At 65.0% G+C, this 56,579-nt stretch carries 56 protein-coding genes (2 of these 56 only partly in view); 19 read left to right on the top strand and 37 right to left on the bottom strand.

Annotation, left to right across the window (positions count from 1 at the left end):
- The 4 genes from WN73_RS43705 to ltnD form a co-directional block, all read right to left on the bottom strand.
- Positions 1 to 1,010, bottom strand: partial view of a methyl-accepting chemotaxis protein gene (locus tag WN73_RS43705; protein WP_028172386.1) — the 5' portion only. 682 nt of this gene lie to the left of the window's left edge; only the first 1,010 of its 1,692 coding nucleotides appear in the window; it begins with the start codon at positions 1,008 to 1,010; its stop codon lies off the left edge, out of view.
- Positions 1,011 to 1,180: 170 nt separating this feature from the next.
- Positions 1,181 to 2,455 carry a 3-oxo-tetronate kinase gene (gene otnK, locus WN73_RS43700; protein ID WP_028172387.1) on the bottom strand — a complete coding sequence of 425 codons (1,275 nt, stop codon included), beginning with the start codon at positions 2,453 to 2,455 and terminating at the stop codon, positions 1,181 to 1,183.
- A complete protein-coding gene (gene otnI / locus WN73_RS43695) occupies positions 2,452 to 3,234 on the bottom strand; it encodes a 2-oxo-tetronate isomerase (protein ID WP_028172388.1) in 783 nt (260 codons plus the stop codon). The genes otnK and otnI overlap by 4 nt, the downstream gene beginning before the upstream one ends.
- A 16-nt stretch (positions 3,235 to 3,250) precedes the next feature.
- Positions 3,251 to 4,237, bottom strand: coding sequence for an L-threonate dehydrogenase (gene ltnD / locus WN73_RS43690; RefSeq protein WP_370139847.1), 987 nt, complete (start codon positions 4,235 to 4,237; stop codon positions 3,251 to 3,253).
- Positions 4,238 to 4,274: 37 nt separating this feature from the next.
- Between ltnD and otnC the strand changes: the two genes are divergently transcribed.
- A complete protein-coding gene (otnC, locus tag WN73_RS43685; RefSeq protein ID WP_039184069.1) occupies positions 4,275 to 4,955 on the top strand; it encodes a 3-oxo-tetronate 4-phosphate decarboxylase in 681 nt (226 codons plus the stop codon).
- 161 nt (positions 4,956 to 5,116) lie between these two features.
- On the opposite strand, the gene WN73_RS43680 is transcribed toward otnC, so the two are convergent.
- The 6 genes from WN73_RS43680 to WN73_RS43655 form a co-directional block, all read right to left on the bottom strand.
- Positions 5,117 to 5,821 (bottom strand): ABC transporter ATP-binding protein, encoded by a 705-nt coding sequence (locus WN73_RS43680; protein ID WP_028172391.1) that lies wholly within the window; start codon positions 5,819 to 5,821, stop codon positions 5,117 to 5,119.
- Positions 5,805 to 6,536, bottom strand: a complete 732-nt coding sequence (locus WN73_RS43675; protein ID WP_011085709.1) for an ABC transporter ATP-binding protein — start codon at positions 6,534 to 6,536, stop codon at positions 5,805 to 5,807. Before WN73_RS43675 ends, WN73_RS43680 begins: the two co-directional genes overlap by 17 nt.
- The gene (locus tag WN73_RS43670) at positions 6,533 to 7,516 is read right to left on the bottom strand and encodes a branched-chain amino acid ABC transporter permease (RefSeq protein ID WP_028172392.1); all 984 of its coding nucleotides are present in this window, start codon (positions 7,514 to 7,516) and stop codon (positions 6,533 to 6,535) included. The genes WN73_RS43675 and WN73_RS43670 overlap by 4 nt, the downstream gene beginning before the upstream one ends.
- Positions 7,516 to 8,394 (bottom strand): branched-chain amino acid ABC transporter permease, encoded by an 879-nt coding sequence (locus WN73_RS43665; protein WP_028172393.1) that lies wholly within the window; start codon positions 8,392 to 8,394, stop codon positions 7,516 to 7,518. Before WN73_RS43665 ends, WN73_RS43670 begins: the two co-directional genes overlap by 1 nt.
- Positions 8,395 to 8,547: 153 nt before the next feature.
- Positions 8,548 to 9,792 (bottom strand): ABC transporter substrate-binding protein, encoded by a 1,245-nt coding sequence (locus tag WN73_RS43660; protein ID WP_028172394.1) that lies wholly within the window; start codon positions 9,790 to 9,792, stop codon positions 8,548 to 8,550.
- An 89-nt stretch (positions 9,793 to 9,881) separates the two neighbouring features.
- A complete protein-coding gene (locus WN73_RS43655) occupies positions 9,882 to 10,697 on the bottom strand; it encodes a putative hydro-lyase (protein WP_271558408.1) in 816 nt (271 codons plus the stop codon).
- A gap of 119 nt (positions 10,698 to 10,816) precedes the next feature.
- On the opposite strand from WN73_RS43655, the gene WN73_RS43650 reads away from it, so the two are divergent.
- From WN73_RS43650 to WN73_RS43635, 4 genes are all read left to right on the top strand, one after another.
- On the top strand, positions 10,817 to 11,734 hold the full coding sequence (locus WN73_RS43650; protein WP_011085704.1) for a LysR family transcriptional regulator: 918 nt from the start codon (positions 10,817 to 10,819) through the stop codon (positions 11,732 to 11,734).
- A 119-nt stretch (positions 11,735 to 11,853) separates the two neighbouring features.
- Positions 11,854 to 13,104 carry a Zn-dependent hydrolase gene (locus tag WN73_RS43645; RefSeq protein ID WP_271558407.1) on the top strand — a complete coding sequence of 417 codons (1,251 nt, stop codon included), beginning with the start codon at positions 11,854 to 11,856 and terminating at the stop codon, positions 13,102 to 13,104.
- Positions 13,105 to 13,116: 12 nt separating this feature from the next.
- Positions 13,117 to 14,028, top strand: a complete 912-nt coding sequence (locus WN73_RS43640; protein WP_011085702.1) for a glycerate dehydrogenase — start codon at positions 13,117 to 13,119, stop codon at positions 14,026 to 14,028.
- A gap of 12 nt (positions 14,029 to 14,040) precedes the next feature.
- Positions 14,041 to 15,114, top strand: a complete 1,074-nt coding sequence (locus WN73_RS43635; protein WP_271558405.1) for a malate/lactate/ureidoglycolate dehydrogenase — start codon at positions 14,041 to 14,043, stop codon at positions 15,112 to 15,114.
- Positions 15,115 to 15,176: 62 nt separating this feature from the next.
- Here the strand turns inward: WN73_RS43635 and WN73_RS43630 are convergent, their stop codons facing one another.
- On the bottom strand, positions 15,177 to 16,250 hold the full coding sequence (locus WN73_RS43630) for a tartrate dehydrogenase (protein ID WP_011085700.1): 1,074 nt from the start codon (positions 16,248 to 16,250) through the stop codon (positions 15,177 to 15,179).
- Between the two features lie 155 nt (positions 16,251 to 16,405).
- Between WN73_RS43630 and WN73_RS43625 the strand changes: the two genes are divergently transcribed.
- On the top strand, positions 16,406 to 17,182 hold the full coding sequence (locus WN73_RS43625; RefSeq protein WP_028172400.1) for an SDR family oxidoreductase: 777 nt from the start codon (positions 16,406 to 16,408) through the stop codon (positions 17,180 to 17,182).
- A gap of 126 nt (positions 17,183 to 17,308) precedes the next feature.
- A complete protein-coding gene (locus WN73_RS43620; RefSeq protein ID WP_028172401.1) occupies positions 17,309 to 18,727 on the top strand; it encodes an amidase in 1,419 nt (472 codons plus the stop codon).
- A gap of 186 nt (positions 18,728 to 18,913) precedes the next feature.
- Here the strand turns inward: WN73_RS43620 and WN73_RS43615 are convergent, their stop codons facing one another.
- Together WN73_RS43615 and WN73_RS43610 are read right to left on the bottom strand one after the other, a co-directional pair.
- Positions 18,914 to 20,020, bottom strand: a complete 1,107-nt coding sequence (locus tag WN73_RS43615; RefSeq protein WP_011085697.1) for an amino acid ABC transporter permease — start codon at positions 20,018 to 20,020, stop codon at positions 18,914 to 18,916.
- Between the two features lie 2 nt (positions 20,021 to 20,022).
- Positions 20,023 to 21,210 (bottom strand): amino acid ABC transporter permease, encoded by a 1,188-nt coding sequence (locus WN73_RS43610; RefSeq protein ID WP_271558401.1) that lies wholly within the window; start codon positions 21,208 to 21,210, stop codon positions 20,023 to 20,025.
- 87 nt (positions 21,211 to 21,297) lie between these two features.
- Between WN73_RS43610 and WN73_RS43605 the strand changes: the two genes are divergently transcribed.
- The 4 genes from WN73_RS43605 to WN73_RS43590 are packed head-to-tail and all read left to right on the top strand — an operon-like array spanning position 21,298 to position 25,237.
- A complete protein-coding gene (locus WN73_RS43605) occupies positions 21,298 to 22,170 on the top strand; it encodes a MurR/RpiR family transcriptional regulator (RefSeq protein WP_271558399.1) in 873 nt (290 codons plus the stop codon).
- A gap of 3 nt (positions 22,171 to 22,173) precedes the next feature.
- Entirely contained in the window at positions 22,174 to 23,523 is a 1,350-nt protein-coding gene (locus tag WN73_RS43600; protein ID WP_028172404.1) for an aspartate aminotransferase family protein, read from the top strand.
- A gap of 12 nt (positions 23,524 to 23,535) precedes the next feature.
- The gene (locus tag WN73_RS43595) at positions 23,536 to 24,549 is read left to right on the top strand and encodes an amino acid ABC transporter substrate-binding protein (RefSeq protein WP_011085693.1); all 1,014 of its coding nucleotides are present in this window, start codon (positions 23,536 to 23,538) and stop codon (positions 24,547 to 24,549) included.
- A gap of 49 nt (positions 24,550 to 24,598) precedes the next feature.
- The gene (locus tag WN73_RS43590; RefSeq protein WP_028172405.1) at positions 24,599 to 25,237 is read left to right on the top strand and encodes an aspartate/glutamate racemase family protein; all 639 of its coding nucleotides are present in this window, start codon (positions 24,599 to 24,601) and stop codon (positions 25,235 to 25,237) included.
- Here the strand turns inward: WN73_RS43590 and WN73_RS43585 are convergent.
- The gene (locus WN73_RS43585) at positions 25,234 to 25,881 is read right to left on the bottom strand and encodes a TetR/AcrR family transcriptional regulator (protein ID WP_028172406.1); all 648 of its coding nucleotides are present in this window, start codon (positions 25,879 to 25,881) and stop codon (positions 25,234 to 25,236) included. The genes WN73_RS43590 and WN73_RS43585 overlap by 4 nt on opposite strands.
- A 156-nt stretch (positions 25,882 to 26,037) precedes the next feature.
- Here WN73_RS43585 and WN73_RS43580 point away from each other — a divergent pair, with 156 nt between their 5' ends.
- From WN73_RS43580 to WN73_RS43560, 5 genes are all read left to right on the top strand, one after another.
- Entirely contained in the window at positions 26,038 to 26,247 is a 210-nt protein-coding gene (locus tag WN73_RS43580) for a ferredoxin (protein WP_018648108.1), read from the top strand.
- A 64-nt stretch (positions 26,248 to 26,311) separates the two neighbouring features.
- Positions 26,312 to 27,532: a cytochrome P450 gene (locus WN73_RS43575; RefSeq protein ID WP_028172407.1), complete on the top strand. Its 1,221-nt coding sequence runs from the start codon at positions 26,312 to 26,314 to the stop codon at positions 27,530 to 27,532.
- 33 nt (positions 27,533 to 27,565) lie between these two features.
- Entirely contained in the window at positions 27,566 to 28,888 is a 1,323-nt protein-coding gene (locus WN73_RS43570) for an MFS transporter (protein ID WP_011085688.1), read from the top strand.
- 4 nt (positions 28,889 to 28,892) lie between these two features.
- Positions 28,893 to 29,555, top strand: a complete 663-nt coding sequence (locus WN73_RS43565; protein ID WP_011085687.1) for a sulfite oxidase-like oxidoreductase — start codon at positions 28,893 to 28,895, stop codon at positions 29,553 to 29,555.
- A 26-nt stretch (positions 29,556 to 29,581) separates the two neighbouring features.
- Complete coding sequence (locus WN73_RS43560) at positions 29,582 to 30,805, top strand: bifunctional alpha/beta hydrolase/OsmC family protein (RefSeq protein WP_028172408.1); 1,224 nt, start codon at positions 29,582 to 29,584, stop codon at positions 30,803 to 30,805.
- Between the two features lie 9 nt (positions 30,806 to 30,814).
- Here the strand turns inward: WN73_RS43560 and pdxR are convergent, their stop codons facing one another.
- Positions 30,815 to 32,245 carry a MocR-like pyridoxine biosynthesis transcription factor PdxR gene (gene pdxR, locus WN73_RS43555; RefSeq protein WP_028172409.1) on the bottom strand — a complete coding sequence of 477 codons (1,431 nt, stop codon included), beginning with the start codon at positions 32,243 to 32,245 and terminating at the stop codon, positions 30,815 to 30,817.
- 101 nt (positions 32,246 to 32,346) lie between these two features.
- Between pdxR and WN73_RS43550 the strand changes: the two genes are divergently transcribed.
- Positions 32,347 to 33,261 carry a DMT family transporter gene (locus tag WN73_RS43550; protein WP_028172410.1) on the top strand — a complete coding sequence of 305 codons (915 nt, stop codon included), beginning with the start codon at positions 32,347 to 32,349 and terminating at the stop codon, positions 33,259 to 33,261.
- Here WN73_RS43550 and WN73_RS43545 read toward each other — a convergent pair.
- The 16 genes from WN73_RS43545 to WN73_RS43470 all read right to left on the bottom strand — a co-directional run bounded on the left by WN73_RS43545 (position 33,240) and on the right by WN73_RS43470 (position 47,178).
- Entirely contained in the window at positions 33,240 to 34,295 is a 1,056-nt protein-coding gene (locus WN73_RS43545) for a YeeE/YedE family protein (protein ID WP_028172411.1), read from the bottom strand. The genes WN73_RS43550 and WN73_RS43545 overlap by 22 nt on opposite strands.
- A 2-nt stretch (positions 34,296 to 34,297) precedes the next feature.
- Positions 34,298 to 35,302, bottom strand: coding sequence for a quinone oxidoreductase family protein (locus WN73_RS43540; protein WP_028172412.1), 1,005 nt, complete (start codon positions 35,300 to 35,302; stop codon positions 34,298 to 34,300).
- A 51-nt stretch (positions 35,303 to 35,353) separates the two neighbouring features.
- Positions 35,354 to 36,685: a phenylacetate--CoA ligase PaaK gene (paaK, locus tag WN73_RS43535; RefSeq protein ID WP_028172413.1), complete on the bottom strand. Its 1,332-nt coding sequence runs from the start codon at positions 36,683 to 36,685 to the stop codon at positions 35,354 to 35,356.
- A 32-nt stretch (positions 36,686 to 36,717) separates the two neighbouring features.
- Entirely contained in the window at positions 36,718 to 37,167 is a 450-nt protein-coding gene (gene paaI / locus WN73_RS43530; protein ID WP_028172414.1) for a hydroxyphenylacetyl-CoA thioesterase PaaI, read from the bottom strand.
- 101 nt (positions 37,168 to 37,268) lie between these two features.
- Entirely contained in the window at positions 37,269 to 38,351 is a 1,083-nt protein-coding gene (gene paaE / locus WN73_RS43525) for a 1,2-phenylacetyl-CoA epoxidase subunit PaaE (protein WP_028172415.1), read from the bottom strand.
- A 2-nt stretch (positions 38,352 to 38,353) separates the two neighbouring features.
- On the bottom strand, positions 38,354 to 38,857 hold the full coding sequence (gene paaD / locus WN73_RS43520) for a 1,2-phenylacetyl-CoA epoxidase subunit PaaD (protein WP_028172416.1): 504 nt from the start codon (positions 38,855 to 38,857) through the stop codon (positions 38,354 to 38,356).
- On the bottom strand, positions 38,851 to 39,627 hold the full coding sequence (paaC, locus tag WN73_RS43515) for a 1,2-phenylacetyl-CoA epoxidase subunit PaaC (protein WP_028172417.1): 777 nt from the start codon (positions 39,625 to 39,627) through the stop codon (positions 38,851 to 38,853). Before paaC ends, paaD begins: the two co-directional genes overlap by 7 nt.
- Positions 39,627 to 39,914 (bottom strand): 1,2-phenylacetyl-CoA epoxidase subunit PaaB, encoded by a 288-nt coding sequence (gene paaB, locus WN73_RS43510; protein ID WP_014496929.1) that lies wholly within the window; start codon positions 39,912 to 39,914, stop codon positions 39,627 to 39,629. The genes paaC and paaB overlap by 1 nt, the downstream gene beginning before the upstream one ends.
- Positions 39,915 to 39,924: 10 nt before the next feature.
- Positions 39,925 to 40,917, bottom strand: coding sequence for a 1,2-phenylacetyl-CoA epoxidase subunit PaaA (gene paaA / locus WN73_RS43505; RefSeq protein ID WP_028172418.1), 993 nt, complete (start codon positions 40,915 to 40,917; stop codon positions 39,925 to 39,927).
- Between the two features lie 76 nt (positions 40,918 to 40,993).
- Positions 40,994 to 41,857: a phenylacetic acid degradation operon negative regulatory protein PaaX gene (gene paaX / locus WN73_RS43500; protein ID WP_271558391.1), complete on the bottom strand. Its 864-nt coding sequence runs from the start codon at positions 41,855 to 41,857 to the stop codon at positions 40,994 to 40,996.
- 228 nt (positions 41,858 to 42,085) lie between these two features.
- Complete coding sequence (locus WN73_RS43495) at positions 42,086 to 42,856, bottom strand: lipase family alpha/beta hydrolase (RefSeq protein ID WP_028172420.1); 771 nt, start codon at positions 42,854 to 42,856, stop codon at positions 42,086 to 42,088.
- A 188-nt stretch (positions 42,857 to 43,044) separates the two neighbouring features.
- Entirely contained in the window at positions 43,045 to 44,331 is a 1,287-nt protein-coding gene (locus WN73_RS43490; protein ID WP_011085672.1) for a DUF445 domain-containing protein, read from the bottom strand.
- A 135-nt stretch (positions 44,332 to 44,466) separates the two neighbouring features.
- Positions 44,467 to 44,922 carry a phasin gene (locus WN73_RS43485; RefSeq protein WP_011085671.1) on the bottom strand — a complete coding sequence of 152 codons (456 nt, stop codon included), beginning with the start codon at positions 44,920 to 44,922 and terminating at the stop codon, positions 44,467 to 44,469.
- 203 nt (positions 44,923 to 45,125) lie between these two features.
- Positions 45,126 to 45,719, bottom strand: coding sequence for a GNAT family N-acetyltransferase (locus WN73_RS43480; RefSeq protein WP_028172421.1), 594 nt, complete (start codon positions 45,717 to 45,719; stop codon positions 45,126 to 45,128).
- On the bottom strand, positions 45,716 to 46,798 hold the full coding sequence (locus WN73_RS43475) for a PHA/PHB synthase family protein (RefSeq protein ID WP_011085669.1): 1,083 nt from the start codon (positions 46,796 to 46,798) through the stop codon (positions 45,716 to 45,718). The genes WN73_RS43480 and WN73_RS43475 overlap by 4 nt, the downstream gene beginning before the upstream one ends.
- Positions 46,795 to 47,178: a hypothetical protein gene (locus WN73_RS43470; protein ID WP_028172422.1), complete on the bottom strand. Its 384-nt coding sequence runs from the start codon at positions 47,176 to 47,178 to the stop codon at positions 46,795 to 46,797. Before WN73_RS43470 ends, WN73_RS43475 begins: the two co-directional genes overlap by 4 nt.
- A 167-nt stretch (positions 47,179 to 47,345) precedes the next feature.
- Here WN73_RS43470 and WN73_RS43465 point away from each other — a divergent pair, with 167 nt between their 5' ends.
- Entirely contained in the window at positions 47,346 to 48,260 is a 915-nt protein-coding gene (locus WN73_RS43465; protein ID WP_028172423.1) for an alpha/beta fold hydrolase, read from the top strand.
- A gap of 131 nt (positions 48,261 to 48,391) precedes the next feature.
- Complete coding sequence (locus WN73_RS43460) at positions 48,392 to 48,856, top strand: nuclear transport factor 2 family protein (protein WP_028172424.1); 465 nt, start codon at positions 48,392 to 48,394, stop codon at positions 48,854 to 48,856.
- Between the two features lie 187 nt (positions 48,857 to 49,043).
- Here WN73_RS43460 and WN73_RS43455 read toward each other — a convergent pair whose 3' ends face one another.
- The 6 genes from WN73_RS43455 to WN73_RS43430 form a co-directional block, all read right to left on the bottom strand.
- Entirely contained in the window at positions 49,044 to 49,718 is a 675-nt protein-coding gene (locus WN73_RS43455; RefSeq protein ID WP_028172425.1) for a spermidine synthase, read from the bottom strand.
- A gap of 36 nt (positions 49,719 to 49,754) precedes the next feature.
- Positions 49,755 to 52,991: a bifunctional cytochrome P450/NADPH--P450 reductase gene (locus WN73_RS43450; RefSeq protein WP_028172426.1), complete on the bottom strand. Its 3,237-nt coding sequence runs from the start codon at positions 52,989 to 52,991 to the stop codon at positions 49,755 to 49,757.
- Positions 52,992 to 53,120: 129 nt separating this feature from the next.
- On the bottom strand, positions 53,121 to 54,116 hold the full coding sequence (locus WN73_RS43445) for an alpha/beta fold hydrolase (RefSeq protein ID WP_028172427.1): 996 nt from the start codon (positions 54,114 to 54,116) through the stop codon (positions 53,121 to 53,123).
- Positions 54,117 to 54,126: 10 nt separating this feature from the next.
- The gene (locus WN73_RS43440; protein ID WP_028172428.1) at positions 54,127 to 55,677 is read right to left on the bottom strand and encodes a WS/DGAT/MGAT family O-acyltransferase; all 1,551 of its coding nucleotides are present in this window, start codon (positions 55,675 to 55,677) and stop codon (positions 54,127 to 54,129) included.
- Between the two features lie 47 nt (positions 55,678 to 55,724).
- Positions 55,725 to 56,525, bottom strand: coding sequence for an esterase/lipase family protein (locus tag WN73_RS43435; RefSeq protein ID WP_011085663.1), 801 nt, complete (start codon positions 56,523 to 56,525; stop codon positions 55,725 to 55,727).
- Positions 56,525 to 56,579, bottom strand: the end of a protein-coding gene (locus WN73_RS43430; RefSeq protein ID WP_011085662.1) for a DUF6489 family protein. The gene runs 203 nt beyond the window's last position; 55 of the gene's 258 nt are visible here — the last part of the coding sequence; the start codon falls outside the window, past its right edge; its stop codon occupies positions 56,525 to 56,527. Before WN73_RS43430 ends, WN73_RS43435 begins: the two co-directional genes overlap by 1 nt.

The raw sequence follows: 56,579 nt of genomic DNA, 5'->3' as shown, positions 1-56,579 counted from the left end.
TCCGAAGCTCCGGCAACCGTGGTCGCGAGCCGCTGGGAGCGGTCGGCGGTCGAGGTCAGCGTCGAGGCGGAAGCTTCGAGCTGGGTCGAGGCCGATGACACGGTCTGGACGATCTCGCCGATCATCGTCTCGAATTCGCGGGTGATGTTGTCGACGCGGCGGCCGCGCTCGATCTTGGCTTCGGCGTCGGCCGCGGCGGCTTCGTCGGCGGCCTTCTTGGCGATCAACGCCTCCTTGAAGACCTGGAGCACGTCGGCCATGGCGCCGATCTCGGTCTTCTCGCCGCGATGCGGGACTTCGGCGGAGAGGTCGCCCTTGCCCAGCGCCTGCATCGGCTCGACGATCGAGTTGATGCCGCTGGAGACGTCGTGGACGAGATAGACGCTGACGCCGATGCCTGTCAGGACGGCCGCGCCCAGGATGATCGCGACCAGCAGGAAGGCGAAGGAATAGCTGTCGGCGGCGTCGCGCGCGGCCTGGTCGCCACCCCGGGTGTTGAGGTCGATATCCTTGCGCAGAACCTCGTCGGACTGGATGCCGATCTTGTTGGCGGTCTTGACGTTCAGCTCATGCGCCTCGTGCGGGACTTTGCCGACCTCCTTGCGCGACAGCGCAAAGACCTCGTCGGCGCTCTTCTTGTAGTCGTCCCACAGCTTGGACCATTCGGTGTAGAGCGCCCGCTCCTCCGGCGAGGTGATCATGGGCTCGTAGCTCTGGCGGGCCTTGGCCAGTGTCTCGCTAGTGGTGACCGCGATCTTTTCCATCGCGAGCTTTTCTTCCAGGGTCTCGGCCAGCATGTGCTCGCGGACCACACTGCGATAGGTGATGACGCTGGCCCGGAGCTCGCCCAGCACCCTCACGCTGGGCATCCAGCTCGTGGTGATGTCGGTGGTGTTCGCGTTCATCGCGCGCATCTTCACGACGGCGAGCAGGCCCATGCCGGTCATCGCGACCAGCAGGAACGCCACGACACTGATGATCTTGGCGCGGATGGAGATCTTGGCGAACATAGTCAGGTCTCTTTATGCTGGCGCGGGCGCGCGTCCGGGAGGTCTAAAGAATCAACCAAAGGGAGCGACGCCGACATCAGACAACAGAGCGACTGAGCAGATGTTAACTACGACTCCGTGCGAGTACGGAGCCTGAAAGAGATGAACAGGCAGCTAAGAACGCTCTGCGCTCAGCGCATGAGCCTAAGCGCATCGGAGAAGAACTCCGGGCCACCGAAATTTCCTGACTTCAGCGCAAGCAGCATCTCGCCCCCGGCGCCGACCGCGCGCAGCACCGGAACGCCTGCAGCGATCTCCACCCCCACGAGAAATCCGGGAATCCTCAACCGGTCGACCACGGCGCCGGACGTCTCGCCGCCGGCAACGACCAATCGCCGCACGCCTGATTTCACAAGGTTTTCGGCGATGTCGGCCATGGCCTGCTCGATCGCATGTCCGGCTGCGTCACGGCCGTGACGTGCCTGAAGCGCGGCAACCTGATCCGGTGTCGAGCTCGATGCGATCAGCACGGGCCCCTCCGCCAGCCGCGGCCTTGCCCAGTCCAGCGCACGCTGAGCTTCGTCCGCCCCCGTAAGAATACGGTCCGGATCGAGATGAAACACCGGCATGACCTGTTCGGCGCTGGCGATCTGCTTGAGCGTGGCCTGCGAGCAGCTGCCGGCAAGACACGCCGCCGGCCCGCCAACGGCAGCTTCGGATTCGCCGCCTGCCGCATTCGACCTGACCTTGCCGGTCGACACCAGCGCGCGCGCCAGTCCAAGGCCGATGCCGGAGGCGCCGACCGACAGCCGATGTTCGGCTGCGACGAGGCCGATTGTTTCGAGATCGCGATCGAAGACGGCGTCGATGATCGCAGCGCCAATGCCCTTGCCCGCGAGTTCGGCCAGCCGTGCCCGCACGGCATCTGCGCCGCGCGTGACGGCGGCGAGATCGACGAGGCCGATTTGCGTCCGGCTCTGGCGCGCCAGCACCCTCACCAGGCTGGAATCGTGCATCGGATTGAGCGGATGGTCCTTGAGCGGGCTCTCGTTCAGCGGCACGGCGCCGACAAACAGGTTGCCCTGGTAGACGGTGCGGCCGGTCTCCGGGAAGGCCGGCGTCACCAGAACGATGCCCTCGCCGCAATCGTCGCGCAACGCGTCCATCACCGGGCCGATATTGCCGGCGTCGGTGGAATCGAAGGTCGAGCAGATCTTGAACAGCACATGGCTCGCGCCGCGGCCCCGCAACCATGTCTCCGCCGCGCGCGAGCGCGATACAGCAAGACCTGCTTCGATCGAGCGGCTCTTCAAGGACACCACGACAGCGTCGACCTCGGGCAGCGCCAGATCGTCGGCAGGAATGCCGATGGTCTGCACGGTGCGCAGGCCCGCACGCGTCAGCGTGTTGGCAAGATCGGAGGCGCCGGTATAGTCGTCGGCGATGCAACCCAGTGCAAGAGTCACGGCTTCACTCCCGCATAGGGCTTGAACCAGGCGAGGCCGTCGGTGGTCTTGCCGCGCGGATTGTATTCGCAGCCGACGAAGCCGGCATAGCCGAGCCGGTCGAGCTCTTCGAACAGGAAGGGATAGTTCAGCTCCTCGCCGTCGGGCTCGTTGCGCGAGGGAATGCTGGCGATCTGGATGTGGCCGATGATCGGCATCATCTCGCGCAAGCGCATGGTGACGTCGCCATGGATGATCTGGCAGTGATAGATGTCGAACTGGAGCTTGAGGTTCGGAAGCCGCAACTCCTGGATCAGGTCGCGCGCGAAGCCGAAATCGTTGAGGAAATAGCCGGGCACGTTGCGGGCATTGATCGGCTCGAGCACGATGTCGATGCCATGCGGCGCGAAGAACTCCGCCGCCCACGCCACCGACTTGTAGAACGCCTCGATCGCGACGCGCTCGCCGCGGTTGGCAAGGCCGGCCATCAGGTGCAGGCGCTTGACGCCGGTGGCCTTGGCGTAAGGCAGCGCGGTCTCGAGGCTCGCCTTGAGATCGGCGAAGCGCGCCGGGAGCGCAGCAAAACCCTTCTCGCCTGCATTCCAGTCGCCGGGCGGCAGGTTGAACAGCGCCTGGGTCAGACCGTTGCGCTTGAGCCGCTCGCCGACCGCCTCGGCCGGATGCTCATAAGGAAAGAGAAACTCGACGGCCGTGAAGCCGGCCTGGGCGGCGGCCTCGAAGCGATCGAGGAACGGCACCTCGGTGAACATCATCGAGAGATTGGCGGCGAAACGGGGCATTGGAATCCTCTTATCCTTACTTGTCGCCGGGGAGCTTCACGCCGGTGACCTGCGCATACATGCGCGCGACCGAGGCGTCGTCGTCGCGGCCCATGCCGGCGGCAGCCGTCATCAGGAACATCTGGAGCGCGGCGGCCGAGACCGGCACGGGGAATCTGGCACTGCGCGCCATGTCCTGGATGATGCCGAGGTCCTTGACGAAGATCTCGACCGCGCTGCGCGGCGTATAGTCGCCGTCGAGCACATGCGGCATGCGGTTCTCGAACATCCAGGAATTGCCGGCGGAGGCCGTGATCACCTCATAGACCTTGCGGATGTCGAGGCCCTGCTTGGCCGCGAACGCCATCGCTTCGCTGGCAGCAGCGATGTGCACGCCGGCCAGCAACTGGTTGATCATCTTGAAGGCGGCGCCCTGCCCGGCCGCGTCGCCGAGCTCGTAGAGCTTTGCAGCCATGGCATCGAGCGCCGGCCGTGCCTTTGCAAAGGCGGCCGGGCTGCCTGAGGCGAGGATCGTCAGCTCGCCTTGCGCGGCGCGCTGCGCCCCGCCGGAGATCGGCGCATCCAGATAATGCCGGCCCGTCGCCTCGAGCTGCTTGGCAAGGCGCCGCGCCACGTCGGGATCCATGGTGGCCGATGACAGGAAGACGCTGTCCTTGGGCATGGTTTCGGCGACGCCATCCTTGCCGAACAGGATCGTCTCGGTCTGCGCGGCGTTGACGACGACGCTGACGACGACGTCGGCGTCCTTGGCCGCTTCGGCCGGCGTCTTGGCGCCCGCGCCGCCGTCCTTCACGAAGCGCGCCACCGCATCAGCCGAGACGTCGCAGCCGGTGACGGCGTGACCGGCGCGCTTCAGCGAGGTCGCCATGCCAAATCCCATCGAGCCGAGCCCGATGACGGCGATACGCTGATTTTGTGACGTGGAGGCGGACATATGCAACTGACCCTTGCGAACGTTTCCCGAATAGCCGCCCTTTGCGGCAGCTTGGCAACCGAATAACACGGCTTGGCCGCGCTGCCAAAGCGTGAGACAAGCAGGCATGACGGCCATGAGCAACGAGACAAGGCTGCGTGAGGATATCTGCCGCTTCGGACGGTCCCTGTTCGAGCGCGGGCTGACGCCGGGCTCCTCTGGCAATATCAGCGTCAAGCTTGACGATGGCGGCTGGCTGGTGACGCCGACCAATGCCTCGCTCGGCTTCCTCGACCCGGCGCGGCTGTCGCGGCTGGATAGCCAGGGCCGGCCGATCTCGGGCGATGCACCGACCAAGGAAGTTCCACTGCACACCGCGCTCTACGACACCCGCGGTAGCGCACGCGCGATCGTGCACCTGCATTCGACGCATTCTGTCGCACTGTCGATGCTGCCCGAGATCGACCCGCGCGCCGCGCTGCCGCCGATGACGGCCTATTATCTGATGAAATGCGGCGCGACCGCGCTCGTGCCCTATTACCGCCCCGGCGATCCCGCAGTGGCGGATGCGATCAAGGGGCTGGCGGGGAAATATTCGTCCGTCCTGCTCGCCAATCACGGCCCGGTGGTCGCCGGCGACACGCTGGAGGCCGCGGTGTTCGCGACGGAGGAGCTGGAGGAGACGGCGAAGCTCTATCTGCTGCTGCGCGGGATGAACCCGAAATATCTGTCGCCGGAGCAGGTGACGGATCTGGTGAAGGTGTTCGGGGTGACGTTGCCGGAGCATGGGCACGAGCACGGACATTAACCGCATACTCTGCCATCATCCTGAGGTGCGAGCCTTGCGATGCAATGCATCGCAAGGTGAAGCCTCGAAGGATGGGCTACAGGTGCTTGCGGCCCATCCTTCGAGGCGCGCAAAGAGCGCGCCCCCCCAGGATGACGGCTGCGATTGCGGCGGCAGTCTAGCTAAAGCCCCAGATACGCCTTCCTCACATCGGGATTGCCCTTGATCTCGCTCGCCGCGCCCTGCATCAGCACGCGGCCGGTTTGCAGAATGTAGGCGCGGTCGGCGATCTCCAGGCACTCGGCCATGCGTTGCTCGACGATCAGGACGGTCATGCCGGCGTCGCGGATGCGCAATACTGCCTGGAAAATCTCGTCCACCAGCTTCGGCATGATGCCTTGCGAGGGCTCATCCAGCATCAGCAGCCGCGGGCGCGTCATCAGCGCGCGGCCGATGGCGAGCATCTGCTGCTCGCCGCCGGAGAGCGTTTCGGCGCGCTGCTCCAAACGTTCCTGAAGACGCGGAAACAGGTTGAAGACGAGGTCGAGCGGTCCCTCGCGGTCCGCCTCGCCGCGGTAGAGATAGCTGCCGAGGCGAAGGTTGTCGCGCACCGACAGGCGCGGGAACAAGCGGCGGTTCTCCGGCACATAGGCGATGCCGGTGGCCGTGATGTGGTGCTGCGCCATGCCGTCGAGGCGCTTGCCGTCGAACGTCACGGTGCCCGAACGCGGGCGTTCGGCGCCGGCGATGGACTTCAGCAGCGTCGACTTGCCCGCGCCGTTGGCGCCGGCGACGCAGACGATCTCGCCCTTCTCGACCTCGATCGAGACTGCGGAGATCGCGACCAGACCCTGATAGGCGGTCGTGACTTCATGCACTGACAGCATGACGATCTCCCAGATATGCGCTGATCACCTTGGGATCGCGAACGACGTCGGCAGGCTTGCCCTCGACCAGCACCTTGCCGAGGTCGAGCACGATGGCGCGGTCGACCAGCGGCATCACGATCTCCATGACGTGCTCGACCATCAGCACGGTGATGCCGGCATCGCGCACCTTGCGCACCAGCGCGACACCGGTCTGCGCCTCGGTCGGCGTGAGGCCGGTGAGGACTTCGTCGAGCAGCAGCAGCTTTGGTTCGGTCGCAAGCGCACGGGCGACTTCGAGGCGGCGCTTCTCGGCCGGCACGAGATCGCTCGCAAGCACGTCGGCGCGCGCGGCGAGGCCGGTGAATTCGAGCACCTCATGCGCCTTGCGCCGCGCCTCGCGCATCACGGTGTTGCGCACCAGCGCACCGACGATGACGTTGTCGATGACGGTCATGGTCTCGAAGCTCTTGACCACCTGAAAGGTGCGCCCGACGCCGCGCTGGCAGCGTTCGGCCGCCGGCATGTGGGTGACGTCCTCGCCGTCGAACCAGATCGAGCCCTGGGTCGGCGGCAGGACGCCGGCGATGAGATTGAACAATGTCGACTTGCCGGCACCGTTCGGGCCGATCAGGCCGACGATCTCGCCGCGGCCGACCGAGATCGACACGTCGCTGTTGGCGACGAGGCCGCCGAACCGCTGCCAGACGCCGCGGGTTTCAAGGAGCGCGGTCATCGCGTGGCTCCCTTTGCTTTTGAACGGGAGAACAGGCTCACCAGACCGCGCGGCAGGGCCAGCGAGATCGCAACGATCAGTGCGCCATAGACGATAAGGTCAACACCACGGCCGGAGCCGCCGATATAGGAGCGTGTCAGCTCCGTCATCGGGATCAGGATGGCAGCGCCGAGCACCGGCCCCCACAGGGTGCCGATGCCGCCGAGCACGGCCGGCAGCGCCATCAGCAGCGAGAACTGGAAGCCCATCACGCTCTCGGGATCGATATAGGCGAGGAACTGCGCATAGAAGCCGCCGCCGATGGCGACGAGGAAGGCGGACACGGCCGCCGCGCCCATCTTGGAATTGAACACGACGACGCCGAGGCTCTCGGCCGCTTCCGGATTGTCCTTCACGGCGCGCCACCAGAAGCCCCATTTGGAATCTTCGAGCCACCAGGTGACGAACCAGGCGAGGCTGCACAGCACCAGCGCGAAATAGAAGTAAGGCAGCTTGCTGCGCATGAACTGGAATTTCAGCCAGCTGTCGCCGCGCACCGGAATGGTGATGCCCATCGCAGCGCCCGCCCATTCCCAGTTCTGGAACAGGAGCAGCCCGATCTCGGCGATGACGATGGTCGCGATCACGAAGTAATGGCCGCGCAGACGGAAGAAGGGATAGCCGAGCCCCATTGCGATGACGGCCGCGATCACGCCGCCGGCGAGCATGCCGAACCAGGGCAATACGCCGAACTTGGTGAACAGCAGCTCGGTGGTATAGGCGCCGATGCCGAAATAGAGCGCGTGCCCCAGCGAGATCTGTCCGCAATAGCCGGACAGGATGTTCCAGCTCTGCGACAGCGCCGCGTACATCAGGGTCAGGATCAGGATGTTCTGGACGTAGACATCCTTGATGAACAGCGGTGCAAGGGCCGCGAGCGCGGCCAGCACCGCGGCGATGATCAGGTCGCGGCGGCGCCGCGTAGCAAAATTCTGGTCCATCACATCGATCCGAACAGGCCGCGCGGCCGGATGAAGACGACGAGCAGATAGACCGCGTAGATGCCGACCGATTTCAGCGAAGGCGGCAGCACCAGGGCGGTGGTCGCCTCGACGAGGCCGACGATGATGCCGCCGGCGAACGCGCCGAACACACTGCCGAAACCACCGAGCGCAACCGTGACATAGGCGATCAGCGCGAAGGAGGCGCCGACGTCCGGATAGATGTAGAAGAACACCGCCATGATCGCGCCGGCGAGACCGACCAGTGCGGCGCCCAGGCCCCAGCCCAGCGCGAACACGCGGTTCTTGTCGATGCCGACGAGTGCGACTGCACCGGGATCTTCGCGGGTGGCTTCGAGCGCGCGGCCGAAGTCAGTGCGGTTGATGAAGAAATAGAGGCCGGCGAAAGCCGCGATCGAGACCAGCGCGCCGATCAACTGCGGCTCCGGCAGGAAGATGCCGCCGATCGAGATCGTCTTGCCGCCGAGCCAGGACTGCGGAATGCTGCGATAGTCCGGCGTGAAGAAGAACTGCGCGAGCCCGCGCATCACGATGGCAAGGCCGAAGGTCGAGAAGATCTGCACCATGCCGGCGTTTGCCTTGGCGCGCATCGCGAAGCGTACAATCAAGAGGTAGACGACCGCCCCGAACACGAACAGGGCCGCGGCGACCAGCGGCGCCGACAGCAGGGGGTCGATGGCGAAGAACGCGAACAGGAAGAAGCTCACATACATCGCGATCATCAGGAACTCGCCATGGGCGAAGTTCACGACGTCCATCAGGCCGAAGATCAGCGCGAGGCCGACGGCGATCAGTCCGTAGAGCAGGCCCATGAGCAGGCCGCTCGCGAGACTCTGGATAATGGCTTGAGCTGTCAAAAGTCGTCCCCCACAATACGCCCTCATCCTGAGGAACGCGCCGCGGCGCGCGTCTCGAAGGATGGGCCCACCCTCGTCCTTCGAGACGCGAGCTACGCCCGCTCCTCAGGATGAGGGCGGGAGCCAAGTCTGAGCTCCCGCTCTCCGAAACGCTTACTTCATCGGCCAGATCGCTTCGGCGATCGCGGCCTGCGGCGGGAAGATGGTGACGAACTTGCCGCCGACATATTGCAGCAGCACCGGGTCGGCGTCGTTGTTCTGGCCCATCTCGTCGAACTTGACGCGCTTCCAGGGCATGATGGTCTGCTCGCCCGGGATGTCGGTGGCGGCCAGCGCATCGCGGATTTTCTCGCCGTCGGTCGACTTGGCGCGGCTGATGGCGTCAGCAAGGATGATCAGGCCCATGAACTGGCGCGAGGTGAGGTCGTTGAAATCCTTGCCCGACCGCGCCTTGAACATCTCGTTGATCTTGCCGACCATCGGGCGCTTCTGCGCGAGGTCGAGCGAGAAGGTGCCGCGCGAGATCACGCCTTCGAGCTTGTCGCCGACGGCGTCGTAGAGCGCCTTCTCGGAGAAGCCTGCGTCCTGCGCCACGATCGCGTTGGGCTTGTAGCCGAGCTCGGCCATGGTCTTGACCAGCAGGATGCCGTCGGTGGTGTAGCTCGAGGGCATCAGCACGTCGGCATTGGCGGTCTTGAGCTGCTGCACTTCGGCCGAGAGCGACGGCGAATTGGCGCGATACTTGATGTCGGTGACGATCTTGTAGGCGCGCTCGCCGGCGATCTTGGCCTGGGCGTTGCCCGAGTCGGTGCCGAAGATGGTATCCTCGTGGAACAGTGACAGCGTCTCGATCTTGGTGCCCTTCTTCTTCATCGCGTCGAAGAAGTCGAACATCGCGGCCGAGTACATCTCGTCATGCGGCGCGGCACGGAAGTAATATTTGAGACCGCGGCGATGCAGGCTCGGCGAGGAGTTGTCGGCGGAGACGAACGGGATCTGGTAACGCTCGCAGATCTGGCTGACGGTGACGGCGACCGCGCTCTGGTAGGTGCCGATGATGGCGGAGACCTTCTCCTGCGTGATCAGGCGCTCGGCCTCGGCGCGGCCCTTCTGCGGATCGGCCTGGTGGTCGGCGAACACGAGACGGACTTTTGCGCCGCCGAGGCCCGGCAGGCCTTCGCCCTTCGCCAGCGGCAGGTCGAAATCGGTGTCCTTGTTGATGACCTCGAGCGCGGTCTCATAGGCCTTCTGCGCATCGACGCCCTGCTGCGCGCTGCCGCCGGAGAACGGATAGATGACGCCGATCACGACTTCCGAGGTCTGGGCGCGTGCGGCGAGCGGCACCAGCGCTGCTGTGGCGGTGGCACCCAGCAACACGTCGCGGCGAGAGATCGTCATGGCAAAGTCCTCTGTTACGGAATTTCGGCTGATCGAATGAAGCGATTGATGGATGCGGTAAAGCCCGAAGAAGCAGCAAACGCTGCCCACTATATCACGGCCATGGTCCTGTTCTTGAGATCCGTCACCAGCATCAGGCCGGGCGAATGCGTGATCGCGAACGGCAGCCTGGCGGCGTTGATCACCGATTGCGGCGTGACGCCGCAGGCCCAGAACACCGGAATCTCGTCATCGGCGACCGGCACGGGATCGCCATAGTCGGGCTTGGCGATGTCCTTGATGCCGATCAGATGCGGATGGCCGAGATGCACGGGCGCGCCGTGCACGGCTGGATAGCGCGAGGTGATCTGCACGGCGCGGATCGCATCGGCCGGCTTGAACGGACGCATCGACACCACCATGGGGCCGGCGAACGGACCGGCCTCGCCGCAGGCGATGTTGGTGCGGTACATCGGCACGCGCACGTTCTGCTCGATGTGGCGGATCGGCATGCCCTCGTCGAGCAGCGCCTCCTCGAACGAGAACGAGCAGCCGAGCACGAAGGTCACGAGGTCGTCGCGCCAGTAGCCCCTCACGTCGGTCGGCTCGTCGACGACTTCGCCATCGCGCCAGACACGGTAGCGGGGAACGTCGGTGCGGATGTCGAGATCGGCGCCGAGTGCGGGGATATGCGGACTGCCGACGTCGGACATGCCGATGATCGGGCAGGGTTTCGGGTTGAGCTGGCAGAAGCGGTGAAAGGCGCTGGCGTATTCCGCCGGCAGAATCGCCAGATTGCCCTGGACGAAGCTGGGGGCGACCCCGGCGGTGGATCCCACCTCGCCGCCGCGATAGGCGAGCCGCGCCTGGCGGCTCGGGAGTGGGTCGGGCGTTTCAGTTTGCTGCGCTGCCACCAAAACAGTCATCTGATCGGCCTGCCTATAAACTCGACAAGGACAGCCAACACCAAGCGTGCTATAAAGTCTAATCGTCCTTTCTAATCAATATCGATAAATCCAATTTATCGATCGGGGAAATCCTTCCAATGCTGGACTTCAGATCGATCGAGACGTTCCTCTGGGTTGTGAAGCTCGGCAGCTTCCGCGGCGCTGCGGCCCGCCTCAACACGACCCAGCCGGCGATCTCCCAGCGCATCGCCCAGCTCGAGCGCGAGATGGGCGTGAAGCTGCTCAACCGCGACCATCGCGTGGCCTCGCCGACGCCGAGCGGCCGGCAGATGATGGTCTATGCGGAGAAGCTGATCGGTCTCCGCGCTCAGATGATGGCGGAGATCGGCGACCGCTCCGCGATGCGCGGCGTGATGCGGCTCGGCGTCGCCGAGACCATCGTGCACACCTGGCTGCCGCGCCTCGTGAAAAGCGTGAACCAGATCTATCCGAACCTGTCGCTCGAGATCGAGGTCGACATCACCCCGAACCTCACGGCACGCCTGCTCGCGCAGGAGATCGAGCTCGCTTTCGTGGTCGGGCCGCTGTCCGCCTCCGGCGTGCACAATCGCGTGCTCGCCGACTACCCGATCGGCTTTCTCGCAAGCCCCTCGCTCGGGCTCGGCAAGGGTCCGGTGACGCCGGCGGAGCTCGCACGGTTTCCGATCATCACCTTCCCACGCAAGACCAAGCCTTACGAGGTCGTGCGCGAGGTGTTCGACCGGCCGGAATTGCCGCCGATCCGGCTGCATGCCTCTGCGTCGCTCGCGACCGTTATCCACATGGCGGTCGAGGGCCTCGGGATCGCCGTGATCCCCGACGCCATCGTCGAGAACGAGCTCGCCGACGGGCGGCTGCAACTGCTCGACACCGATCTCGAAATCACACCGCTGACGTTCACGGCGAGCTGGCTCGCCTCGCCCGACGTCGTGGCGGTGGAGCGTGTCGCCGAGCTTGCATGTCAGATTGCGCAGAGCAGCCTCGCGGTTGACGCGCCCGCGCTGGCGCGTCATTGAAACGGATGCCGGACAACCTTCAACGTCATTCCGGGATGGTGCGCAAGCACCAGACCCGGAATCTCGAGATTCCGGGTTCGCTCGTCGGGCCCCGGAATGACAACTGAGAGACTGACCGCATGAGCCGAGCCGCCACCAATCTGCAAATCGATTCCGCCCGCCTCTGGGGCTCCATCCACGAGACCGCGCAATTCGGCGGGACGGCCAAGGGCGGCGTGCGGCGGCTGACGCTGAGCGCCGAGGACAAGCAGGTGCGCGACTGGTTCCGCAAGGCCTGCGAGGATGCCGGTCTCGAGGTTCATGTCGATGCGCTCGGCTCACAGTTCGGCCTGCGCAAGGGACGTGACATGTCGAAGCCGCCCGTCGGCATCGGCTCGCATCTCGACACCCAGCCGACCGGCGGCAAATATGACGGCATCCTGGGAACGCTCGGCGCGCTGGAAGTGATCCGCACCCTGAACGACGCCGGCATCGAGACCGAGGCGCCCATCTGTGTGGTCAACTGGACCAACGAGGAAGGCTCGCGCTTCGCGCCCGCGATGATGGCGTCCGCGGCTTACGTCGGCGATTTCACCACCGACGACATCCTGTCACGCAAGGACGCCGAGGGCATCACCGTCGGCCAGGCGCTCGACGGCATCGGCTATCGCGGCGACAAGCCGGTCGGCTTCCAGAAGCTCGGCTGCTTCGTCGAGCTGCACATCGAGCAGGGCCCGATCTTGGAGGCCGAGGGCAAGACCATCGGCGTCGTCGATTCCGGCCAGGGCGTGCTCTGGTATGACGGCAAGATTTCCGGCTTCGAGAGCCATGCGGGATCGACCCCGATGCCGCTGCGGCGCGATGCGCTGGCCACGCTCTCCGAAATCGTGCTGGCGATGGAGGCGATTGCAAAGAAGCATGGGCCGAACGCGGTCGGCACCACCGGCGAGGCCGTGATCGCAAACCCCTCGCGCAACGTCATTCCCGGCGAGATCGCCTTCACCATGGATTGCCGCAGTGCCGATGGCGCGATCATGGACGCGCTCGATCACGATCTGCGCGCCGCGATTGCCGAGATTGCCGCCCGCCGCAAGGTCGAGGTCAAGATCGACCTGGTCTGGCGCAAGCCGCCGACGCATTTCGATCCGAAACTCATTGCAGCAGTCGAGAACGCGGCGAAGACGCTCGGCTATTCCTCGCGCCGCATCACCTCCGGCGCCGGCCACGACGCCTGCAACCTCAACACCGTCATGCCGGCGGCGATGGTGTTCGTGCCCTGCAAGGACGGCATCAGCCACAACGAGCTTGAGGATGCCACGCAGCCCGACTGCGCCGCAGGCACCAACGTGCTGATGCACACCGTGCTGGCGATCGCCGGCGTCGCGGCCTGACCGGAGAGAGCCATGCGCGGAGTTTTCGTCGACGCCAACGAAGCCCTCGCCGTGATCATGGAGCGGCTGGAGAAACCAGGCGATCCCAAGGTGCGGATCAACAGGGATCCGGACATCAAGCCCGAGCAATACCCGGAAATCCTCGACGGCGCCGAGATCGCGATCGTCGACCACACCGCGCTGCCGACGGACGTCGCGAAGAAATGCATGGGGCTGAAGCACGTCGTGTTCCTCGGCACCGGCGCGCGCAGCTACATGAATCCGGAAGAGCTCGCCGAGCTCGGCATCTCCGTGCACCTGATCAAGGGCTATGGCGACACCGCCGTGGCTGAATCTGCGATCGCGCTGATGTGGGCCTCGGCCCGCGTCATCGCGATGATGGACCGCGAGATGCGCGTCGGCAACTGGCTGCGCGAAGACGGCATGCAGCTCACCGGCAAGACGCTCGGCCTTATCGGCTTCGGCGGCATCGCAGCAGAGGTCGCGCGCATTGCGTCCGGCAGCGGCATGAAGGTGATCGCCTGGAATCGCTCGCCGAAGAGCTCCCCGGGCGTCACGTTCACCGATCTCGACACGGTGCTGGCGACCAGCGACGTGGTGTCGCTGCACCTGCTGCTCAACGAAGAAACGCGCGGCATGATCACGCGCGAGAAGATCTTTGCGATGAAGCCCGGCGTCATCCTCATCAACACCGCGCGCGCCGCAGTCGTCGACGAGGTCGCCATGATCGACGCGCTGAAGTCGGGCCACATCCGTCACGCCGGCCTCGACGTCTTCAACGTCGAGCCCCTGCCCGGCGATCATCCGCTGACAAAACTGCCGAACGTGACACTGTCGGCGCATTCGGCGTTCCGCACGCCGGAGGCCAGCGAGAACCTGATTGAAGCGGCCTGGATTCACTGCCGCCGGATCGTGAAGGGATAAGAGCAACAACAAATGGCTGACTATCGCACCATCAAGGCCGAAGCGCTCACCAGCGTCGTCCGCGCCATCGTCAAGGCCGGCGGCTCCTCGGACCGCGAGGCCGAGCTCGTATCCACCAACCTCGTCGAGGCCAATCTTAGGGGACATGACTCGCACGGCGTCGGCATGATCCCGCGCTATGTCCAGAGCGTCACCAACGGCGGCCTCGCCGTGAACCAGCACGTCAAGATCGTGCTCGACACTGGCCCGCTCCTCACCCTCGACGGCCTCACCGGCTACGGCCAGGTGATCGGCCACGAAGCGATGGAGCTGGCAGCCGAGCGTGCCAAGAGCAACGGCGTATGTCTCGTCGGTCTTTCCAATGCGCACCACATTGGCCGCATCGGCCACTGGGCCGAGCAGTGCATCGACCACGGGCTTGTATCGATCCACTTCGTCAACGTGATCTCGCGCCCGATCGTGGCGCCCTGGGGCGGCAGCGATGCCCGCCACGGCACCAACCCGTTCTGCGTCGGCATCCCGCGCAGGGGCAAAGAGCCGATCGTGCTCGACTTCGCCACCAGCAGGATCGCGCAGGGAAAGACCCGCGTCGCCCACAACAAGGGCGTCGAACTGGAGCCCGGCACCATCATCGACAATGAAGGCAAGCCCACGGTCAATCCGCGCTACACCGTGATCCCGCCGTACGGCGCTATTCTGCCGTTCGGCGAGCACAAGGGTTCGGGGCTCGCGCTCGTGTGCGAAATCCTCGGCGGCGCGCTCTCCGGCGGACAGGTGGTCAAGGGCCCGTCCGACGGCAAGTACAACGTCCTCAACGGCATGCTCTCGATCATCATCGACCCGGGCAAGCTCGGCACCGGCGAAAACCTCGCACGCGAAGTCGAAAGCTTCGTCGCCTGGCACACCGGCTCACCGCCTGGCCCCGGCGTCGACAAGGTCAAGATCGCCGGCGAGCCCGAGCGCGAGACCAAGAAAAAGCGCCTCGCCGAAGGCATTCCGGTCGATCCGACCACCTGGCAGGAGATTCTGGAGGCCGGGCAGAAGTTCGGGCTGGATCAGGCCGCGATCGAGAAGATCGTGGGCTGATTGGCCTGCTGGGTAATCGGTCCCGGCTTTCGCCGGGACGACCCCGTGGTTGGTAACTCGGCTCAATCCACCATATCCGCGACCGCCTTGCCGCAGGCCGTCGTGTCGGCATTGCCGCCGAGATCCCTGGTGCGCAGCGTGCGCTCGGCGAGCGTGCGCTCGATCGCTTCCACGATCGATCGGCCGGCTTCCTTCTCGCCGAGATGCTCGAACATCATCGCACCGGACCAGATTGCGCCGATCGGGTTGGCGATGCCCTGGCCCGCGATGTCGGGCGCCGAGCCGTGCACCGGCTCGAACACCGAGGGGAAATCGCCCTCGGGATTGATGTTGCCTGATGGCGCGATGCCGATGGTACCGGTGCAGGCCGGGCCGAGATCGGACAAGATGTCACCGAACAGATTCGAGCCGACCACGACGTCGAACCAGTCAGGATGCAGCACGAAGTTCGCGGTGAGGATGTCGATGTGGTACTTGTCCCACTTCACGCCCGGGAACTTCTTCGCCATCGCCTCCACGCGCTCGTCCCAATAGGGCATGGTGATGGAGATGCCGTTCGACTTGGTCGCCGAGGTCAGGTGCTTCTTCGGCCGCGATTGCGCGAGCTCGAAGGCGAACTTCAGGATGCGGTCGACGCCGGTGCGTGTCATCACCGTCTGCTGGGTGACGAATTCACGGTCGGTGTCCGGGAACATGCGGCCGCCGACGGAGGAATATTCACCCTCGGTGTTCTCACGAACCACCCAGAAATCGATGTCGCCGGGCTTGCGGTTGGCGAGCGGCGACGGCACGCCGGGCATCAGCCGTACCGGCCGCAGGTTCACGTACTGGTCGAACTCGCGGCGGAATTTGATCAGCGAGCCCCACAGCGAAACATGATCCGGAATCTTGGCCGGCCAGCCGACCGCGCCGAAATAGATCGCGTCGTGCTTGCCGATCTTCTCCTTCCAGTCGTCCGGCATCATCTGGCCGTGCTTCTCGTAATAGTCCCATGACGAGAAGTCGAAATGGTCGAAATGCAGGGACACGCCGTGTTTCTTGGCGGCCGCCTCCAGAACGCGCAGGCCCTCCGGCATTACTTCCTTGCCGATGCCGTCGCCGGGGATGACCGCGATCCGGTATTGTTTTTTGCTCATCGAGAACGTCCTTGGTTGGTCCGGCAGCCGCCGTCTTTTGATCGCCCTGCAATGAACCAAAGTCGCGGGCAGTGCAACGCTGCACTGCAATGTTGACCGTGGCACGGCCGACCGCCTACTGATTTCATCGTATTCCTATCTTGCGAGTAACCCCCATGGATCTGCATCTGCGTGGCAAGCGTGTCCTGATCACGGGCGCGTCCAAGGGCATCGGCGCCGCCGCCGCCGAGGCGTTCGCCGAGGAAGGCGCGCATCTCCTGCTCGCCGCGCGCAGCGGCGATCAGCTCAAGGCGCTGGCGGACCGCTTGCGGTCTGCTCACCAGATCGACGCCGCGACGAGCATCGTCGACCTGCGCAAGACCGAAGACATCGCACGGCTGGCCACAGAAGCCGCCGACATCGACATCCTCGTGAACAATGCCGGCGACATCCCCGGCGGCTCGATCGACAAGATCGACGAGGCGACCTGGCGCCACGCCTGGGAATTGAAAGTGTTCGGCTACATCAACCTCACGCGGCAGATCTACGCGCAGATGAAGGCGAAGGGCGGCGGGGTCATCGTCAACGACATCGGTGCGGCCGGCGAAAAGTTCGACGCGAACTACATCTGCGGCAGCGCCGGGAATGCCGCGCTGATGGCGTTCACCCGCGCGCTCGGCGGCAAGAGCCTCGCCGACAACATCCGCGTGGTCGGCATCAATCCCGGTCCTGTGGGCACCGACCGCCACGTCACGCTGCTCAAGACGCGGGCCAAGCACCAGTTCGGCGACGAGAGCCGTTACAAGGAATTCCAGAAGAGCCTGCCGCTGGGCCGTCCCGCACATGCGCGCGAGATCGGCGATCTCATGGCGTTCCTGGCGTCGGATCGCGCCGGCTATACGTCCGGGGTCATCTATACGGTGGATGGCGGCATCAGTGCCGGGTGGGGTTAGTTTCTCCAAGGTTATTTAGCCACCGTCGTTCCGGGGCGATGCAAAGCACCGAACCCGGAACCTCGAGATTCCGGGTTCGCCCTTCGGGCGCCCCGGAATGACAATCAAGAGATAGGAGTAAAATAGTTGTCTCAAGACCTGATCCGCGAAACCGCCCGCACCGTCGTCGACAAGTTGCGTTCCGGCGACGTCTCGCCGCTCGAACTGCTGGATGCGCTGGAGAAGCGCGTCGCTGAGGTCGACGGCAAGGTCAACGCGCTGCCGACGCTGTGCTTCGACCGCGCGCGGGCCAATGCGAAGGCGCTGATGCAGAAGCCGGCCGGTGCGCGCGGGCTGCTCGCTGGCCTGCCGGTGCCGATCAAGGACCTGACCGACGTCGCCGGCGTGCTGAACACGCAGGGTTCGCCGATCTTCAAGGACAACATCCCCGCGAAGTCCGACCTCATGGTCGAGAACCTCGAAACCAACGGCGCAGTCGTCTACGCCAAGTCCAACACGCCGGAATTCGGCGCCGGCGCCAACACCTTCAACGAGGTGTTCGGCGCAACTCTCAATCCCTGGGATACGTCCAAGTCCGCCGCCGGCTCCTCAGGCGGCGCGGCGGTGGCGCTTGCGACCGGCATGGCCTGGCTCGCCCAGGGCTCCGACATGGGTGGCAGCCTGCGCAGCCCGGCGGCGTTCTGCGGCGTCGTCGGAATGCGGCCGAGCATCGGCCGCGTCGCCCATACCCCCAAATCGGCGATTGATCGCAATCTCGGCGTGGTGGGCCCGATGGCACGCAACGTCGAGGATCTCGCCCTGCTGCTGGATGCCATGAGCGGCGACTATGCGGACGATCCGCTGTCGCTACCTGCGCCTACGACGTCGTTCCTGTCGACGACACAGGCGGGCAAGAAGCCGAAGCGCATTGCCTATTCACCCGATCTCGGTATCACGCCCGTCGATCCTGAGGTGAAAGCCATCACACGCAAGGCCGCTGAACGCTTTGCCGAGGCCGGCGCCATCGTCGAGGAGGCCCATCCCGACTGGCGCGAGGCGCATGAATGCTTCCACGTGCTGCGCGCGTTCGATTTCGCCATCACCAAGGCCAATCTGCTGCGCACCAAGCGCGACCTGCTCAAGCCCGAGGTGATCTGGAACATCGAGGAAGGCCTCAAGCTCACCGTCGAGCAGCTCGCGCGCGCCGAGGCGCAACGCGTCGGCATGACTGCACGCGCGGTGGAGTTCTTCAAGACCTACGATCTCCTGCTGGTGCCGACGACGATCGTGCCGCCCTTTCCGATCGAAGACCGCTATGTCGCCGAATGCGCGGGCAAGAGGTTCGACAACTACGTCGAGTGGCTCGGCATCGTCTACGCCATCACGCTAGCGTGCTGCCCGTCGCTGTCGCTGCCCTGCGGCTTCACGGCGTCAGGCCTGCCGGTCGGCGTCCAGGTGGTGGGAGCCCCCCGCGCTGATGCACAAGTGCTCGCGGGAGCGAAGGTTCTGGAGGATATTCTGGGCCTGCGCGGCACGACGCCGATTGATCCGAAGGTGAAGAAGTAGCACGATCTACAACGCGTACTCGGTAGTTCCCCTCTCCCCTCGTGGGAGAGGGTGGCTCGCCGCAAAGCGGCGAGACGGGAGGGTATCTCTCCGCGAGCGACTCCCTCACCGTCCGAACTCGAGGATAGAACCCCTCATCCGGCGCTTCGCGCCACCTTCTCCCACAAGGGGAGAAGGAAGATCACCTCACCGTCCGCTTGCCGCCTCCAGGCCGCGGCTATAGCGCGACATCGCAAAGCAGAACACAAAATAGATCGCGGCGACGAAGATGTAGACTTCGACCGAGAACTGCTGCCAGGCCGGATCGATGATCGCCGTCTTGGCCGTCGTCAGCAGGTCGAAGATGCCGATGATGAGGACGAGGCTGGTGTCCTTGAAGAAGGCAATGAAGGTGTTGACCAGCGGCGGGATGACGTGGCGGATCGCCTGCGGCAGGACGATCAGCCGGTGCTTGCGCCAATAGGACAGCCCCAGCGCCTCGGCGGCCTCGTATTGTCCGCGCGGCACGGCCTGAAGGCCGCCGCGAATGACTTCGGCAAGGTAAGCGCCCGCAAACAGGATGATCGCGATCTGCGCACGCAGCAGCTTGTCGATGTTGAAGCCGCTGGGCATGAACAGCGGAAACATCACGCTCGCCATGAACAGCAGGCTGACCAACGGCACGCCGCGGATCAGCTCGACATAGAGCACGCTGAGCGAGCGGATCGCCGGCAGCTTTGAGCGCCGGCCGAGCGCGACGAGGATACCGAGCGGGAAGCCGAAGGCGAGACCGAAGGTCGCCAGGATCAGCGTCACCGGCAGTCCGCCCCAGCGGTCCTGCGACACGAAGGACAGGCCGAACACGCCTCCCCACATCAGCACGCTGATCAGCGCCAGCACACCGATCCAGAGATAGACCAGCTCGCGCCGCCAGAAAGCACGGCGGCTGGAGAGATAGAACAGCGCGATGAACAGCACCACCGACAGCGCCGGCCGCCATTGCTCGTCGAACGGATAGGTGCCGAACAGGATGAACCGATATTTCTCGGGGATGATCGCCCAGCAGGCGCCGAAGCCGCGGACGGCACGGCACGCGCTGGAATCGTTCGCGGGCGTCAGCCACACTGCATTCGCGATGCCCCACTGCACGAAGCTGAAGATGCCCTTGGCGAGGATCGCCAGCAGCACGACCGACAGAATGCCGTTGGGGATCGACGAGAACAAATTGGTGCGCAGCCAGCGCAGCACCGGATTTCCCATCTGCGGGCGGCGCGCGGCGCGCGGTGCATCCGGACTATCGGTGATCGCCGTCATGCTCAGCGCTCCACCAGCGCGATACGCGCGTTGTACCAGTTCATGAAGAAGCTGATGCCGAGGCTGATGGTCAAGAACACCGCCATGATCAGCGCGATCGCCTCGATCGCCTGCCCGGTCTGGTTCAGCGTGGTGTTGGCGACCGAGACCACGTCCTGGTAGCCGATCGCGACCGCGAGCGAGGAGTTCTTGGTCAGGTTGAGGTATTGGCTCGTCATCGGCGGCACGATGACGCGGAGCGCCTGCGGCAGGATGATCTGCCGCAGCATGAAGCTGCGGCGCAGGCCGAGCGCGTTGGCGGCATCCCACTGCCCGCGCGGCACCGACTGGATGCCGCTGCGCACGATCTCGGCGATGAAGGCCGAGGTGTAGGTGACGAGCGCGATCAGGAGCGCAAAATATTCCGGCGCCAGCGTCAACCCGCCGACGAAGTTGAAGCCGCGCAGCTCGGGCCATTCGATCGCCCAGGGCACACCTAGCAGCACCGACACTGCCGCCGGCAGCATGACGATCAGGCCGAGCGCAAACGGCCATGCTGGCCGCGGCTTGCCGTCCCGCATCTGCTGCGCGATCTGCCATCGTCTGAAGACGTAGAATACGGCGCAGCCCAGCGCGGCGGTGCCGAGCACCCAGAGTTGCGGCGCCCCGATCGGGATCGCCGGCAGGATCAGGCCGCGATTGGAGAGGAACACTCCCTCGAGCGGCCGGAACGCCGCGCGCGCGGCCGGCAGCCCCTGCATCAGCACGTACCAGAACAGGAGCTGAAGCAGCAGCGGGATGTCGCGGAGCGTCTCGACATAGACGGCGGCGAGCCGCGACAGCAGCCAGTTGGCCGACAGCCGCGAGATCCCGATCAGCGTGCCCAGGATGGTCGCAAGCACGATGCCGATCACTGCGACGCGCAGAGTGTTGGCGATCCCGACGACGAAAGCCCAGAGGTAGGTGTCGCGCGGATTGTAGGCGAGCAGGCTGTCGGCGATCGGCATGCCCGCTTCGCGGCCGAGAAAGGCAAAGCCCGTGGTGATCCGGCGAGCGGAGAGATTGGTGACGGTGTTGGACCAGAGGAAGGCGATCACCCCGACCGCGATCCCGACCACCAGAACCTGCCAGAACAGGCCTTTCAGCTCCCGTTGTCCGAAGGCGCCGAACAAGCGGCGGCGCGGCGGCGGTCTCGGACCATCTGATGTCACAGCGCAAAAATCCTTCTCAAAAGCAACGATTTCCGGCGGCGCACGTCAACTGTTGCACCAAAAGCCAATTCATGCAACAAATGTTTCATGGCCGAGCCCGCGAAATCCTCGCCGCTGAGCGAACTGCGCATTGCATTGCCATCGCTCCCGATGCGCTTGCAGGAGGTCGGACGCTTCGTCGCCGCCAATGATTACGACGCCACCACCCGCTCGATGCGCGATCTCGCGGCCGTTGCCGGCGCCGATCCCGCCGCGTTCACGCGGCTTGCAAAAGCCATCGGCTATTCCGGCTGGGACGCGTTGCGCGCGGCGCTGACCGAGGCACGGCGGCCATCGCAGACCTCGCCCTTCTCCGGCCGTGCCAAGAGCCGGCGTCATGGTCCGCACGCCGACGTCGCGCTCGTTATCGACAAGCTCGAGGCCGAGGCCGCCGGCCTTCCGCGCATTCCGGCGCAGCCGATTGCAGAGGCGGCCGGCGCGCTGCACGACGCCAAGCGGATCTGGATCGCGGGCTATCGCAGCTGCCGCAGCGTCGCGGAACTTCTGAACTACGAACTGCGGCTATTTCGCCCCGAACAGGTGCAACTCGTCGGCGCGTCCGGTCCTGACGATCTGGATCTTGGCGCCTTCCGCCCCGGCGAGGCCGTCATCGTCATCGGCTTCCTGCCCTACACGCACGCAAGCGTCCGGGTCGCGCAGGCCGCCTATCGTGCCGGCGCGACGCTGATTGCGATCGCCGATAGCGTATCAGCACCGATGGCCGAGGGCGCCGACCATGTGCTGCTGTTCGAGGCAGCCTCTTCCCCGGGCTTTTTCCCAAGCCTCACCGGCGCGATCGCGATTGCACAGTCGCTTGCCGCGGTGACGTTCTCGCTCGGCGGCATCGCCGCGAAGAAGCGTCTGGAGAATACCGAGGCGCGGCTTGCCGCAGCTACCACCTACGTCTCGGAGAAAGGTTGATCCATGAGCACTCGCACCAGCCGCGTGCTGCACCGCTCGCTACGCGAAACGCCGCCCAAGGCGATCGGCGGCGAAGGCGTCTATCTCTTCGCCGAGGACGGACGGCGCGTCATCGACGCCTCCGGCGGCGCCGCGGTCTCCTGTCTCGGCCACCAGCATCCGCGTGTGATCGCGGCGATGGCGAAGCAGGCGTCGACGCTCGCCTATGCGCACACCGCCTTCTTTTCGTCCGAGCCGGCAGAAGCACTCGCGGAGACGCTGGTCGGGCACGAGCCCGGCGGTCTCGCCTACGCCTATTTCGTCAGCGGCGGATCGGAGGCGATCGAGGCCAGCATCAAGCTCGCGCGGCAATATTTCATCGAGCGCGGCGAGCCGCAGCGACAGCATTTCATCGCGCGGCGGCAGAGCTATCACGGCAATACGCTCGGCGCGCTCGCCGCCGGCGGCAATGCCTGGCGCCGGGCGCCCTATGCGCCGCTGCTGTCAGCCGCCTTCAGCCATGTGACTCCCGCCTTTGCTTATCATGAGAAGCACGACGGCGAGTCGGATGCGCAGTTCGTAGCGCGGCTCGCAGCCGAGCTCGAAGCTGAATTTCAACGGCTCGGTCCCAACACCGTTGCGGCGTTCCTCGCCGAACCCGTCGTCGGCGCCACCGCCGGCGCGGTGACGGCGCCGGACGGTTACTTCAGGGCCGTGCGCGAAATCTGCGACCGGCACGGTGCGCTGCTCATCCTGGATGAAGTCATGTGTGGCATGGGCCGCACCGGCACCACGCACGCCTGGGAGCAGGAAGGTGTCGCGCCCGATATCCAGGCCATCGCGAAAGGACTCGGCGGCGGTTACCAGCCGATCGGCGCGATGCTCGCGAGCGGCAGGATCATCGACACCATCCGGTCAGGCTCGGGCGCCTTCCAGCATGGCCATACCTATCTGGCGCACCCCCTCGCCTGCGCGGCCGCGCTCGCGGTGCAGGATGTGATCCGCGAGGACGGCCTACTCGATCGCGTCAAGGAGCGTGGCAAGCAGCTCGAGCAGCGACTGACCGAGCGCTTCGGCAATCACCGCCATGTCGGCGATATCAGGGGGCGCGGCCTATTCTGGGCGATCGAGCTCGTCGCCGATCGCGCCAGCCGCACCTCGTTCGATCCGGCGCTCAAGCTCAACCAGAAGATCAAGGCGGAGGCCTTCGCCAACGGCCTCGGCTGCTATCCCGGCGGCGGCACCGTGGACGGCGTCCGCGGCGACCACGTGCTGCTGGCACCGCCCTATATCGCATCAGTCGCCGAGATCGACCTGATCGTCGACAAGCTCGGCACCGCCGTCGACAACGTGTTGCGTAGTGTCAATCATTGAGGGGAGAGTAGCATGATGAGGAAAGTAGTTATCGCAGCCGGCGTGCTCGCAGCATCGGCGGTGGCCGCGCAGGCGGCGACGCTCGACACGGTAAAGAGCCGCGGCACGCTGGTGTGCGGCGTCAGCGCAGGTTTTGCCGGCTTCTCGGCGCCGGACTCGCAAGGCAATTACAAGGGCCTCGACGTCGACTATTGCCGCGCGCTTGCGGCCGGCGTGCTGGGCGATGCCAGCAAGGTGCGTTACGTCTCCCTGACAGCGCAGAATCGCTTCACCGCGCTGCAATCGGGCGAGATCGACGTGCTCTACCGCAACTCGACGCAGACCTATTTGCGCGGCGTGACACTGGGCCTGCGCCAGGGCCCGATCAACTTCTACGACGGCCAGGGCTTTGTCGTGAAGAAGGACCTTGGCGTAAAGGACATCAAGGACCTCAAGGGCGCCACGGTCTGCGTCGCGCAGGGTACCACGCACGAGGTTACGCTCGGCGATTACGGCCGCGCCAACGGCATCGACTGGAAGCCGCTGGTGTTCGACCGCGTCGACACCATGTACCAGACCTTCTTCGGCGGCCGCTGCGATGCCATGACCCAGGATGCGTCCGCGCTTGCCGGCGCGGTGACGACCGCAGCGCCCAACCCGGCCGACTACGTCGTGCTGCCGCAGACCATCAGCAAGGAGCCGCTCGGGCCCTTCACCCGCAACGGTGACGAGGTCTGGAGCGACATCATCACCTGGCTGCATTACGGGCTGATCGAGGCCGAAGAGCTCGGCGTCACCCAGGCCAATGTCGATGAGATGGCGAAATCGCAGACGCCGGCGATCCAGCGGCTGCTGGGGGCCTCCGGCGATCTCGGCTCGCGGCTCGGGCTCGACAACAAATGGCTGGTCACGGCGATCAAGGCCACCGGCAATTACGGCGAGATCTATGAGCGCAATGTCGGCAAGGCGAGCCCGCTCAAGCTCGATCGCGGCCTCAACGGCCTCTGGAGCAAGGGCGGCCTGATGTACGCCGTGCCGTTCAAGTAAGGAATTCTCCCTCTCCCCCGTTTAGGGGGAGAGGGAGAAGAGAAATCCCATGCGCATCGCCCTGATCCACGCCCTGAAGCATTCCATTGCCCCGATCGAGGCGGCATTCGCGACAGCGTGGCCCGAGGCGCGACTGATGAACCTGCTCGACGACAGCCTGTCTGCGGATCTCGCGCGCGACGGCCAGCTCACCGACGCCATGACCGAGCGTTTCCTCGCGCTCGGCGACTACGCGGGGGCAACGGGGGCAAACGCGATCCTCTTCACCTGTTCGGCCTTCGGCCCCTGTATCGAGGCGGTGGCGCGCGCCCATGCGCCGATGCCAGTGCTGAAGCCGAACGAAGCGATGATCGAGCGCGCGGTGACGATGGGCAAGCGGATCGGCCTGCTCTCGACCTTCCCGCCGACGCTGGTCTCGATGCCGCCGGAATTCCCCGCTTCGGTCCAGATCGTGCCGAAACTCGCCGAGGGCGCACTGGCGGCGCTCGATCGGGGCGACCGCACCACGCACGATCGGCTGATCGTGGAAGCTTCGCGCGACTTACGCGATTGCGACGTCATTGCGCTCGCGCAGTTCAGCATCGCGGCGACGGCGCCTCTGGTGGCGGAGGCCACCGGCCGCCCGGTCGTGACGACACCGGACAGCGCGATCGAGAAGCTGATGAGGCTGCTGAAAGCCAGCGCTTAGGCGCCCGCCTTCGTCCGGCGCCGTGCATTCTTGATTGCCAGTGCGAGCGCGGCCTTGGTTTCGCTCACAAAATCCTCGACCAACTCCTCGCGCGTCGCATGCGCGGGTTCGCCGGTGAACAGGCCCTGCTCGGCCAGCATCACCACGCCATGCACCGCCGCCCAGATCTTCAGCGCTTGCCGTTCGCGCAAATAACCGACCGCCGGCGATTCCAGGGCTTCGATCACGAGCCCAAGCGTCTCGCGCGTCGCCTCGTGCAGCTCGCTGCCCTTGGCCGCGCATGAGACGGTGCGCGAAGCGAACATCAGGCGGTAGATGCCGTTGCGGCGCAGGCCGAAATCGAGCGTCGCCTGCGCCAGCCTCGACAATTTCGATTGCCTGGACGGCTTTGCCATCGCCTCGCGCAGGATCGCGCTGAGCTGCCGGAACGCCTCCGCCGTCACTGCCGCCAGCAGCGCCTCGCGGTCGGCGAAGTGCCGATAGGGCGCCGGCTGCGAGACGCCGAGTTGCTTTGCCAGCGCCTTGATGCTGATCGCCTCGGCGCCGCCCTGCTCTGCCTCGCGCAACGCGGCCTTGATCAGGGCGTCACGGAGATCGCCATGGTGGTAGGTATTCTCGGGCTTGCGAGCGAGTTGTGAACGCATGTTACGGCAAAGCCTATAAGTTTGCGCTTGACAGGGGAAGCTCGCCGCGAATGTAATAGCATATAACTTAGACCGAGCGGCAAATGCCGCCGATAAAATTGACATGAGGAACGCGGGCCGCCTTTCGCGCGCACGCAAGCGACCAGGGAAGCCGCAATGGCAGAGCGACTGAAGGTTCACGTCGATCCCGACAAATGCCAGGGCCACGCGCGCTGCAAGGCGCTGGCGCCGGAGCTGTTCGAGCTCGACGAATACGGCAACGCGCATGAAGCCGGCGATGGAACTGTCCCGCCGGGACTCGAAGACAAGGCGTGGCTTGCCAAATCCAACTGCCCGGAAATCGCAATCGATGTGATCGAGGAGTAGCGCGGGCGTCCTGTGCGCCCGCGCGCGCGATTCCAGCGACCACCAGCCCGAGGATTCCCCCGACATGTCCGACGTCAGCGAGCCCGTCGCCCATCCGCCTGTCACCGACTGGGTCAACGATTTCGACCACACCGATCCGCAATGGACGGACGATCCGTTTCCGATCTGGGATGAGCTGCGCGCCGCAAGCCCGGTCGTGCACACCGAGCGATTCCTCGGCTGCTACATGCCGACGACCTACGAGGCGGTGCGCGAGATCGCCAACGACACCGAGCATTTCTCCTCGCGCCGCATCATCGTCCGCGACGTGCGGCCGGAGATTGCCAGGAACGCGGCCCCGCCGATCACCTCCGATCCTCCCGTGCACAAGCCGGCCAAGCAGTTGCTGCTGCCGCCCTTCACCCCGGACGCGATGAAGAAGCTCGAGCCGCGGGTCCGTGCCATCTGCAACGAGCTGATCGACGGCTTCATCTCCGACGGCAAGGTCGATGCCGCAGCGCACTACAGCAAATACATCCCGGTTCGGGCCATCGCCCATATGCTCGGCATTCCCGAGAGCGACAGCGACCTCTTCGTGAACTGGATCCACATGATCCTGGAGCTCGGCATCAAGGACGAGACCATGCTGCTCCAGGCCGTGCAGGAGATGAGCGCCTATTTCAGGACGCATATCGAGGAGCGCAGATCGAGGCCGACCGACGATCTCATCTCCTATCTGATGAACGCCAAGGACAAGGAAGGTCAGCCGCTGGAAGAGTCCCACGTGCTGGGCTCACTCCGCCTGCTCCTGATCGCCGGCATCGACACCACCTGGAGCGCGATCGGCTCCTCGCTCTGGCATCTCGCCAGAACGCCGGCCGACCGCGAGCGGCTGATCGCCGAGCCTGGTCTGATCCCGATCGCCGTGGAGGAGCTGCTGCGGGCCTATTCGCCGGTGACCATGGCGCGCGAGGTGGTCAAGGAGACCACGATCTCGGGCTGCCCGGTCAAGGCGGGCAACATGGTGCTGCTGTCCTTCCCGGCCGCCAATCGCGATCCAAAAATGTTTCCGGACGCTGACAAAGTCGTGATCGATCGTCGGGAGAACCGCCACGCCGCGTTCGGTCTCGGTATCCATCGCTGCGTCGGTTCCAACCTTGCGCGGATGGAGATGCAGGTTGCGCTGGAGGAATGGCTGAAGCGGATCCCGGATTTTCGCCTCGATCCGGCAGGCACCGTGACCTGGTCGCAGGGCACGGTGAGAGGCCCCCGGCAGTTGCCATTTCTGCTCGGAAAGGCGATGTAGGCCTCTCCAAACAGGGATAGAGAGAGGCCGGACGTGACAGACCAAGTAATCAAACCGGCCTCCGAGCATTTTGACGTCGCCGACGCCGAGCGGCGGATCAAGGCGATCTTCATCGGCTCGATCGGCAATCTCGTCGAATGGTACGATTTCTACGCCTATACGGCGTTCGCGCTCTATTTCGCCCCGGCCTTCTTCCCCGGCAACGACCCGGTCGTGCAGCAATTGAACGTCGCCGTCGTATTCGCGGCGACCTTCCTGATGCGTCCCCTCGGCGGCTGGTTCTTCGGCTACCTTGCCGACCATTTCGGCCGCCGTATCTCGCTGACGCTGTCCGTCGTCTTCATGTGCTTCGGCTCGCTGATCATCGCGGTGACGCCGACCTATGCCACGATCGGGTTCGCCGCGCCGGCGATCCTGGCGCTCGCCCGCGTGATCGAGGGCCTCAGCCTCGGCGGCGAATATGGCGCCAGCGCCACCTATCTCAGCGAGGTCGCCGATCCCAAGCACCGCGGCTTCTATTCCAGCTTCCAATACGTCACCCTGATCGGCGGTCAGCTCACCGCAATCATCGTGCTGCTGCTCCTGCAAAAGGTCTTCCTGACGCCCGACGAGCTGAAGGCCTGGGGCTGGCGCATCCCGTTTGCGATCGGCGCGGCGCTCGCGATTTTTGCCGCGGTGATGCGGCGCAATCTGCACGAGACTGAGGCCTTCGAGGAAGCCAAAAAGGTGGTGAAGCCGACCGGTTCGATCACCAATTTACTGCGCTACCCACGCGAGCTGCTCCTGGTGGTGGGTCTCACCGCCGGCGGTACCGCCGCGTTCTACACCTTCACCACCTACATGCAGACCTTCGTCAAGCTCTCGGTCGGGCTCACCGAAGACCAGACCACCTTCGTGATCTTCGGCACGCTGATCTTCGCGACCATCCTGCAGCCGATCTACGGTGCGATCTCCGACAAGATCGGCCGCAAGCCGCTGCTGATCTTCTTCGGTGTCGCCGGTACGCTGGCGACCGTGCCGCTGCTGATGACACTGAAGGAGACGAAGTCGCCCTTCATGGCCTTCATCCTGATCTGCTGTGCCTGGCTGTTCGTCGCCGGCTACACCTCGATCAACGCCGTGGTGAAGGCCGAGCTGTTCCCGACCAATGTCCGCGCGCTCGGCGTCGGCCTGCCCTATGCGATCACGGTCTCGATTTTCGGCGGCACGGCACCCGCGATCGCGCTCTACTTCAAGAGCATCGGGCACGAGGAATGGTTCTACTTCTACCTCAGCGGCGTCATCTGCCTGTCGCTGATCATCTATTCCACCATGCGCGACACCAAGCACGCCTCCGCAATGCATCGCCACGAGTAAGCTGATGGCCGACGACAACGAGCCGCCCGACAGCAAGCTGACGCGCACCAAGGAGAAATGGGCGCGCGAGGGCCGCTTCCTCACGGGCAAGATCACGCGTCCGGAAGATCAAAGGCTACCGCCGGGCCAGCACCTCACGAAAGACTGGCCGGTGCTCGACCTCGGAGTCGTGCCACCGGTCTCACGTGATCGCTGGCGGCTCGACGTCTACGGCGCGATCGAACATCCCGTGTTCTGGACCTTCGCCGAGTTCACTGCGCAGAAGCAGGTCCAGTTCACCTCCGACATCCACTGCGTGACGACCTGGTCGCGCTACGACAACCTTTGGGAAGGCCTCGCCACGCACGAGCTGCTCGCGGCCTGCCAGCCGCGCGAGGATGCACGCTTCGTCGTCCTGCATTCCTATGACGGCTACACCACCAACCTCGCGCTGGAAGACTTCGCCGCCGAGGACGCCCTGCTCGCCCATAGCTGGTCCGGCCAGCCGCTGACGGAGGAGCACGGCGGCCCGGTGCGGCTGGTCGTGCCGCATCTCTATTTCTGGAAGAGCGCCAAATGGCTCCAGGCGATCGAATTCCAGACCGAGGACGCACCGGGTTTCTGGGAAGTCCGCGGCTATCATAACCGCGGCGATCCCTGGGCCGAGCAGCGCTATTCAGGCGATTAAGTCCAACCAAGAGACGGGGGAAGGCCATGCCGACGGAACGCTTTCAATTCACCGGCGAAGGCGGCCATCAGCTCGCGGCCGCGCTGGAGCTGCCGGACGGCGAGCCCGCGGCTTTCGCGTTGTTCGCACACTGCTTCACCTGCGGCAAGGACACGCTGGCGGCCAAGCGCATCTCGGTCGCGCTCGCCGCCAAGGGCATCGCGGTGCTGCGTTTCGACTTCACCGGGCTCGGCTCCAGCGAGGGTGATTTCGCCAATTCGACGTTCTCCTCGAACGTCGCCGACCTCGTGCGCGCGGCCGATCATCTGCGTTCGACGCGCAAGGCACCCTCGATCCTGATCGGCCATAGCCTCGGCGGCGCTGCGATTCTGGCCGCGGCCAGCAAAGTTCCCGAGGCGAAAGCGGTGGTGACCATTGCAGCGCCATCTGACCCCACCCACGTCACCGGCCTGTTCAGGGAACATGTTGACGCGATCCGCGCACAGGGCGAGGTCGAAGTGTCGCTTGCCGGGCGTCCATTCCGTATCAAGCGCGAATTCCTCGAAGACATCGCCGAGCATGAGCTGATGAAGGACGTCACCGGCCTGCACAAGGCGCTGCTGGTGATGCACTCGCCGCTCGACGATACCGTGGGCATCGACAATGCGACCAAGCTCTTCGTCGCGGCCAAGCATCCCAAGAGCTTCGTCTCGCTCGACCACGCCGACCATCTCCTCACCAGGCCGGCCGACGCGCTCTATGCGGCCGACGTGATCGCGGCTTGGGCAAGCCGGTATATCGACGCCGCAAAGCCTGCCAAAGCGATGGATCTCACGGAGGCGCCGCGCAAGGTCGTGGTTCAGGAGACCCGCAAGAGCAAGTTCAACCAGATCATTTCCATCGGCCCGCATCGCCTCGTGGCGGACGAGCCGGTCGCCGCCGGCGGCGAGGATGCCGGACCTGGACCTTACGATTTCCTGCTCGCAGGCTTAGGTGCCTGCACCTCCATGACCATGCGCCTGTATGCCGACCGTAAATCGCTGCCCCTCGACCGCGTCACGGTCACGCTGAAACATTCCAAGATCTACGCCAGGGATTGTGCGGAATGCGAGACGCGCGAGGGCATGCTCGACCAGATCGAGCGCGACATCGCGATGGACGGTGCGCTCGACGCCGAGCAGCGCAAGAAGCTGATGGAGATCGCCGACAAGTGCCCGGTGCACCGCACTCTGACCTCCGAGATCCGCATCGTGACCAAGGCCATGGACTAACGCGGCGCGCTAGAAGCACGATGCCATCGTCCGCACGGCGGCGCTGATCTCGTTCTCGCGCCATGCTGCAAAGCCGAGCAGCAGGCCGTGATCGCGCGGCCGGCCGAGCGCAAGGCTGGACAAGGCGCGCGTTTCAACCCCCGCTGCGACCAGCCGCTTGACCGCGGCCTGATCAGCGCGACCGCGCTTGAGGCGCGCGACCAGCTGGATGCCGCCCGAGGGCACCTCGGCCGTAAGCACCTCGCCAAGATGGCGCTCCAGTCCCTCGACGAGATGATCGCGGCGCGCGTGATAGAGCCGGCGCATCCGGCGCAGATGCGCGAGAAAATGCCCGTCGGCAATGAACTCGGCCAGCGCTTCCTGGACATGGCTGGCGGCGATCAGCCCGATATGCCGCTGCGCGATCTCCAGGGCGCTGACCAGCGCCGGCGGCACCACGAGATAGCCGAGCCGGATATCCGACGTCATCGCCTTCGAGAACGTGCCGACATAGAACACGCGGCCATGGGTATCGAGCCCCTGCAAGGCCGGCACCGGCCGGCTGTCATAGTGGAATTCGCCGTCGTAATCGTCCTCCACGATCCAGGTCTTGCCGGGCCTGCTCAAGCCAAGAAACTCAGTGCGGCGGGCCAGCGACATCAGCCGCCCGGTCGGATGCTGGTGCGATGGCGTCATGAAGATCAGCGTTGGAGCCGCGACACCAGGCATCCGCTGCATGCCCTGCTCGTCCAGCCTGATGCCGGTCACGCGCGCGCCGGAGGCACGAAAGGCAGCCGCGGCGCCGGGATAGCCGGGATCCTCGACCCAGACCTCGTCACCTTGCGTGATGACGACAGCCGCGATCAAAGTGAGCGCGGCCTGTGCGCTCGGCAGGATCATGATCTGGTCCGCGGTGGCGCGAACGCCTCTGCTGGTCGCCAGATAATGCGCCAGCGCCTCGCGCAAGCGCGGCCGGTTGACGGGGCCGAGATCGCGCCTGGCCGCACGCACGGCGCTGCGGCGCAGACAGCGAGCCCAGACCTCGTTCGGAAACTCCCTGAAATCACCTTGCCCAGGGCGCAACGGTTTTAGCTGCGCCAGATAGGACATCGGCCAGTCCGCCTGCTTGAGCTTCGAGGCCCAGGGAGAGAGGCGCGGCGTGCCCGAGCGGACACCTGATGTCGCGGCGCCAGCTGCTTCGATACGCTCACCGCCGTCGACCGTCACGACCGGGCGCCGCCCGTGCGACGCAGCCAAATACCCTTCGGCGGCAAGCTGCTCGAACGCATAGGTCACGGTGTTGCGCGAGACCCCGAGATCGCTCGCAAGCTGTCGGCTCGACGGCAGCCCGCGGCCCTTGCCGATGCGGCCGCTTCCGATCAGCTCCCTGAGCTGGCTCGTCAGTTGAGCCATCAGCCCTTCCTCACCGGTCCGCTTCAACTCGATCAAGCCGGCGATCATCTCTTCTGAAACTGGCACCTTATTCCTTCTCGATCTGGCACTTTTCCAGGTGCCAGCCCGGATGCTATCCGCGAGGCCAGACTGCTTCAAGGACCTCCGAGATGAACTCCCTGTCACCCCGCGCGGCCGTCGGCCTGTTCCTGATCGTCCTGCTGGCCTGGGGTGTGAACTGGTCGGTGACGAAGCAGCTCGTCCAGTTCCTTTCGCCTCTGTGGACTTCGGCGATCCGCAGCTGGATCGCCCTGGCTGCCTTGTTCGTGATCCTTGGACTGAGCAACAATCTCGTGATCCCGGAGCGGCGCGACATTCCGGTGGTTCTCAGCGTGGCACTTCTGCACATGACGGTGTTCTCGGTCCTGGTTGCGGCCGGTGTGCGCTTTCTGCCCGCGGGCAAGGCCGTCGCGCTCGGCTACACCACGCCGCTCTGGGTCGCGATCGCCGCGCCCCTGATCGGGAAGGACACGCTGACCGCGCCAAAGGTCGCCGGCGCCCTGCTCGGACTGATTGGCCTTGCCGTGATCCTGAACCCGACGTCGATCGACTGGACCAATGGCAACGTCATGCTCGGCGCCGGCATGGTCATCCTGGCCGCGATCTGCTGGGCCGCGAACATCATCTATATTCGCGCGCATCGCTGGCTCGCCTCCCCGCTTCAGCTCCTGATCTGGCAGGTGTTGGTGGCAACGGTGGTGCTGTCGATCACCGCGGCAATCGTGGATGGCATACCGCACGTAAATTGGTCGTGGAGGCTCGTGCTGCTGTTCCTCTATTCCGGCCTGATCGGGACGGCGCTTGCCTATTGGGCGATGTCGATGGTCAACAAGAGCATCTCGGCGCTGACGACGTCGCTCGGCACCACGGCGACGCCACTCGTCGGCATCGCCAGTGCGGCGGTCCTGCTGGGCGAGCCGATCGACTTGAGCCTTGCTGTCGCGGCCGGACTGATCGTCGCCGGCATCGGCCTGGCAACGCTCGGGGATCGCCTGCTGCGCAGTCAGGCCATCGCGAAAGGTTGAACGCGAAGCGCGCCGCGCAGGCCCGCTGTCGTGCCGAGCAGGATGCCGGCGAGCGCAACGAACGAGCCCAGCGCCAGCGTCGACACGCCGGTAAGCCCCTGTCCGATCGAGCAGCCGAACGCCATCACACCGCCGATCCCCATCAGCGCGGCGCCGCCCGCCGAGCGCAGCATATGGCGCGGCGATGAATAGCCTTCGAGCTTGAAGCGGCCAGTAGCGAGTGCCGTCACCAGACTGCCGGCGAAGACGCCGGCAACCGTCGCGACGCCGAAATTGAGCGTCAGGCCGGTCGATAGCATGGCATATTGCAGGGCATCTGCGATCGGCGCGACGAAGGTGAGCGAGGTCACCGGGACGGGATTGAAGTCGTCGGCGCCAAGATAGCCGGTGACGAACCAGCCGCCGGCGACGAGGACGCCGACGATGATTCCTGCCGCGATCTGGCCGGGCGAACGGCGGAATGTCGGTTGGGCGAACGCAAACAGGGTCAACGCGACGACGATCACGGCAGCGGCAATCGCGCGCGAGAGAGCCTCAGAGGGACCGAACGCCGCCAGCAGCGACGGCAGCGAATTCGTGTTGACCGTGGCTTGCGAGGCCTGGACCAGCGCAATGCGCGCCGGTGCAACCAGGCCCTTGAGCGTCATCTGCGCGGCGATGGCGAGCACGATCACCACCACGAAGGAACGGAGATTGCCGCGGCCGAGCAGCACCAGAGCGCGCGAGCCGCAGCCGTTCGACAGCACCATGCCGTAGCCGAACAGCAGGCCACCGAGGAACAGCACCGGCGCCGAGAAGGATTGTTGCAGGTAGATCGACTTGCCGAGATCGACGGCGCCGCTGCCGGCCAGGAGCTGGCTTGCGGCGATCGCGACAGCGATCGCCAGCGCATAGGACCGCACCAGCCGGCCGTCTCCTTCCGCCAGAAGGCCGCGCATGCTGCTCATCAGGCAGAAGCCGCTCAGCAGACCCACGGCGCCGTAGATCAGGCCGATGACGAGGCCGGCGAGGATGACGAGTTGCGTGGATTCCATCGTCACGGCTTCAGGATCACGCGGTCACGCGAGGAGCCAGCGACCGCGACATAGGCTTCCTTGGCGCGCTCCAGCGGATAGACGGCGTTCGCCTTGATCGGAAACGGTTTGAGGTGCCCGCCCGCAAAGCCGGGGCCGAGGTCACGCAGCACCGCACCAGTCGCCGTCGAGGACAAGCCGAGCGTGTCGATTCCGACGTAAGTGTGCTGGCCTCTGTAGAATTCGAGAATGTTGAACTGCACGATGCGGTCGATCGCGGCGATCAGGATCTGGCGGCCGCGCAAGGCGAGCGACTTGTGCGCGGCCTGGAAATAGGGATCGCCGACCGTGTTGAAGACGATGTCGGCGCCCTTCCCGGCGGTCACGTCGCGCACCCGCGTGGCGACATCGGTCGCGGAGGCATCGATCACCTCGATGGACGCGTTGCTATGGCCTTCATAGGTCTCGGCCTTGCGCACCACGCCGATGACGCGCGCGCCCTGCCAGGTCGCGATCTGCACCGCGGCCTGGCCGACCTTGCCATTGACGCCCAACACCAGAACGGTCTCGCCGGCCTTCGGCACGCCGGCGCGGCGAAAGCCCTCCATCGCGGTGACAAAGGGAACGCCGATGCCGGCAGCCTCCTCCCAGGACACCGTCCTGGGTTTCTCCACGACAGCATCGGCCTCGACGACGAGATGGGTTGCGTGGGTGCCGTCGCGGCGGATACCGAGATCGCCGGAGGAACCGAACACCTCGCGGCCGACCGTGCCGGCCGGTCCATCGATCACCACGCCGGCGTAGTCGCGGCCCGGCGTGCGCGGAAACACGGCATAGGGCATCAGCCCGGTCGCGGCCTTGACGTCGGACGGATTGACGGCAGCCGCCTTCACCTCGATCAGGAGATCGTTTGGCCCCCGCGTGATCGTCTGACGCTCGACAACCGGCGCAAGCGCGGCCGCGTTCTCGGCCTTGGCATTGAGGCGCACACAGCGCGCTTGGACGGCTTTGGGATCGGCTGGCGACATGGAAAGACCCGCGATTTCTCGCGGGCCTTGTCGCCCTTACGGGTGGTCAAGTCAATCCTTCGGGCGCTTGTCGTAGAGCCGCCTGGCCTTGCCGAGCGAGCGCTCGAGCGTGGCGGGCGCAACCACCCGCACGTTGGAGCTGATGCCGATCGTGTTCTTGATGTGGGTCGAGATCCGGTCGGCATGGTCGACGAGGCCGCGGCCGTCCCAGCTCTCGGGCCGCGCCTCGGCAATGATGGTCAGTTCGTCCATGCGGCCTTCGCGGGTCAATTCGAGGATGAAGTGGCCGCCGCACCAGTCGGTGGCCAGCAGCACCTCCTCGATCTGGGTCGGGAACAGATTGACGCCGCGCAGGATGATCATGTCGTCCGAGCGGCCCGTTACCTTCTCCATCCGCCGCATGCCCGGCCGCGCCGTGCCCGGCAACAGCCGCGTCAGGTCGCGGGTGCGATAGCGGATCACCGGAAAACCTTCCTTGGTGAGCGAGGTGAACACCAGCTCGCCCTTCTCGCCATCTGGCAGCACCGCGCCCGTCTCGGGGTCGATCACTTCGGGATAGAAATGGTCCTCCCAGATGTGCAGGCCGTCCTTGGTCTCGATGCATTCCTGCGCGACGCCGGGACCGATCACCTCGGAGAGGCCATAGATGTCGGTCGCATCCATGTCGAAGGCGTCCTCGATCTCGCCGCGCATCGCATTGGTCCAGGGCTCGGCGCCGAAGATGCCGACCTTGAGCGAACACTGGCGTGGATCCAGCTTCTGGCGCTTGAACTCGTCGAAAATCGCCAGCATGTAGCTCGGCGTCACCGTGATGATGTCGGGGCGGAAATCGTTGATGAGCTGCACCTGCCGCTCGGTCATGCCGCCGGAGATCGGCACTACCGTGCAGCCGAGCTTTTCGGCACCGTAGTGCACGCCAAGCCCGCCGGTGAAGAGGCCGTATCCGTAGGCGTTGTGGATGATCATGCCGGTGCGGCCGCCGGCAGCGCGGATCGAACGCGCCATGACTTCCGACCAAGTGTCGATATCGCGCTGGGTGTAGCCCACGACGATCGGCTTACCTGTCGTGCCGGAGGAGGCATGCACGCGCACCAGCTTTTCGCGCGGCACAGCGAACATGTTGAAAGGATAATTGTCGCGCAAATCCGTTTTCACCGTGAACGGAAACTTCGCGAGATCGGAGAGCTCGCGAAAGTCGGACGGATGCACGCCGGCCTTGTCGAAGGCCTTGCGATAATGCGCGACGTTGTCGTAGGCGTGCTTCAGCGACCAGCCCAGCCGCTGCTTCTGCAGCGCCATGATCTCGTCACGTGAGGCGCGCTCATACGCATCCATTTCGGCGCGATAGGTGGTGCCACCTTCCTTGAGCCTGGTCAGAGCCATCCTCGTTTCCCCACATTGGTCTGTTCTTTTCTTTATTGGTCGTGTGCCGGCAGCCACGTGCCGGGAATGACGCGCGAATGCCCGCGGAATTCTGCAATAACGGTGTCGCCGGCGGTGACGCGCACATCGTAGATGCCGGAGCGGCCGCTGCGGGTGACCTCTCTTGCCTTCGCGACGAGACGATCGCCGAGCCTGCCGGGCGTGATGAAGGTGATCTGGCCCTGTGCCGCGACCACGCGCTCATTGTGCGAGTTGCATGCAAACGCAAAGGCGGAATCTGCGAGCGTGAAGATGAAGCCGCCATGGGCGATGCGCTGGCCATTGACCATGTCCGGCCGCACCGCCATGGCCAGCGTCGCGAAGCCCGGGCCGATTTCGACGATCTCCATGCCGAGACCTTTGGAGGCATCGTCCTCCGCCCACATCGCATCGGCGCAGGCGCGGGCAATATCCTCAGGCGACAGGGCGGCTTTGACGTTCACGCGCTTCTCCCGGTCAATTTCCTGCACATGATGTTCTGCTGGTTGGTTCGAGCTGTCAAATAATGCGACGCATTTGCATCGTGGGGCACTGATACGGCCGATCAGACATGGTCATAGTCGACCACGACCCGCTCCGACGACGGCTTCGCCTGGCAGGTCAGGACGAAGCCGGCCTTCAGCTCCCACGGCTCCAGCGAATAGTTGATGTCCATCGGCGCCTCGCCCTCGACCAGCTTGGCGCGGCAAGTGGAGCACATGCCGCCCTTGCAGGCGAAGGGCAGATCGACGCCGGCGCGCAGCGCGGCATCGAGGATCGCTTCGTCCTCGGCGACCGGCACGTCGCGGCGCTTGCCGTCGATGATCAGCGACGCGATCGCCTTCGGTGGCGCGTCGGGTGCAACAGCCTTCTTCGGCCGCGGCTTGCCGCCGAATTCCGAGACGAAGCGCTCGACGTGGATGCGCTCCTCGGCGATACCGAGATCGCGGCAGGTCGCCTCGATGTCCTCGCTCATGCCAGACGGACCGCAGATGAAGACGTGATCGACGCTTCCCGCCGGCACCAGCGAGCGCAGCAGCACCCTCACCTTGTCGCCGTCGAGCCGGCCATGCAGGATCGGGATGTCCTGCTCCTCGCCGGAGATGACGTGGAAGATCGAGAGGCGGTCGATGAAGCGATCCTTGAGCTCCTCGAGCGCCTCGAGGAACATGATGTTGTCGGTCGAGCGATTGCCGTAGAACAAGAAGAAGCGGCTATCCGGTTCGCGGGCGAGCACGCCCTTCACGATCGACAGGATCGGCGTGATGCCGGAGCCGGCGGCAAAGCCGACATGGATCCGCCCCGTATCGGCCGGCGCGACAGCGCCGAAGCGGCCCGTCGGCGTCATCACGTCGAGTTCGTCGCCGCATTTGAGTTCATCGGCGGCCCAGCTCGAAAACGCACCACCATCGACCTTCTTCACCGCGATGCGGATCTCGCCGTCGTCGGGGCCGGAGCAGATGGAGTAGGAGCGGCGCACCTCTTCACCGTCCAGCATCGTGCGGAGCGTCAGGTACTGCCCGGGCGTGAAAGCGTAATCGCTGGCGAGTTCGCTGGGGATGGCGAAGGTCACCGAAATGGCGTCCGAGGCCTCGCGGCGGAGATCGTTGACGGCCAGGCGATGGAAGCGCGGTGCGGCTGCTGACATGATCAATGACACTTGAAGTAATCGAAGGGTTCGCGGCAGGCCTTGCAGCGCCAGAGCGCCTTGCAGGAGGTCGAGCCGAATTCGGACAACAGCTCGGTCTTGTCAGAACCGCATTGCGGACACGCGACAGACTGCTCGCCGAACAGCGCGCGGCGCGAGTTCGAAGCCTGTGGCGGCGCGATGCCGTAGGCGCGCAGCTTCCGCCGCCCCTCCTCGCTCATCCAGTCGGTGGTCCAGGCCGGCGACAACACCGTGCGGACCTTCGGACGATGGAAGCCGGCGCGCTCCAGCGCGACCTCGATTTCGAGCGCGATCATGTTCATGGCCGGGCAGCCCGAATAGGTCGGGGTGATCGCGACCTCGACATGGTCGCCGTCGAGAACGACGTCGCGCAGTACGCCGAGATCGGCGATCGTCAGCACCGGGATTTCCGGGTCGACCACGCTCGCCGCAGCATCCCAGGCGCGCTGACGTAGATCGGCACCGCTCTCTAGCACCGTCACCATGTCTGCCCCGGGAAGGTACGCTGCATCGATTGCAGCTCCGACAGGAGATGGCCGAGGTGCTCGCTGTGCCGGCCCGCGCGGCCGCCCTGCTGCATCCAGTCGTTCTGCGGCAGCTCGAGCGTAGCCTCGCTGACGACATCGGAAAGCATCTTCAGCCAACGACCGCGCAAGATACCGGGATCGATGGCGACACCCGCATGGATCAGGGCGCGCTCGCCGTCGTCGACGGCAAACATCTCACCGGTGAAGGCCCAGAGATGATCAATCGCGGCTTGCGCTCGTCGATGGCTCTCGTCCGTGCCGTCGCCGAGCCGGATGATCCATTCCGAGGCGTGACGTAAATGGTAGGCGCTCTCCTTCTCGGACTTGGCGGCAATGGCGGCGAGCGTCGTGTCGCGCGAGGTCATCATCGCGCGCCAGTAGAGGTCGGCGAAGGCGGAATAGAAGAACTGCCGCACCAGTGTCTGGGCAAAGTCGCCGTTGGGCTGCTCGACCAGCAGCAGGTTGCGGTACTGCCTGACGTCACGCAGGTATGCGAGCTTGTCCTCGTCATTGTCCTTGCCTTCGACCTTGGCGGCATAGGTGTAGAGCTCGCGCGCCTGGCCGATGAGGTCGAGCGCGATGTTGGAGAGCGCCATGTCCTCTTCCAGCATCGGCGCATGCCCGCACCATTCCGACAGCCGGTGACCGAGGATCAGCGCATCGTCGGCGCGGCGCAGGGCGTAGAGCACCAGCGGTGTTTCGGAGACCTGGGTGTTGGCGACGGACATTACATGTGCCCCACTTCTTCGGGGACCTCATAGAACGTCGGGTGCCGGTAGATCTTTGACTCCGCCGGCTCGAACATCATGCCCTTCTCGGCCGGATCGCTCGCGGTGATCGCGGTGGACGGCACGACCCAGATCGACAGGCCCTCGCCGCGGCGGGTGTAGATGTCGCGGGCGGCCTGGAGGGCCATGGTGGCATCGTTGGCATGCAGCGATCCCACATGCTTGTGCGCGAGCCCGTTGCGGCTGCGGATGAAGACTTCCCACAGCGGCGTGTTCGGCGTGGCCATCGTGATCTCCTTACTCGGCTGCTTGCGCGGTCTGGCGACGCGCGCGCTTCGCGGCATAGGCGGCGGCGGCTTCGCGCACCCAGGCCCCCTCCTCGTGCGCCTTGCGGCGCGCCGCCATGCGATCCCGATTGCAGGGGCCGTTGCCGGCAAGAACCTGCTTGAATTCGGTCCAGTCGATCTCGCTGTAGCGCCAGTGCCCCTCGGCATCCTGCGTCATGCCGGGATCGGGAATGGTGAGGCCGAGATATTGCGCCTGCGGCACGGTGGCATCGACGAATTTCTGGCGCAGCTCGTCATTGGAGAAGCGCTTGATCTTCCACTTCGTCGAGGTGTCGCTGTGCTGGCTCGTGGCATCGGGCGGACCGAACATCATCAGCACCGGCCACCACCAACGGTTCAGCGCATCCTGCGCCATCGCCTTCTGCTCGTCCGAGCCGCGGCACAGCGTCAGCATGATCTCGTAGCCCTGGCGCTGGTGGAACGATTCCTCCTTGCAGACGCGGATCATCGCGCGCGCATAGGGACCGTAGGAGCAGCGGCACAGCGGGATCTGGTTCATGATCGCGGCGCCGTCCACCAACCAGCCGATGGTGCCGATGTCGGCCCAGGTCAGCGTCGGATAGTTGAAGATGGACGAGTACTTGGCCTTGCCGGCGAGCATGGCATCGACCAGCTCCTCGCGCGAGGCGCCAAGCGTTTCTGCGGCGGCATAGAGATAGAGCCCGTGGCCACACTCGTCCTGCACCTTGGCGAGCAGCGCGGCCTTGCGGCGCAAGGTCGGCGCACGCGTGATCCAGTTGCCTTCGGGCAGCATGCCGACGATTTCGGAATGGGCGTGCTGGGAGATCTGGCGGGTGAGCGTCTTGCGATAGGCCGCCGGCATCCAGTCGTTCGGCTCGATGCGTTCCTCCGCATCGATGCGGGCCTGGAACTGCGCAGCCCTGCCTGCGTCCTCAAGACCGCGATCGTCGGTCTCGGCCGTGTTCAGCGCCTGGGTGTACATGCGCATCCTCCCGTTTTATTGGGAGATAATATATAACAGAAATTACGTCATGCAAGATATTTCTGTAACATAAAGATCAGGCGCCGAACCTTCGTTCCAGGAGTTTTCGCGCCGCCGGCAATGGCCCTTTTTCATTGGTTCCATGGCCATCAAGCCATTGTTCGGACGGAGCAAGCAGCGCGCGATAGATCTCGCCGCAGAGTTCGCGGGCGGCCCTGCCCGGCCAATCCGCAGGCAGCAGGCTCTCGGGCAGCAGCGGATCGCGCAGCACGACGCGGCGATAGTGGTGGATCAGCAGGATCCGCGCGGTGAAGGCGTCGGCGTCGGAGAGAGTCGTTCCGCGGCCGATCGCGGCGCGCAGCGGCTCGAACGTCTTCATGAATTTCAGATAGGCATCCGCGGTGCGATCGAGCGGCCAGCTCGCGCTGAGCAGCCGGCGCCCGCTGTCGTCCTCCGCGGAGACCTCGAGACGGATAGCGCCCGCAGCCTCGTCCGGCACCGGCACGCCCGACGGCGCAACCCACACGCCGGGCAGCGGACTGCCGAAGCCGGCATTGCGCAGCGCCTCGCGCGAGGCGTCGCGGTCCTCGCCATTGATCAGCAGCAGCTCGAAACGCCCGGTCCAGTCCGACGGCGGCGGATCGTAGATGTGGCGCGTCGCGGCCTCGAAGGTCTGGTGACCCTTGTCGGCGAGACGATAGAAACTGTTGCGGCCGACCTTTTCACGCGTCAGCCAGCCGTCAGCCGCCAGGCGCGACATCGCGGTGCGCACCACACCGCTGTCGATGTCCAGGCGTTCGAAGAACTCCAGCAGCGTGCCGAGCCACACCGAGCCCCCGCGCGGCACGATGGCGTCGCCGAACACGGTGATGACGATGGAGCCGGTGCGCGACGGTTCGCGCTTGAGCTGATCGATGATGCGGGAGAGCGGATGCGCCATGTGCGAGGCATAGCGCGTTTGGTGCAGGCGCGACAATGGACGGGAGCGACGCTGTTACTCTCCCTCTCCCCGTTCTTACGGGGCCGCGACGACCTTCGTTCGCGCTGAGAGGGTTGGGGTGAGGGGCTGCCTCAGCAATAAAGGTAACAGACGGACTCGCGGATAGCCCCCTCACCCGCCACGCTTCGCGTGTCGGCCTCTCCCCGCACGCGGGGAGAGGCAAAGAAGCTACCTATGCGGATCGGGATACGCCAGGCTGCGCCAGCCGCTGCGGTCGAAGGGCTTCCACTGGCCTTCCTTCTGCGCAAGCCGGTCGGCGACAGCGTAAACCGCAGCCGGGTGATGCCCCATGCCGCAATGGCTGCTCTCGATCTCGATGCTCTCGGTCTGCGCGCCGGACTTCTCCATGCAGCCCTGCCAGGCGCAGACGCCGTCGGTGCGGCTGAAGATGGCGGTGGTCGGCACCGGCGGCGGAACGGCGAGTTCGCCGCCGAAGCGCGGATCGACCTGATCGGCCTTCTGCCCGCTCGCCCATTCATAGACACGCCAGGCATTGGTGGAATGCGGATCGCCGGCAAAGGGGCTGCCGAGGGTGATCACCTGACGCACGCGCTCGGGCATCATCTTGGCGAGCTGGCGCGCATAGAGGCCGCCGAGGCTCCAGCCGACCAGGCTGATCTTGCGGCCATGCGTGTCGCTGAGCTCCTGGACCAGGTCGACCATCGCATGCTGCACGCCCGGACGCAGGCCATAGTTGCGGCCCTGGCGCCAGCCACTCACCGCGTAGCCCTTGCCTGACAGAAAGGTGCGTAGCGCGCGCGTGGACGCGTCGGAGGCCACAAGGCCCGGCAGCACCAGCACCGGATGCCCATCGCCGCGCGGCGCGAGGCTCAGCAGTGGCAGCGCGCCGAGGAATGCGCCGAACTCGTGGATCGCGCGCCCTTCCAGAAACATCAGGGTACGGGACGGCGGACGCAGCGTCTGGGCAGTAGCGGTCATCAATGTTTCCCTTGGGACGGCGCCGGCCGCGATGCCGGCAAATGGGCATGAATTCCAATACGCCGGCTTCTTGAACGTTCCGCAGCGCAACATGAATCAGCTAGGCGGCCGGTGCCCGACATTCAAGCGGGAGAGACGCGGGGCCACAATAGGCCCGCGCGTTAATGCTAACGTCAGTGACGCAAAAGTCACAGCAATCGAAGCAGGAATTCTACGGAGTAGAGCGCAAGTCCGGCCAGCCCGCCGATCAGCGAGCCGTTGAAGCGGATGTATTGCAGGTCACGGCCGATGTTGATTTCGATCAGCGAAATCAGCTGCGCCATATCCCAGGCCTTGACCTGGTCGGAGATGAAGGTGGAGACGCCGCTCTTCTGGTCGGCGACGAAGCTGCGCAGCACCGTCACCAGACCCTTGTTGATCTCGCCGCGCAGTTCGGCATCGCCGGCGAGCGCCTCGCCCGCGGCGACGAACATGCCGACGAGATGATGCTGAAGCACCTGTGTCTCGCCGGAGGCGCTGCGCTCGATGAAGGAGCGCGTGTTGGCCCAGACGGTGCGGGCGAGATCTGCAAGCTCGGGCCGCGCCAGCAGATCGCGTTTCAGGCCGTCGATGCGATCGATGTAGGCCTGGTCGGTGCCGAGCCGGTCGACGAAGGTCAGCACCATGCGATCGAACTCGCCGCGGAACGGATGCTTGGGATCGCTGCGCACCTCGTTGAAGAAGGCCGTGGCCGACGCCACGATCTTGTTCACCAGAAACTTGTCGGCGCGGTAGAGCCTGAGCAGGGTCGGCAACTCCGCGCGCACCTTCTCGCGGATCATCGCCATCGTCTCTTTCTGGTTCAGCGTGTCATGCATCACGCGCAGGAGATCGTCGAACAGGATCTGGTGCCGCCCTTCCGCAACGAAGCCGCGCAGCGTGCCGGCGGCGAGCGGCGCGAGGTCGATCGCCTGGAGCTGCGAGGACATGCGGCGGATGATGAAGGTCATCAGGCCGGAGGTCTCGGTCGCGGAGAAGGCCTCCGGCAACAAACGCAGCGCGAAGCGCGCGAGATCCTCGCTGCGCTTGCGATCGCGCAGCCAGTCGGCAACGAAGGAGCCGAAATCGATCTCGTTCAGCTTGGCCTCGACGGGTCCGGCCTCGAGAAAATGCACCTGGATGAACTCGCCGAGCTTGTCGGCGATGCGGGCCTGGTTGCTCTGGATGATCGCGGTATGCGGGATCGGCAGGCCGAGCGGCCGCTTGAACAGCGCGACCACGGCATACCAGTCAGCGAGGCCGCCGATGGTCGCGGCTTCTGCGAAGGCCGCGATGAAGCCGAACACAGGATGCACGGGCAAAAGCCATTTCGCGACGACGAACAAGGCCAGCATCGAGGCCAGCACCAGCGTCGCCAATGCTTTCACGCGGCGCAACTCGGCCGCCCGCTCGGCGTCACCGGGAGTGTCGAAGGAGAAGGTGGCGGGAGAAGTCATGATTCACCGAGCTTACGTCATTCCGGGACGATCCGCAGGACCGGACCCGGAATGACGACCGACGATGACGGCGGCGCAAAAAACAAGGCCCGCCGAAGCGGGCCTCAAAATTCAGTTTATCAACGCGACGCGCAATCAGGCGGTCTTGTTGTAGACCTTGGCAAAGTTGTCCTGAGCGGACTTCGCACCATTGGCGGCGAGCTTGCCGAGATAGTCGGTGGTCGCCTTGGCGCGCGAGACGAACGCTTCGCCGCGGGAGCGGAGCAGGCTCGACTGGATCTCGACGGCTTCGCTGAACGACTTGGCGGACGCGAGCTTGTCGATGCCCGAGAAGAACGCTTCAGCGTCCTCGTAGATCGCCTGCTGGATGTTGCGGCTGATCTTGCCGGCCTCGGTGACGGACTCGGTCACCGCGTTCTCGACGGCGGCGGTCACGCGCTCGGAGCCAGCGAACACCTCGGCAGCACGGTCCTTGGCGGTGTTGGCGGTCTTCTTGACGAATTCGCGGGCGGCCTCGGGAACTTCCAGGTTCTGGATGTTCTTGAAAGCGTCCTTGAAGCCCTCGAAAGCGGTGTTGGTTTCAGTGGTCATGGGGTTCTCTCCATCCTCAATGGTCTGAGCTATGGGCTCACCCCGTCCGCATTGGCCCGGGGCACGGCCTATATGGCATAGTTAATTGTGCGATGCAACATTCATATTGCACTGCAGTATCACGAAATCGTGAACAGCCTTAACAGGAGGCAATATGATGCCTCCCTCACCAATCCCGGCGAAGGCGTGCCTGATCGCGGTCTTTAGAGCTGGACGGCACCTGGCAGCCCATAGGCCTCCATCTGGGCCTGGACCTGCGCGATGTTGTGGCCGAGCACGACAATGTCGTGGGTCTTGCCATCGACGTCGCGGACGTGGTCGCGCAGCAGCGCCTCGGCCTTGAAGCCAAGGCTTTCGAACACCGCGATCGCCGCCTGCTGGTCGACCGTCATCTGGACCGAGAGCTTTTCCAGGCCGGCGCCGAGCGCGAGCGCAAAGGTCTCCTGCGACAGCGCCCGCCCCACCCCCTTCCCGCGCACGTCGAGCGAGACCACCATGCGAATCTCGCCGACATGGGGCGACCAGGAATGCGGATCGCGCACCAGCGTGCCGCAGCCGACGACCTTGCCGTCCTTCACGGCGAGCAGGCTCGTGATCGCACCGCGCTCGATCTCCTTGACCCAGGCCGAGAGCACTTTTGGCTCGCTGATGTTGCGGGGCAGGAAGAGCAGATCGTGCGTCGGCAGGCCCTTGCCAAAGGCGAGCACCGCGGCTTCGTCCGCAGGCGACATCAAGCGGATCTCGATCTCGCCGGCGTCGGTCTTGACCTGACGCGGATAGGAACGCTGCTCACTCATGTCGATCTCTTCCCCAGCCAGGAGTCCAGTTTCGGCCACAGCCGTTTCACCGCGTTGGCGCCGGCGACCAGCGAGACGTGCCCGCCCTTCAGCATCACCTCTTCCTTGTCCGCCGATCCAATCTTCGCGATCAAATGTTTTGCGGCATCATAGGGCACGATGTGGTCGTGCTCGGCGACCGCATGCAGGATCGGCACCTTGATATCCTCGAGCTTCGCCGCACGGCCACCGACCGACATGGTGTCGTTGAACAGCTTGTTGTCCCACATCAGGTCCTTGGTGATGGTGCGGAAATACTCGCCCGCCAGCGGCAGCGTATCGGTCGCCCAGCGATCGAACATCCGGTAGGACTTGACGAACTCGTCGTTCCAGATGTTTTCCCAGAGCTGGATCTGGCTCACCGTGCGCGAGGCCGGGCGCAGCATCTCGAACGAGGACAGGATCATCTCCGGCGGCACGTTGCCGATGCTGTCGACAAGGCGATCGACGTCGAAATAGCGGCGGTCGGAGAAATTGGAGAACAGCTTCATCTCGCGGAAGTCGATCGGCGTAGTGAAGCAGATCAAGTTCTTCATTGGCCCGTCCTTGTGGATCGAGCCGTAGAGCAGCGACAGCACGCCACCGAAGCAGTAGCCGATGACGGAGACGTCCTGCTCGCCGGAATCCTGCTGCACGCGGCGGACGCAATCCGGGATAAAGTCGAGGACGTAGTCCTCCATGCGCAGGCTCTTCTCTTCCGGACGCGGCGCGCTCCAGTCGAGCATGTAGACGTCGTAGCCGCGCCTCAGGAGGAACTCGATGAAGCTCTGGCCGGGCACGAGGTCGAGGATGTAGCCTCGATTGGTGGTCGCCATCACGATCAGCACCGGCACCCGGTAGATCTCGTCCGACATCGGCCGATAGTGGTAGAGGCTCATCGTGCCGCGTGAATGCAGCACGTCTTTCGGCGTCGAGCCTAGCGTCGGGCCGGAGGTCGAGAAATATTCGACGCCCTTGATGCTGCGCTGGATTGCGCGCTGCACCTCGGACTGGATGCGCTCCGGGATGGAGGCGAAATCAAGTCCCGTCGGCGCGTTCATTTGGGCTCTCCGCCTTCGGAGGGCGGGCGTTTCGTCCGCGGCGGCCGCGGCGCACCGTCGAAGCCTTGCGACAGTCCGGAACCTGCCGCCATCTGGCTCAGCATCGACTTCATCTCGCCGATCTGGACCTCGATCGACTGCAGCCGTTCCGCAAGACCCGTGACCTGCTCCCGGCTCGGCAGATTCATGCTGACAAGGTATTTCTCCATGAGCTCGCCGAGCTGCTTCTGAGCACCTGCAGCAACGCCGCCGGCCCGATTCATCGCTTGCGAGAACTCAGGCGACGACATGGCTTGATTGGCGAAAGAGTTGAACCCCTTCTCCATCTCGCCAACCATCTTCTGCCACACGGCAACGGGGTCGTTGGTCTTGTCGGCCATCGGCGTCCTCCTGAAATCGAGAGCTGCGATGCCCTTCTTTTTTCGCCATACCACACCGTTGCGCGGTGCCGGTCAACCGGCAAGCAGCGGGTGCGCTGATGCGCGCGCCGCTTCTTTGCGGCGGGAAACCGTGCGATACAGCATCATCAGCAGGAGGGACCGCGCCCGTGAACGCCCATCAGCCGCCCCAGACCGTCCGCGCCAACGGCATCGACATTTGCTACGAGATTTTTGGCAACGACAACGCCGAGCCGCTGCTGCTGATCATGGGGCTCGGGGCGCAGATGATCCATTGGGACGATGCGTTCTGCGAGCAGCTCGCCGTGCACGGCTTTCGCGTGATCCGCTTCGACAACCGCGACATCGGCAAGTCGAGCCATCTCGCGGGCGGCAAGCGGCTGACGCCGCTCGAGCTGTTGAAGCTCCGCTTCCTCAGGATTCCCGTAGCCGCAACCTACAAGCTGATCGACATGGCCAGGGACACCGTGGGCCTGATGGACGCGCTCGGCATCAAGTCGGCGCATCTGGTCGGCGCCTCCATGGGCGGTATGATCGCGCAGGAGGTGACGCTGTCGTTTCCCGAGCGCGTTCGCTCGCTGACCTCGATCATGTCGACGACGGGCAATCCGCGCGTGCCGCCGCCGACACGCGAGGCCGCCGCCATGCTGATGGCGCCGCCGCCGCGCAGCAAGGAGGAGTTCGTCGTCCGCTACGGCCAGACCTGGAAGGTGTTGCGCGCCGGGGCCTTTCCGGAAGAGGAAGCACTCGACCCTGATCGTGCCGAGCGCGTGTTCGCGCGCGGGCTCAATCCGGCCGGTGTCGGCCGGCAGCTCCGCGCCGTGCTTGCCTCGGGCAGCCGCAAGGAGCGGCTGCATGCCATGAAGACGCCGACGCTGGTGATCCACGGCACGGTTGATCCCCTGGTCCATCCCGAAGGTGGCAAGGACACGGCAGCATCAATTCCAGGCGCGAAGCTGTTGATGGTCGAAGGCATGGGCCACGCGCTGCCGATGCGTTTCTGGCCCAAGATTATCGGCGCCATCGACAAGCACGCGCATGGAGCGGCAGCACAGGCGGCGTAGACCCGACGCGAGCAGTCTCCTCACGGTAACCATGTGAGCTGCCGGTTACTCTCTTAACGCACGCCGGCACGGAAGCTATACAGGCCTCCCTCAGTCGCAAGAGAAAGAGGCTGCGGCCTCTCGGAGTTCACATGCATCCCATCGTCCGGCCGGTCGCAATGATTGCGGCCTCCATTCTCATGCTGTTCCTCGGCAACGGCGCCGCAAGCGCGGCCAGCGCGCAAGAAGAAGCCAACCGTACCGCCGTGCTTGCCTTCTACGAGAAGGGCCTCAATCAGAAGGACGCCGATGCGGCCATCGCCTATATGGGCAACCGCTATGTGCAGCACAATCCAAATGCAGCCGATGGTCCGGACGGCTTTCGGAAGTTCATCGGCTTCCTTCGTGAAAAGTTTCCGAACTCGCACAGCGAGATCAAACGCTCCTTCGCCGACGGCGACTATGTCATTCTCCACGTGCACGCGGTTCGCGAGCCCGGCACAAGGGGCAACGCGATCGTCGACATCTTCAAGCTGGAGAGCGGCAAGATCGTCGAGCACTGGGACGTCGTACAGCCGATCCCCGAAAATCCCGCGAACAACAACACGATGTTCTAGCTCGTAGGGTGGGCAAAGGCGCGCCCTTCGCGGGCCGTGCCCACCAACCATCGACACCTCTAACTAGACTGGTGGGCACGCTTCCGCCTACGCTCTTCGAGCTACGGCGGACAAGTCGCTTTGCCCACCTTACGATTCTGACATTGTGGATGCGCAGGCCGGATCAAGCGCAGCGCAAAAGAACCGCCTAGCTCTTCCGCGCGATCCAGATCACATGACGCGCGCCGCCGCCTCTGCCGGTTGCGCGGACACTGACTTCATTCACGTCGAAGCTGGCGCTCCTAAGGCGCCTGGTGAATGCCGGGTTGGGCCCCGACGACCAGACGGCGAGCACGCCGCCCGGCCGCAGCGCCGTCTTGGCCGCCTTCAACCCGCCCGCGTTGTAGAGCGCATCATTGCCCTTCCGGGTCAGCCCCTCCGGCCCGTTGTCGACGTCGAGGAGGATGGCATCGAAGGCCGATCGCTGCGCGCGGATGATTTCTCCAACGTCGGTCTCCCGGATCTTGACACGGGGATCGTCGAGGCTGTCGCCAAAAACCTCCGCCATCGGACCTCGCGCCCAGGCAACCACCGCCGGCACGAGCTCGGACACCACGATCTTCGCCTTAGCTCCAAGCACGGCCAGCGCCGCACGCAGCGTAAAGCCCATGCCGAGGCCGCCGATCAGGACGACGGGCTTTCCGACCGTCTCGATCTGCTTCGCCGCCAGCGTCGCAAGTGCGGCCTCGGAGCCCGACAGGCGATTGTTCATCAGCTCGTTGGTGCCGAGCTTGATGGAGAACTCCTTGCCCCGCCGCATCAGACGGAGCTCTTCGTCGGAGCCGGGGACTTTGGCGGTGTCGGTCTTTTCCCAGGGAATCATGGGAGAGCTTTAGCACGATTTGCTTCGTAGCCCGGCCTAACCGCCCGCCCAGACGTCGAGCACATAGCGATTCGTCGCGCCCATCTCCTCGATCCAGCGCGCGGCCGTGGCGGCATCGCTACCGCTCTTCTCGCGACGGATCGCAACGAGCGCTGCCTTCACGTCGGGCTCCATTTTGCCGCCGTCGCCGCAGACGTAGATGATGGCGCCCTGCTCGATCAGCGGCCAGACCTTGTCCTTCTGCGCCGCGAGCACATGCTGCACATAGGTCTTCGGTCCGGCCGCGCGCGAGAACGCGGTGAAGAGCTCGGTGACGCCGCTTGCCGCCAGCGCCTTCAGCTCGTCGGCGTAGAGAAAATCCTGATCGGGGTGGCGGCAGCCGAAGAACAGCATGGCCGGGCCAAGCGAAGCGCCTTTCGCCTTGCGCGCGGCGCGCTCCTGGAGGAAGCCGCGGAACGGCGCCAGTCCCGTGCCCGGGCCGATCATGATGATCGGCACGGATGAATCGTCCGGGAGCCGGAAGCCGGCCTTGGTCTCGCGCACCGTCGCGTAGATCCCATCGCTCGCGCGCCGGTTGGCGAGATAGTTCGAGCAGATGCCTTTGTAGACGCCGCGCCCGGAAGCGGCCGGCCCCTCGACGACGCCGACCGTGATACTGCACCGCGCCGGATCGACCGAAGGCGAGGAAGAGATCGAGTAATAGCGCGGCGCCAACAGCGAGAGCATTTCCAGATAGACGTGGAACGGCAATTCGCAGGCCGGATATTCGAGCAGTAGATCGTACACCGATTTGCGCCTCGCCAGAATCTCGGTGCGATAGCGCTCGGCCGGCTCGGCCTCCTCGCCGACGAAGGTCAGCAGCTTCGGCTTGGTGACTGGACAGCGCGTGTGCTCGGCCATGATCTGGATCTGCTTTCGCGTCGCCACCTGCTGCAGCTCGACGAACTCGCTGAGCAGGCGGCCGACCGACACGGCCTCGCCGACCGGCAATTGGGCACGGCGGCCTTCGGCCACCTGAAGCCTGATCTGGTCGGCCGGCAGGAAGCCGAAGCGGCGGGCGACCGAATCCACCAGCGTCGGATCGTTGCGCGGAACGACGCTCAGATGATCGCCGACGCGGTAGGTGATGTTGGACGGCAGCTGCACCTCGATATGGCGCGTCGAGCGCTCCGACGGATTGGACCCGCTCTTGTTCTGAAGCTCGTCATTGACCAGCACCTTCATCGCCACCGCGCCGCCCTGGGCCACGATGGTGTTGACGGCAGTCACCGCGACAGGCTCGATCGCGTAGAGCGGATCGTCCTCCGCGGTGCGGGTGAAGTTCCAGTCGATGCCGAACTCCTTGGTCGCGACCTGGGCAGCTGCCGGGAACCATTTCTGGAACTGGCCGTCGAGATCGCTGCGCGCATCGCCTTCGCCGCGCGGATAGACCGCGCGCGCGCCATGCCCCGACAATTGCTCGTCGATGAAGCGCGGCACCGATTGATAGGTCGCGGCCCAGTCGCTGTTGCCGCAGCCGAACACGGCGTAGCGCACATTGGCAAAGGCATCCTTGGGCAGGTCGCTGCCGAGCCATTTGACGAATTGCGTCGCATTGTCCGGCGGCGCTCCGTTATAGGAGGCGCAGATGATCAGCACGCCGCCCTCCTGCGGCAGCTTGCCGACGTATTCGTCGAGCGCCCCGAGATGCACGGCAAAGCCGTTGATCTCGGCGAGGTCGGCCATGCGTGTCGCGAGTTCTTCGGCGGTGCCGAGATTGGAGCCGTACAGCACCAACATCGGCGTGTTGTGGCCGGGCCGCGCCGTCGGCTTACGCGGTGCTCGCGGCGCCGAGGACACAGCCGCGACAGGCCCGCCATAGGCACCGCGCTCGCGATCGGCGCGCGGACGAACCTTGATCTTGAAGCCCTCCGGCTTCATCGTCAGGGTTTCCTTCAGGTGCATCTGATAGCGCTGGTGGTCGATCAGCTTGAAACGCTGGAGGATCATGCCGAGCGCGAGCGCCGCCTCGTGCATGGCAAAGCCGCGGCCGATGCAGGCGCGCTGACCGTTGCCGAACGGCTTCCAGGCATTGATCGGCCGCTTGGCCTCCGCCTCGCGACTGAAATTTTCGGGATCGAAGGCATCGGGATTCGGCCCCCAGACGGAGGGATCGCGATGCAGCGCCGTCACCAGAATGGTGATGAACGTGCCCTTCCTGAGCTTGTACTTGCCGCCGCCGATGGTTTCGTCCGCGAGCGGTGAGATGCCGTAGGCCGGCGCCGGCGGCCACAGCCGCAGCGCCTCTTTCAGGATCTGCGTGATGTAGGTGAGCTGCGTCACCTGCTGATAGGTCGGCTTCGCGTTGACATCTGGACCGAAGACGCGATCGACCTCGTCATAGGCCTTCTTGAGGATGTCGGGATGCTTCAAGAGCGCATAGAGCGTGTAGGACAACAGGCCGCTTGTCGTCTCGTGGCCGGCGATCAAAAACGTGTTGATCTGGTAGCGGATGTTGACGTCGTCGAGCTGCTCGCCGGTCGAGCGGTCGACGCCGGTCATCATCGCCGCGAGCATGTCCTTCTTGTCGTCAATCCCCTCCGCGCTCTTGCGGCGCTCCGCGATGATCTCGTCGACCATCTTGTTCATGAAGGCGACGTCTTCAGCGAGGGTCTTGCGCCGCTTCTGCATCCAGATCTGCTCGAACGGCAGACCCCGCGTCATCATAATGGTTTCGAGCGAGCGCACCAGCGACTCGACGAAGGGATGGTAGTCGCGCCGGTAGAACGAATTGAATCGGTACTCGAAGCCGCACAGGCCGATCGTGTCCAGCGTCAGGGCGGTCATGTCGTGGACGACGTCGATCTCGTCGTCGGCGTTGAGCCGCTCCCATTTTTGGACGAGCTGCTCGGCGATGTCGACCATGCTCGGGTGGTAGGACTGCATCGCTCGGTTGCCGAACGGCTGGAGCAGGATGTTGTGCGCCTTGCTCCAGTTCGGCTCCCTGGTGTCGGCGGTGAACAGGCCGTCGCCGCCGACCGCACGCACGCGCCGCAGCGCGCCGCGCACCGTCTTGTCGAAGCGCTTCTCGTCGGACAGCTCGTCGACGAGATCGTGGCCGGAGACGACGACGATCGGCGAGCCCATCATGTCGAGCCAGAAGATCGGGCCGAGCTCCTTGGCGAGCCGCATCAGGTGCTGCACCGGAGCCGCCGAGTCCAGCGACAGCATATTGCCGACCACCGGCTTGGTCGGCGGCTGCGGGATCGGGTCCAGACGGTTCTTGGATGACATTGACGTGCGCTTCCCCCTGATCGCGTCATTCCGGGGCGATGCGCAGCATCGAACCCGGAATCTCGAGATTCCGGGTTCGCCCTTCGGGCGCCCCGGAATGACGTTCCATTTACACTGACGACGGCATCGTCACCCAAACCGCCTTCTACGCCATTCGATCAGCTTGGCGCTGACCTCGTCCGGCTTCTCCTGCTGCGTCCAATGGCCGCTGTCGCGGACCAGATATTTTTCGAGATCGGGAATCAGCTTGTCCATGCCATCGGCGGAAGACGGCGGCAGCACCGCGTCGTTCTCGGCCATGATCATCAGCGACGGCACGCGTACCGTATGATCGAGTCCTTCGGAGCGTATCCAGTTGCGCGACATGTTGCGGTACCAGTTGATGCCGCCGGTGAAGCCGGTCCTGGTGAAATTGTCGACAAACACCTTCTTCTCTTCCGGCGACAGGATCGGCGTACGCGGATCGTGCTTGGCGTCATAGGCCGCAATCATCTGCGGAAACGCCAGATTGACCCGCGGCGAAGCGCCCACGCCGGCAATCACTTCCTCCGCCGGCGCATCGGGCGGGCGCGGCGCCGGCTTGCGCATGAATGCATCGAAGGTTTGCTCGACGCGGCTGCCGAAAATCCTGTCGGCTTCACGCGACGGGTCCTGGAACTGCACGATGTACATCTTGTCGCCAAACCGCGCGCGCAGGAGTTCGATCGGATCGGCCCAGGCCCGGTTGGTATGGGGGGTATTGATGCCGACCACGCCGGCGACGCGGCCGATATGCCGCAGCGGCATCTGCCAGACGATGAAGCCGCCCCAGTCGTGGCCGACGAAGATCGCCTTGTCGATCCCGAGATGATCGAGCAGACCGACGAGGTCGCCGGTCAGGTGCTCGATATCGTAGTCCTCGACCGGCTCGGGCCGGTCGGTCGCGCCATAACCGCGCTGGTCCGGCGCGATCACCCGGATTCCGGCCTCGCTCAGCGCCTTGATCTGATGGCGCCAGGAAAAGGCGAGCTCCGGCCAGCCATGGCACAGCACCATCGGCGGGGTGTCGGAGACCGGACCCGCCTCGTAATAACCCATGCGGATTCCGTTCGTCTGCACGAACTTGAGCGGCGGCATTTCGATCATCGGGACATTCCTACTCAGCAGCGCCCTTGATGTCGGCCGCTGGCGGCGCATAGGCCGCCTCCAGCGCAGCAAACTCCTCGGGCAGCATGTCACACATCACCTGCACATGCGGAATGATGTTGGCACCGACAATGAAACCGAAATCGAGCTGGTCGCGATAGCTTTGCACCGTGATGTTGAGCGCCTGCCCGTGCGTCGAGATCGACACCGGGAAGATGTGCAGCAGCTCCGCGCCGGCGGCGTAGAGCGTCTGCCGCGGCCCGGGCACGTTGGACACCGTGATGTTGGCGGCCGGCGGCAGCACGTCCGACAGGTTCGAGCGGCTGTAGAGCAAGGCCAGGATCTGCACCATGATCGGCGCGCCCAGCATCGAGATGTTGGACACTTGCGGCATCAGGGCGCGCAGCGGATGCGACATCTCCTTGGACTTGGTCGATTGCGCGATGATCGCCTCCAGTCGGGCCTTGGGATCGTCGATGTCGGTCGCGATCGCGCAGATCATGCCGAACACCTGGTTGTTGGCCTCGGTGTTGCCTTCCTCGCGCAGCGAGATCGGCACGGCGGCGGTCAAGGATTTCGCCGGCAGCGTGCCATATTGCTGGAGATAGCGGCGGACCACGCCGGAGGCGAGCGCCAGCACGACGTCGTTGAGCTTGCCGCCGGCCTGCTTGGCCAGCGCCTTCGCCCGCGACAGCGGGATCGACACGCCGGCGAAGCTGCGCTCCGAGGAGATGGTCTTGTTGAGCATGGTCGGCGGCGACACCATGCTGGCGAGGCTCTCGCGCGACTTCGGATCGGCGACCTTGCCGAGCACGTCGGACACGCTCTTGAGCACGGTCGGGATGTTGCCGGCGAAGCGCACCGCGCTCTCGATCTGGTACATCGCGTTGTCGAACAGGATCGAGCCGATGTCGCTCTTGCCGGTGCGGGGCAGCTGCAGGTTCTTCGCAGCGGCCGAAGCATCGAGCGGCTGGCTGAAAAGCTGCTGATAGGAATCGAGCAGGTTGGCGGCGATGTCACGCGGCTCCTGCCCCGGCTTGGCTCCCGCCGCCGGCGGATCGACCTTCCGCGGGATCGGCGAGATGTCGTAGATCATGTTGGTCAGCGCCGCGCCGGCACCGCCGTCGATGGCGGCATGGTGCATCTTGGAATAGAGCCCGACCTCGTTGTCCTTCATGCCCTCGAACACGTAGAATTCCCAGAGCGGGCGGGCGCGGTTCAAGAGCTTGGCGTGCATCCAGCCGACGATGCGTTCCAGCGTGGCGCGGTCGCGCGGCTGCGGCAGGCTGGCGCGGAAGATGTGACGGTCAATGTCGAACTGATCGTCCTCGACCCAGGAGGGATGGTCGATGTCGAGCGGCGCCTTCTCCAGCCGCGCCTTCAGGATCGGCGCGATGTGCAGGCGCGAGACGATCATCGCCTTGAAGTCTTCGAAGAAGTCGCCCTTGTAATCGTCGGGCAGGCGAAAGATCGCCATGCTGCCGACATGCATCGGCATTTCCGGCGTTTCCAGATAGAGAAACGACGCATCCAGCGACGACAGCTTCTTACCGTCAGCCATGGTTCCCTCCCGCAAGATTTGACGGGCGCCTTGGACGGCGCTTCTCGTCAGGCCGATATTGCCCGCTCCGGCGGGGCATATGCAATGGCAAACGGCCCTGCCCGGTCAAATGGCCAGAACTCCCCCTCCGGTTGCGCCAGCCGGTCCGCCACGGCCCACAGCGCGGCGGGGTTAACGCCGAGCCCGATATGGCTCGCCAGGTGCACCTCGATGTTCTCGGCATGGTCCGAGGGGCGCAACAGACAGGTCCGCCAGTTCACGACGCCATCGGCGCGGGAATAGATCGACGTCGCCGGCACCGGCAGATCGCCGGCGATCGCCTCGCGCAGTTCGGCAAAATCCTCGACCCGCTCGCCGGACAGCGCCTCATAGAGCCGCGTGGCGTTGGTCGCCCGCACGTCGTTGGCAAAAGGACTGCCGAGCGTAATGACGTAACGGACCATGTCGGGCGCCTGGAGCGCGAGATCGCGGGCATAGACGCCGCCGAGGCTCCATCCGACCAGGCTGACCTTGCGCCCCCTCGCGGCGTGGATCTCGGCGAGACGGGTGCGCAAGGCCTCCCGCATCCGCCCCAGCCCGCCGAGATTGCGGCCCATCCGCCAGGCATGTGCCTCATAGCCGAGCTCGCTCAGATAGCGCCGCATCGGCGCCATCGAAAGATCGCTGGCGAGAAAGCCCGGCAGCGTCAGCACCGGATGGCCGTCGCCCCTGGGCGCGCGCATCAGCAACGGCGACAACAGCAGGCTGGCGTTCAACTCGAACAGGCCGCGGGCTTCGGCGAGCAGCAAACCAAGGCCCGGCGGACGAAGCCGGTCAGACGCTTGCGGCCCGTCCCGCCCGGCCGACATTATTTCTTCTTATCGCTGCTGCGCGTTCCGCCGAGGCCGGCCATGGTGACGAAC

Origin of the sequence: Bradyrhizobium sp. CCBAU 45394 (assembly GCF_028128655.1) — a bacterium.
GTDB lineage: Bacteria > Pseudomonadota > Alphaproteobacteria > Rhizobiales > Xanthobacteraceae > Bradyrhizobium > Bradyrhizobium diazoefficiens.
Note: the sequence above shows the minus strand (reverse complement) of the source record. Positions and strands in the feature narration are given on the sequence as shown.

Coding starts and splice junctions, on each gene's coding strand:
- otnI (WP_028172388.1), bottom strand. CDS start 3,234: ATGCCCCGTTTCGCCGCCAATCTCTCGATGATGTTCACCGAGGTGCCG.
- otnC (WP_039184069.1), top strand. CDS start 4,275: ATGACGGCCATGAGCAACGAGACAAGGCTGCGTGAGGATATCTGCCGC.
- WN73_RS43680 (WP_028172391.1), bottom strand. CDS start 5,821: ATGCTGTCAGTGCATGAAGTCACGACCGCCTATCAGGGTCTGGTCGCG.
- WN73_RS43675 (WP_011085709.1), bottom strand. CDS start 6,536: ATGACCGCGCTCCTTGAAACCCGCGGCGTCTGGCAGCGGTTCGGCGGC.
- WN73_RS43670 (WP_028172392.1), bottom strand. CDS start 7,516: ATGGACCAGAATTTTGCTACGCGGCGCCGCCGCGACCTGATCATCGCC.
- WN73_RS43660 (WP_028172394.1), bottom strand. CDS start 9,792: ATGACGATCTCTCGCCGCGACGTGTTGCTGGGTGCCACCGCCACAGCA.
- WN73_RS43655 (WP_271558408.1), bottom strand. CDS start 10,697: ATGACTGTTTTGGTGGCAGCGCAGCAAACTGAAACGCCCGACCCACTC.
- WN73_RS43650 (WP_011085704.1), top strand. CDS start 10,817: ATGCTGGACTTCAGATCGATCGAGACGTTCCTCTGGGTTGTGAAGCTC.
- WN73_RS43645 (WP_271558407.1), top strand. CDS start 11,854: ATGAGCCGAGCCGCCACCAATCTGCAAATCGATTCCGCCCGCCTCTGG.
- WN73_RS43640 (WP_011085702.1), top strand. CDS start 13,117: ATGCGCGGAGTTTTCGTCGACGCCAACGAAGCCCTCGCCGTGATCATG.
- WN73_RS43635 (WP_271558405.1), top strand. CDS start 14,041: ATGGCTGACTATCGCACCATCAAGGCCGAAGCGCTCACCAGCGTCGTC.
- WN73_RS43630 (WP_011085700.1), bottom strand. CDS start 16,250: ATGAGCAAAAAACAATACCGGATCGCGGTCATCCCCGGCGACGGCATC.
- WN73_RS43625 (WP_028172400.1), top strand. CDS start 16,406: ATGGATCTGCATCTGCGTGGCAAGCGTGTCCTGATCACGGGCGCGTCC.
- WN73_RS43615 (WP_011085697.1), bottom strand. CDS start 20,020: ATGACGGCGATCACCGATAGTCCGGATGCACCGCGCGCCGCGCGCCGC.
- WN73_RS43605 (WP_271558399.1), top strand. CDS start 21,298: ATGGCCGAGCCCGCGAAATCCTCGCCGCTGAGCGAACTGCGCATTGCA.
- WN73_RS43600 (WP_028172404.1), top strand. CDS start 22,174: ATGAGCACTCGCACCAGCCGCGTGCTGCACCGCTCGCTACGCGAAACG.
- WN73_RS43595 (WP_011085693.1), top strand. CDS start 23,536: ATGATGAGGAAAGTAGTTATCGCAGCCGGCGTGCTCGCAGCATCGGCG.
- WN73_RS43590 (WP_028172405.1), top strand. CDS start 24,599: ATGCGCATCGCCCTGATCCACGCCCTGAAGCATTCCATTGCCCCGATC.
- WN73_RS43585 (WP_028172406.1), bottom strand. CDS start 25,881: ATGCGTTCACAACTCGCTCGCAAGCCCGAGAATACCTACCACCATGGC.
- WN73_RS43580 (WP_018648108.1), top strand. CDS start 26,038: ATGGCAGAGCGACTGAAGGTTCACGTCGATCCCGACAAATGCCAGGGC.
- WN73_RS43575 (WP_028172407.1), top strand. CDS start 26,312: ATGTCCGACGTCAGCGAGCCCGTCGCCCATCCGCCTGTCACCGACTGG.
- WN73_RS43565 (WP_011085687.1), top strand. CDS start 28,893: ATGGCCGACGACAACGAGCCGCCCGACAGCAAGCTGACGCGCACCAAG.
- WN73_RS43560 (WP_028172408.1), top strand. CDS start 29,582: ATGCCGACGGAACGCTTTCAATTCACCGGCGAAGGCGGCCATCAGCTC.
- pdxR (WP_028172409.1), bottom strand. CDS start 32,245: ATGATCGCCGGCTTGATCGAGTTGAAGCGGACCGGTGAGGAAGGGCTG.
- WN73_RS43550 (WP_028172410.1), top strand. CDS start 32,347: ATGAACTCCCTGTCACCCCGCGCGGCCGTCGGCCTGTTCCTGATCGTC.
- WN73_RS43545 (WP_028172411.1), bottom strand. CDS start 34,295: ATGGAATCCACGCAACTCGTCATCCTCGCCGGCCTCGTCATCGGCCTG.
- WN73_RS43540 (WP_028172412.1), bottom strand. CDS start 35,302: ATGTCGCCAGCCGATCCCAAAGCCGTCCAAGCGCGCTGTGTGCGCCTC.
- paaK (WP_028172413.1), bottom strand. CDS start 36,685: ATGGCTCTGACCAGGCTCAAGGAAGGTGGCACCACCTATCGCGCCGAA.
- paaE (WP_028172415.1), bottom strand. CDS start 38,351: ATGTCAGCAGCCGCACCGCGCTTCCATCGCCTGGCCGTCAACGATCTC.
- paaD (WP_028172416.1), bottom strand. CDS start 38,857: ATGGTGACGGTGCTAGAGAGCGGTGCCGATCTACGTCAGCGCGCCTGG.
- paaC (WP_028172417.1), bottom strand. CDS start 39,627: ATGTCCGTCGCCAACACCCAGGTCTCCGAAACACCGCTGGTGCTCTAC.
- paaB (WP_014496929.1), bottom strand. CDS start 39,914: ATGGCCACGCCGAACACGCCGCTGTGGGAAGTCTTCATCCGCAGCCGC.
- paaA (WP_028172418.1), bottom strand. CDS start 40,917: ATGTACACCCAGGCGCTGAACACGGCCGAGACCGACGATCGCGGTCTT.
- paaX (WP_271558391.1), bottom strand. CDS start 41,857: ATGGCGCATCCGCTCTCCCGCATCATCGATCAGCTCAAGCGCGAACCG.
- WN73_RS43495 (WP_028172420.1), bottom strand. CDS start 42,856: ATGACCGCTACTGCCCAGACGCTGCGTCCGCCGTCCCGTACCCTGATG.
- WN73_RS43490 (WP_011085672.1), bottom strand. CDS start 44,331: ATGACTTCTCCCGCCACCTTCTCCTTCGACACTCCCGGTGACGCCGAG.
- WN73_RS43485 (WP_011085671.1), bottom strand. CDS start 44,922: ATGACCACTGAAACCAACACCGCTTTCGAGGGCTTCAAGGACGCTTTC.
- WN73_RS43480 (WP_028172421.1), bottom strand. CDS start 45,719: ATGAGTGAGCAGCGTTCCTATCCGCGTCAGGTCAAGACCGACGCCGGC.
- WN73_RS43475 (WP_011085669.1), bottom strand. CDS start 46,798: ATGAACGCGCCGACGGGACTTGATTTCGCCTCCATCCCGGAGCGCATC.
- WN73_RS43470 (WP_028172422.1), bottom strand. CDS start 47,178: ATGGCCGACAAGACCAACGACCCCGTTGCCGTGTGGCAGAAGATGGTT.
- WN73_RS43460 (WP_028172424.1), top strand. CDS start 48,392: ATGCATCCCATCGTCCGGCCGGTCGCAATGATTGCGGCCTCCATTCTC.
- WN73_RS43455 (WP_028172425.1), bottom strand. CDS start 49,718: ATGATTCCCTGGGAAAAGACCGACACCGCCAAAGTCCCCGGCTCCGAC.
- WN73_RS43450 (WP_028172426.1), bottom strand. CDS start 52,991: ATGTCATCCAAGAACCGTCTGGACCCGATCCCGCAGCCGCCGACCAAG.
- WN73_RS43445 (WP_028172427.1), bottom strand. CDS start 54,116: ATGATCGAAATGCCGCCGCTCAAGTTCGTGCAGACGAACGGAATCCGC.
- WN73_RS43440 (WP_028172428.1), bottom strand. CDS start 55,677: ATGGCTGACGGTAAGAAGCTGTCGTCGCTGGATGCGTCGTTTCTCTAT.
- WN73_RS43435 (WP_011085663.1), bottom strand. CDS start 56,525: ATGTCGGCCGGGCGGGACGGGCCGCAAGCGTCTGACCGGCTTCGTCCG.